This window comes from Methylobacterium sp. A49B (genome assembly GCF_053346215.1).
Map to the genome: position 1 here is coordinate 188,549 of NZ_JBKFBO010000096.1, position 55,978 is coordinate 244,526.

General features: G+C 70.4%; 51 protein-coding genes (1 of these 51 only partly in view). 21 read left to right on the top strand and 30 right to left on the bottom strand.

Going from position 1 to position 55,978, the window contains the following annotated elements; all coding sequences use genetic code 11:
* From ACLBX9_RS15030 to ACLBX9_RS15060, 7 genes are all read right to left on the bottom strand, one after another.
* Nucleotides 1-690: the 5' portion of an LrgB family protein gene (locus ACLBX9_RS15030; RefSeq protein ID WP_010682894.1), read on the bottom strand. It extends 27 nt beyond the left edge of the window; the window shows 690 of its 717 coding nt (coding positions 1-690); the start codon lies at nucleotides 688-690; its stop codon lies beyond the left edge, outside the window.
* 5 nt (nucleotides 691-695) lie between these two features.
* On the bottom strand, nucleotides 696-1,100 hold the full coding sequence (locus ACLBX9_RS15035) for a CidA/LrgA family protein (RefSeq protein WP_447719486.1): 405 nt from the start codon (nucleotides 1,098-1,100) through the stop codon (nucleotides 696-698).
* 14 nt (nucleotides 1,101-1,114) lie between these two features.
* Nucleotides 1,115-1,576, bottom strand: a complete 462-nt coding sequence (locus tag ACLBX9_RS15040) for a tellurite resistance TerB family protein (protein ID WP_010682892.1) — start codon at nucleotides 1,574-1,576, stop codon at nucleotides 1,115-1,117.
* 110 nt (nucleotides 1,577-1,686) lie between these two features.
* Nucleotides 1,687-2,469, bottom strand: a complete 783-nt coding sequence (locus ACLBX9_RS15045) for a DJ-1/PfpI family protein (protein ID WP_447719487.1) — start codon at nucleotides 2,467-2,469, stop codon at nucleotides 1,687-1,689.
* Nucleotides 2,466-3,149, bottom strand: coding sequence for a TenA family protein (locus ACLBX9_RS15050; protein WP_447719533.1), 684 nt, complete (start codon nucleotides 3,147-3,149; stop codon nucleotides 2,466-2,468). The genes ACLBX9_RS15045 and ACLBX9_RS15050 overlap by 4 nt, the downstream gene beginning before the upstream one ends.
* Nucleotides 3,150-3,181: 32 nt before the next feature.
* Nucleotides 3,182-3,856 (bottom strand): response regulator, encoded by a 675-nt coding sequence (locus tag ACLBX9_RS15055; protein WP_010682889.1) that lies wholly within the window; start codon nucleotides 3,854-3,856, stop codon nucleotides 3,182-3,184.
* Nucleotides 3,853-5,265 (bottom strand): ATP-binding protein, encoded by a 1,413-nt coding sequence (locus ACLBX9_RS15060; protein WP_447719488.1) that lies wholly within the window; start codon nucleotides 5,263-5,265, stop codon nucleotides 3,853-3,855. Before ACLBX9_RS15060 ends, ACLBX9_RS15055 begins: the two co-directional genes overlap by 4 nt.
* A gap of 312 nt (nucleotides 5,266-5,577) precedes the next feature.
* Here ACLBX9_RS15060 and ACLBX9_RS15065 point away from each other — a divergent pair, with 312 nt between their 5' ends.
* Entirely contained in the window at nucleotides 5,578-6,435 is an 858-nt protein-coding gene (locus tag ACLBX9_RS15065; protein WP_447719489.1) for a hypothetical protein, read from the top strand.
* Between the two features lie 100 nt (nucleotides 6,436-6,535).
* Here the strand turns inward: ACLBX9_RS15065 and ACLBX9_RS15070 are convergent, their stop codons facing one another.
* Nucleotides 6,536-8,290 (bottom strand): DEAD/DEAH box helicase, encoded by a 1,755-nt coding sequence (locus ACLBX9_RS15070; RefSeq protein WP_447719490.1) that lies wholly within the window; start codon nucleotides 8,288-8,290, stop codon nucleotides 6,536-6,538.
* 374 nt (nucleotides 8,291-8,664) lie between these two features.
* On the opposite strand from ACLBX9_RS15070, the gene ACLBX9_RS15075 reads away from it, so the two are divergent.
* Nucleotides 8,665-9,762 (top strand): calcium:proton antiporter, encoded by a 1,098-nt coding sequence (locus ACLBX9_RS15075; protein ID WP_010682885.1) that lies wholly within the window; start codon nucleotides 8,665-8,667, stop codon nucleotides 9,760-9,762.
* 222 nt (nucleotides 9,763-9,984) lie between these two features.
* Here the strand turns inward: ACLBX9_RS15075 and ACLBX9_RS15080 are convergent, their stop codons facing one another.
* Complete coding sequence (locus ACLBX9_RS15080) at nucleotides 9,985-10,704, bottom strand: FAD-binding oxidoreductase (RefSeq protein ID WP_447719534.1); 720 nt, start codon at nucleotides 10,702-10,704, stop codon at nucleotides 9,985-9,987.
* A gap of 4 nt (nucleotides 10,705-10,708) precedes the next feature.
* Nucleotides 10,709-11,314: a sulfite oxidase-like oxidoreductase gene (locus ACLBX9_RS15085; protein ID WP_010682883.1), complete on the bottom strand. Its 606-nt coding sequence runs from the start codon at nucleotides 11,312-11,314 to the stop codon at nucleotides 10,709-10,711.
* A gap of 155 nt (nucleotides 11,315-11,469) precedes the next feature.
* Between ACLBX9_RS15085 and ACLBX9_RS15090 the strand changes: the two genes are divergently transcribed.
* Nucleotides 11,470-11,772 (top strand): hypothetical protein, encoded by a 303-nt coding sequence (locus tag ACLBX9_RS15090; protein WP_010682882.1) that lies wholly within the window; start codon nucleotides 11,470-11,472, stop codon nucleotides 11,770-11,772.
* On the opposite strand, the gene ACLBX9_RS15095 is transcribed toward ACLBX9_RS15090, so the two are convergent.
* The 3 genes from ACLBX9_RS15095 to ACLBX9_RS15105 all read right to left on the bottom strand — a co-directional run bounded on the left by ACLBX9_RS15095 (nucleotide 11,742) and on the right by ACLBX9_RS15105 (nucleotide 14,333).
* A complete protein-coding gene (locus ACLBX9_RS15095; protein WP_010682881.1) occupies nucleotides 11,742-12,710 on the bottom strand; it encodes a DMT family transporter in 969 nt (322 codons plus the stop codon). The two genes, ACLBX9_RS15090 and ACLBX9_RS15095, sit on opposite strands and share 31 nt — an antisense overlap.
* Nucleotides 12,707-12,982 carry a translation initiation factor IF-1 gene (gene infA, locus ACLBX9_RS15100; protein ID WP_010682880.1) on the bottom strand — a complete coding sequence of 92 codons (276 nt, stop codon included), beginning with the start codon at nucleotides 12,980-12,982 and terminating at the stop codon, nucleotides 12,707-12,709. The genes ACLBX9_RS15095 and infA overlap by 4 nt, the downstream gene beginning before the upstream one ends.
* A 211-nt stretch (nucleotides 12,983-13,193) precedes the next feature.
* Nucleotides 13,194-14,333, bottom strand: a complete 1,140-nt coding sequence (locus tag ACLBX9_RS15105) for a branched-chain amino acid ABC transporter substrate-binding protein (RefSeq protein WP_447719491.1) — start codon at nucleotides 14,331-14,333, stop codon at nucleotides 13,194-13,196.
* Between the two features lie 211 nt (nucleotides 14,334-14,544).
* Here ACLBX9_RS15105 and ACLBX9_RS15110 point away from each other — a divergent pair, with 211 nt between their 5' ends.
* Both ACLBX9_RS15110 and ACLBX9_RS15115 read left to right on the top strand, forming a co-directional pair.
* Complete coding sequence (locus tag ACLBX9_RS15110; RefSeq protein ID WP_010682878.1) at nucleotides 14,545-15,750, top strand: amino acid aminotransferase; 1,206 nt, start codon at nucleotides 14,545-14,547, stop codon at nucleotides 15,748-15,750.
* Between the two features lie 4 nt (nucleotides 15,751-15,754).
* The gene (locus ACLBX9_RS15115) at nucleotides 15,755-16,786 is read left to right on the top strand and encodes a hydroxyacid dehydrogenase (RefSeq protein ID WP_447719492.1); all 1,032 of its coding nucleotides are present in this window, start codon (nucleotides 15,755-15,757) and stop codon (nucleotides 16,784-16,786) included.
* Between the two features lie 189 nt (nucleotides 16,787-16,975).
* Here the strand turns inward: ACLBX9_RS15115 and ACLBX9_RS15120 are convergent, their stop codons facing one another.
* From ACLBX9_RS15120 to ACLBX9_RS15130, 3 genes are all read right to left on the bottom strand, one after another.
* Nucleotides 16,976-17,770 (bottom strand): hydroxypyruvate isomerase family protein, encoded by a 795-nt coding sequence (locus ACLBX9_RS15120; RefSeq protein ID WP_447719493.1) that lies wholly within the window; start codon nucleotides 17,768-17,770, stop codon nucleotides 16,976-16,978.
* A gap of 3 nt (nucleotides 17,771-17,773) precedes the next feature.
* Nucleotides 17,774-18,445 (bottom strand): aspartate/glutamate racemase family protein, encoded by a 672-nt coding sequence (locus ACLBX9_RS15125; protein ID WP_447719494.1) that lies wholly within the window; start codon nucleotides 18,443-18,445, stop codon nucleotides 17,774-17,776.
* Nucleotides 18,446-18,520: 75 nt separating this feature from the next.
* Nucleotides 18,521-19,570, bottom strand: a complete 1,050-nt coding sequence (locus ACLBX9_RS15130) for a LacI family DNA-binding transcriptional regulator (RefSeq protein WP_447719495.1) — start codon at nucleotides 19,568-19,570, stop codon at nucleotides 18,521-18,523.
* Between the two features lie 182 nt (nucleotides 19,571-19,752).
* Between ACLBX9_RS15130 and ACLBX9_RS15135 the strand changes: the two genes are divergently transcribed.
* The 7 genes from ACLBX9_RS15135 to ACLBX9_RS15165 all read left to right on the top strand — a co-directional run bounded on the left by ACLBX9_RS15135 (nucleotide 19,753) and on the right by ACLBX9_RS15165 (nucleotide 28,766).
* A complete protein-coding gene (locus ACLBX9_RS15135) occupies nucleotides 19,753-21,060 on the top strand; it encodes an alpha-hydroxy acid oxidase (RefSeq protein ID WP_447719496.1) in 1,308 nt (435 codons plus the stop codon).
* 13 nt (nucleotides 21,061-21,073) lie between these two features.
* Complete coding sequence (locus tag ACLBX9_RS15140) at nucleotides 21,074-22,135, top strand: lactonase family protein (RefSeq protein ID WP_447719497.1); 1,062 nt, start codon at nucleotides 21,074-21,076, stop codon at nucleotides 22,133-22,135.
* Nucleotides 22,136-22,299: 164 nt separating this feature from the next.
* Entirely contained in the window at nucleotides 22,300-23,595 is a 1,296-nt protein-coding gene (locus tag ACLBX9_RS15145; protein WP_010682871.1) for an MFS transporter, read from the top strand.
* A 31-nt stretch (nucleotides 23,596-23,626) separates the two neighbouring features.
* Nucleotides 23,627-24,460 (top strand): NAD-dependent epimerase/dehydratase family protein, encoded by an 834-nt coding sequence (locus tag ACLBX9_RS15150; protein WP_447719498.1) that lies wholly within the window; start codon nucleotides 23,627-23,629, stop codon nucleotides 24,458-24,460.
* A gap of 387 nt (nucleotides 24,461-24,847) precedes the next feature.
* Entirely contained in the window at nucleotides 24,848-25,549 is a 702-nt protein-coding gene (locus ACLBX9_RS15155) for a molybdate ABC transporter substrate-binding protein (protein ID WP_447719499.1), read from the top strand.
* 132 nt (nucleotides 25,550-25,681) lie between these two features.
* Entirely contained in the window at nucleotides 25,682-27,313 is a 1,632-nt protein-coding gene (locus ACLBX9_RS15160; protein WP_447719500.1) for an ABC1 kinase family protein, read from the top strand.
* 259 nt (nucleotides 27,314-27,572) lie between these two features.
* On the top strand, nucleotides 27,573-28,766 hold the full coding sequence (locus ACLBX9_RS15165; RefSeq protein ID WP_447719501.1) for a sensor histidine kinase: 1,194 nt from the start codon (nucleotides 27,573-27,575) through the stop codon (nucleotides 28,764-28,766).
* A gap of 83 nt (nucleotides 28,767-28,849) precedes the next feature.
* On the opposite strand, the gene ACLBX9_RS15170 is transcribed toward ACLBX9_RS15165, so the two are convergent.
* A complete protein-coding gene (locus ACLBX9_RS15170) occupies nucleotides 28,850-29,083 on the bottom strand; it encodes a hypothetical protein (RefSeq protein WP_447719502.1) in 234 nt (77 codons plus the stop codon).
* A 566-nt stretch (nucleotides 29,084-29,649) separates the two neighbouring features.
* Between ACLBX9_RS15170 and ACLBX9_RS15175 the strand changes: the two genes are divergently transcribed.
* Nucleotides 29,650-30,138, top strand: a complete 489-nt coding sequence (locus ACLBX9_RS15175; protein WP_447719503.1) for a hypothetical protein — start codon at nucleotides 29,650-29,652, stop codon at nucleotides 30,136-30,138.
* Between the two features lie 143 nt (nucleotides 30,139-30,281).
* Here ACLBX9_RS15175 and ACLBX9_RS15180 read toward each other — a convergent pair whose 3' ends face one another.
* Nucleotides 30,282-30,623: an Hpt domain-containing protein gene (locus tag ACLBX9_RS15180; protein WP_010682864.1), complete on the bottom strand. Its 342-nt coding sequence runs from the start codon at nucleotides 30,621-30,623 to the stop codon at nucleotides 30,282-30,284.
* Nucleotides 30,624-31,016: 393 nt separating this feature from the next.
* Between ACLBX9_RS15180 and ACLBX9_RS15185 the strand changes: the two genes are divergently transcribed.
* From ACLBX9_RS15185 to ACLBX9_RS15195, 3 genes are all read left to right on the top strand, one after another.
* The gene (locus ACLBX9_RS15185; protein ID WP_447719504.1) at nucleotides 31,017-32,480 is read left to right on the top strand and encodes a sensor histidine kinase; all 1,464 of its coding nucleotides are present in this window, start codon (nucleotides 31,017-31,019) and stop codon (nucleotides 32,478-32,480) included.
* Nucleotides 32,465-33,868: a sigma-54-dependent transcriptional regulator gene (locus tag ACLBX9_RS15190; RefSeq protein WP_447719505.1), complete on the top strand. Its 1,404-nt coding sequence runs from the start codon at nucleotides 32,465-32,467 to the stop codon at nucleotides 33,866-33,868. The genes ACLBX9_RS15185 and ACLBX9_RS15190 overlap by 16 nt, the downstream gene beginning before the upstream one ends.
* A 148-nt stretch (nucleotides 33,869-34,016) precedes the next feature.
* Nucleotides 34,017-35,342, top strand: coding sequence for an MFS transporter (locus ACLBX9_RS15195; protein ID WP_447719506.1), 1,326 nt, complete (start codon nucleotides 34,017-34,019; stop codon nucleotides 35,340-35,342).
* A 96-nt stretch (nucleotides 35,343-35,438) separates the two neighbouring features.
* On the opposite strand, the gene ACLBX9_RS15200 is transcribed toward ACLBX9_RS15195, so the two are convergent.
* Nucleotides 35,439-35,654 (bottom strand): hypothetical protein, encoded by a 216-nt coding sequence (locus tag ACLBX9_RS15200; RefSeq protein WP_010682860.1) that lies wholly within the window; start codon nucleotides 35,652-35,654, stop codon nucleotides 35,439-35,441.
* A gap of 170 nt (nucleotides 35,655-35,824) precedes the next feature.
* Here ACLBX9_RS15200 and ACLBX9_RS15205 point away from each other — a divergent pair, with 170 nt between their 5' ends.
* The 3 genes from ACLBX9_RS15205 (at nucleotide 35,825) to eda (ending at nucleotide 39,681) form a co-directional block, all read left to right on the top strand.
* Nucleotides 35,825-36,946 (top strand): asparaginase, encoded by a 1,122-nt coding sequence (locus ACLBX9_RS15205; RefSeq protein ID WP_010682859.1) that lies wholly within the window; start codon nucleotides 35,825-35,827, stop codon nucleotides 36,944-36,946.
* A 250-nt stretch (nucleotides 36,947-37,196) separates the two neighbouring features.
* Nucleotides 37,197-39,023, top strand: coding sequence for a phosphogluconate dehydratase (gene edd, locus ACLBX9_RS15210; RefSeq protein WP_447719507.1), 1,827 nt, complete (start codon nucleotides 37,197-37,199; stop codon nucleotides 39,021-39,023).
* Nucleotides 39,024-39,045: 22 nt separating this feature from the next.
* Nucleotides 39,046-39,681, top strand: coding sequence for a bifunctional 4-hydroxy-2-oxoglutarate aldolase/2-dehydro-3-deoxy-phosphogluconate aldolase (gene eda, locus ACLBX9_RS15215; RefSeq protein WP_447719508.1), 636 nt, complete (start codon nucleotides 39,046-39,048; stop codon nucleotides 39,679-39,681).
* Between the two features lie 209 nt (nucleotides 39,682-39,890).
* On the opposite strand, the gene ACLBX9_RS15220 is transcribed toward eda, so the two are convergent.
* Nucleotides 39,891-42,002: an ABC transporter ATP-binding protein/permease gene (locus ACLBX9_RS15220; protein ID WP_447719509.1), complete on the bottom strand. Its 2,112-nt coding sequence runs from the start codon at nucleotides 42,000-42,002 to the stop codon at nucleotides 39,891-39,893.
* Between the two features lie 152 nt (nucleotides 42,003-42,154).
* Nucleotides 42,155-42,475 (bottom strand): hypothetical protein, encoded by a 321-nt coding sequence (locus ACLBX9_RS15225; RefSeq protein WP_447719510.1) that lies wholly within the window; start codon nucleotides 42,473-42,475, stop codon nucleotides 42,155-42,157.
* A 307-nt stretch (nucleotides 42,476-42,782) separates the two neighbouring features.
* Between ACLBX9_RS15225 and ACLBX9_RS15230 the strand changes: the two genes are divergently transcribed.
* Nucleotides 42,783-43,415, top strand: coding sequence for a 2OG-Fe(II) oxygenase (locus ACLBX9_RS15230; RefSeq protein WP_010682854.1), 633 nt, complete (start codon nucleotides 42,783-42,785; stop codon nucleotides 43,413-43,415).
* 22 nt (nucleotides 43,416-43,437) lie between these two features.
* Nucleotides 43,438-44,088 (top strand): peptidase inhibitor family I36 protein, encoded by a 651-nt coding sequence (locus tag ACLBX9_RS15235; protein ID WP_447719535.1) that lies wholly within the window; start codon nucleotides 43,438-43,440, stop codon nucleotides 44,086-44,088.
* Nucleotides 44,089-44,113: 25 nt separating this feature from the next.
* On the opposite strand, the gene lpxB is transcribed toward ACLBX9_RS15235, so the two are convergent.
* From lpxB to ACLBX9_RS15280, 9 genes are all read right to left on the bottom strand, one after another.
* Nucleotides 44,114-45,277 carry a lipid-A-disaccharide synthase gene (lpxB, locus tag ACLBX9_RS15240; protein ID WP_447719511.1) on the bottom strand — a complete coding sequence of 388 codons (1,164 nt, stop codon included), beginning with the start codon at nucleotides 45,275-45,277 and terminating at the stop codon, nucleotides 44,114-44,116.
* Nucleotides 45,274-46,137: an LpxI family protein gene (locus ACLBX9_RS15245; RefSeq protein ID WP_447719536.1), complete on the bottom strand. Its 864-nt coding sequence runs from the start codon at nucleotides 46,135-46,137 to the stop codon at nucleotides 45,274-45,276. The genes lpxB and ACLBX9_RS15245 overlap by 4 nt, the downstream gene beginning before the upstream one ends.
* A 7-nt stretch (nucleotides 46,138-46,144) precedes the next feature.
* Nucleotides 46,145-46,963, bottom strand: coding sequence for an acyl-ACP--UDP-N-acetylglucosamine O-acyltransferase (gene lpxA / locus ACLBX9_RS15250; RefSeq protein WP_447719512.1), 819 nt, complete (start codon nucleotides 46,961-46,963; stop codon nucleotides 46,145-46,147).
* Nucleotides 46,960-47,436, bottom strand: a complete 477-nt coding sequence (fabZ, locus tag ACLBX9_RS15255; RefSeq protein ID WP_010682849.1) for a 3-hydroxyacyl-ACP dehydratase FabZ — start codon at nucleotides 47,434-47,436, stop codon at nucleotides 46,960-46,962. The genes lpxA and fabZ overlap by 4 nt, the downstream gene beginning before the upstream one ends.
* 160 nt (nucleotides 47,437-47,596) lie before the next feature.
* Nucleotides 47,597-48,655 (bottom strand): UDP-3-O-(3-hydroxymyristoyl)glucosamine N-acyltransferase, encoded by a 1,059-nt coding sequence (gene lpxD / locus ACLBX9_RS15260; protein ID WP_010682848.1) that lies wholly within the window; start codon nucleotides 48,653-48,655, stop codon nucleotides 47,597-47,599.
* A 52-nt stretch (nucleotides 48,656-48,707) separates the two neighbouring features.
* Nucleotides 48,708-51,278: an outer membrane protein assembly factor BamA gene (bamA, locus tag ACLBX9_RS15265; protein WP_039892396.1), complete on the bottom strand. Its 2,571-nt coding sequence runs from the start codon at nucleotides 51,276-51,278 to the stop codon at nucleotides 48,708-48,710.
* 434 nt (nucleotides 51,279-51,712) lie between these two features.
* Nucleotides 51,713-52,867 (bottom strand): RIP metalloprotease RseP, encoded by a 1,155-nt coding sequence (gene rseP / locus ACLBX9_RS15270; protein ID WP_010682846.1) that lies wholly within the window; start codon nucleotides 52,865-52,867, stop codon nucleotides 51,713-51,715.
* Nucleotides 52,868-53,064: 197 nt separating this feature from the next.
* A complete protein-coding gene (locus ACLBX9_RS15275; protein ID WP_447719537.1) occupies nucleotides 53,065-54,576 on the bottom strand; it encodes a DHA2 family efflux MFS transporter permease subunit in 1,512 nt (503 codons plus the stop codon).
* An 80-nt stretch (nucleotides 54,577-54,656) separates the two neighbouring features.
* The gene (locus ACLBX9_RS15280; RefSeq protein WP_447719513.1) at nucleotides 54,657-55,889 is read right to left on the bottom strand and encodes an HlyD family secretion protein; all 1,233 of its coding nucleotides are present in this window, start codon (nucleotides 55,887-55,889) and stop codon (nucleotides 54,657-54,659) included.
* Between the last annotated feature and the right edge of the window lie 89 nt (nucleotides 55,890-55,978).

Below are 55,978 nucleotides of genomic sequence, written 5' to 3' on the forward strand. Positions count from 1 at the left end.
CGCGAGGATCGCCGTCAGGAAGGCGTTCAAGCCCATGGCGATGCCCGCGAAGGTGCCGGCGACCTCGCTCACCTGGAAAGCGCGCGCCGTGCCGATACCGTGGGCCGCAAGTCCGGCCGCGAAGCCGCGGGCGCGCATGTCGCGGATCTTCAGCGCCTCCATCATCGGCGTCACCAGGATGGCGCCGATGATGCCGGTCAGGATCACCAGGATGGCGGTGAGGGTCGGATCGCCGCCGAGCGCCTCGGCGATGCCCATGGCGACGCCGGAGGTCACGGATTTCGGCGCCAGCGAGACGAGGACCGGCTGCGGGATGTCGAGCAGCCGCGCCAGGGCGATCACCACGGCCAGCGTCGTCGCCGAACCCGCCGCCAGGGCGGTGAGCATCGGCACCAGCGCGCGCATCACCGTCGCCCGCCGCTCGTAGAGCGGCATGGCCAGCACAACGGTGGCGGGCCCGAGCAGGAAGTGGACGAACTGCGCGCCCTCGAAATAGGCCGGATATGGCGTACCGGTCGCCGCCAGGACGCTGCCGACCAGCGCCACCGTGATCAGCACCGGATTGGCGATCGGGTGGCGCCCGGTCGCCGCGGCGATGCGGTCGGCCAGCACGTAGGCGGTCAGCGTCACGGTCAGCCAGAGCAGCGGCGTCTTGGCGAGGTAGACCCAGAGGGAGAAATCGCCACCCATCGCCGTCAGGACTCCCCGTCGCTCCCGCCCCGCTCGACCAGCGCCGCGACGGCGCGGAACACCAGCACGGTCACCAGCAGGGACAGCGCCGTCGAGACCAGCAGCACGACGGCGAGCTTGATGCCCTGCGCCCGCAGGAGGTCCAGACGGCCCACGACGCCGACGCCCGCCGGGACGAACATCAGCGACAGGTTCATGAGAAGCCCCCGCGCCGTCGATTCGAGGGTGCCGTCGGTCAGCGGCCGCGGGAGGTAGCGCGGCAGACCGAACCGGGCGCTGTCGCGCAGGAGCAGAAAGACGAACATCAGCCCCATGCCGATAACCGGCCCGGGGATCGGAACGCCGGCCCCGCGGGCCAGGATCTCGCCCATGAGCTGCGCGAGCAGGATCAGCGCGAGGCTCGCGATCATCGCGCGCCCCTCGCCTAGGCGAGCCCGACGCTCTGCTGGCCGCCCCGGCGGGCGGCCGCGATGGCCGCATCATCGAAGCCGAGCAGCCGGCCGAGGCGCTCGACCAGCGCCTCCTCGAACTCGTCGACATGGCCGTCGGCGGCGGCGACCGACCACGCCATGGTGAGGAGTTCCCGACGCTCGGCCGCGTCGGCCTCGTGCGGAAGCATCTCGACGAGGCTCGCCACGTCGCGGATCTCCGTGTCCACCGTGGTGGCCCGCTCGATCAGCACGCGGGCGGCCTCCGGCCCGTCGGCGTAGTGGCCCTGGACGAGGCGTGACAGGCGCTCGCTCTCGGACGGCGCGAGGATGCCGTCGACCCGCGCCACGTGGACGAGGAGCGCCGTGGCGGCGAGGTGCGTGTCGTCCACCACCTCGATATGGCCGACGCCGAGAGCCTCGGCCGCGTAGGCGCGCAGGCGTGCGATCAGGGACATGGCGGCTCCGGCGGATGTTGCACTGCTCAGTTCGGCCGCGCGGCAGCCGCCGTCAAGGACGCGGGACGACGTCGCGCCGGAGCGTGGCAGCGCTGCATCGGCGGCCCGCCTCAGTCCCGCGCCGCCGCGCGGGCCCCGGCGACCAGGGGCGCGAGGATCGCGTCCGCGGCCCGGACGATGGCCGGACCGGCCTGTCCGGGCGTCCCGGCCTGGAACGGCGGCTCCGGGGCGTACTCGGCGACGAGCTGGGCGGTCCGCGCGTAGTCGGGACCGCGCAGGCGGGCGCAGAGCGCGAGACCCAGGTCGAGCCCGGCCGAGATCCCGGCCGCCGTCGCGCGGTTGCGATCGAAGACGACGCGCTCGGCCACCGGCTCGGCGCCCAGGAGCGGCAGGACTGTGTCGCGCACGCACCAGTGCGACGTGGCGCTGTAGCCCCGCAGCAGGCCGGCGGCGCCGAGGATCAGGGATCCGGTGCAGACGCTCGTCACCCAGGCCGTGCGCGCGGCGCGCGCGCGCAGGAAGTCGAGGAGCGTCGCGTTTCGCATCTGGGCCGGAGTCCCGTCGCCGCCGGGCACGAACAGCACATCGAGATCCGCCGGGCAGCGCGCGAAGGTGTCGGTCGCCACCAGGGTGAGGCCGGTATCGCTCGCCACCGGGCCCGCCACCTCGGCGACGAGGTGCAGGCTGCCCGGGGCGAGGCCAGCCAGCAAAGCCTGCGGCCCGGCGAGATCCAGGACGGTCATGCCGGGGAAGAGCAGCATGGCGATTCGGACAGGCCGGTCCGACGGGATCGGGTCCGGACTCCCGGCCGCCTCCGCGCCGGCCGGCCAGACGGCCGCCGCGGCGAGGGCCGCGTTCAGCAGAGCGCGCCGGCTCGGGCCCGGATCGGTCACAAGGGCCAGGCCGCGTCGCGATAGGCGCTGTCCCAGAACATCCACTCGAGCCGGGTCGCCTGCGCGAAGGCCCGCTGCATCCGCTCCCGCGTCGCGGCGGAGACGTTCAGGGCCGCCCGGTCGGTGACGGCGATCATGGCGGCCACCGCCGCGGCAAAATCCGCGCCCGCGTAGGTGTCGATCCAGGCCCGGTACGGGTTGCCCTGGCCCGCGCGGGCGAAGATGTCGTCGCCCACCGCCTTGTAGATCCAGAAGCAGGGCAGCAGGGCCGCGCAGACGACCTCGAAGGGCTCGGCGTAGGCGGTGGCCATCAGAAAGCTGACGTAGTGGTCGCAGGCCGGCGTCAGCGGCGTGGCCGCGAAGGTGTCCGGGCCGATGCCGTAGTCTCGGAAGAAGCCGCCGTGGAGGGCCCGCTCGACGACGATCGCCTCCTCGGCCGCGCGCGCGAACTGGACGATCGTATCCGGCTCCGGCGCCTTCGCGGCGGCGAGGCTGAGGGCACGTCCGAAGCCGATCAGGTAATGGGCGTCCTGGACGATGTAGTGCCGGAACCGGTCCTGCGGCAGCGTGCCGGCGGCCAGTTCCGCGTTGAACGGCATCGACCGGATGGTCTCGCAGGCGGCGGCGTTCCGCGTCCACGCCTCCCGGGAGAAGGATCCGGGGCCGCCATCGCCCGTCATGCCATCGCCCGTCATCGCGAAGCCCGCCACGCCTAGCCCTGCCGCTGCGCGTGGGTCACGGCGACGTGGATCAGCTCGGCGAGGGTGCGCACCCCGAGCTTCTGGCGCATCTGCGAGCAGGCGTTGGTGACGGTCTTGTAGCTCACCGACAGGTCGGACGCGATGGCGCCGTAGGAGCGGCCCTGGGCGAGCCGCGCCAGGATCTGCTGCTCCCGCGGGGTGAGCTGCGATTCCGGCGTGCGGCGGGCGTCGGCGCGCAGCATCGCCACCTCGGTGGCCAGCCGCCGGTCGAGGTAGACCTCGCCGATCCGCACCTTCCCGAAGGCCTCGAACAGTTCCGCCGAGGCGTGGTCCTTCAGGACGTAGCCGAGCGCCCCGGCCTCGAGGGCGCGGGCGACAATGACGGGATCGTTGTGCATGCTGAAGACCAGGATGCGCGTGTCGGGGGCGACCGCGCGGATCCGGCGGATCAGGCCGAGCCCCGCCATGCCGCTGCCCTGGAAGGTCAGGTCGCAGATCACCACCGGCGGCCGGAGCCGGTGGAAGATCCGGTAGCCGCCGACCACCGTGGTGGCCTCCGCGATGGTCTCGACGCCGGCATCCTCCAGCACGCGTCGACAGCCCTGGAGGACGATCGGGTGATCGTCGATGACGAGGACCGGCAGGCGCGTGGCGGCGATGTCGATCTGTGAGGCGATGGCGTTCATGCGCTCGGCGCGTTGTTCTCGTCGCCCCGCTCCGGCGGAACGGGGATCGTGATCCGGACGATTGCGCCGGGGCCGGCATTGTCAAGGGCGAAGGTGCCGTCCAGGGCCTCGACACGCTCACGCATCCCCGACAGACCGAGCCCGGTGCCGTGTTCGGCCGGGATTCCGGTGCCGTTGTCGCGGATGGTGACGTCGAGCCGGCCGTCGGACTCGGTCGCCTCGGCCTCCACCCGGGTCGCGGCGCCGTGCCGCACGGCGTTGGTGACGCTTTCCTGGACGCAGCGGAAGACCGTGAGGTCGACGAGGTCCCCGTATCCCCGGGCCAGACCGTCGAACTCACCGATGAAGGTGAGCCCCGGGTGACGCTGGCCGAAGCCGCGCAGCAGCAGGTCGAGGCAGGTGGCCAGCGGCGCTTCCCCGAGGCCGTGGGGCCGGAGGCGGTTCAGAAGCTCGCGGTTGACGGTCTGAACCTGGCCGACGATGGCGCTGATCTCGGCGGCGCGGGCGGTCAGCTTGTCGCGGCTGGGCTCGCCAGGCCCGGAGGCGATCCGGGCGATGGAGGCCGCGTTGGCCTCCAGGGCGAAAAGACAGGGGCCGAACTCGTCGTGCAGTTCCAGAGCCGTCCGGCGGCGCTCGTCGTCCTGCGCGGTGAGCAATTGCCGGTTGAGACGGCCGTTGGCGGCACGGACCTCGCCCAGGGCCTCGGCCACCTTGTTGAAGCGCGCGGCGATCACCGCCAGCTCCTGGGCGCCGGGCGGTTCGAGGCGGACGGTGTAGTCGTGGTGCTCGAGCTGCGTCAGGCCGCCGCCCAGCCGTCGCAGCGGCGCCAGGATGCGGCCCAGAGCGACGTAGAGCGCGATCAGCATGGCGACGTTGATCGCCCCGGTCGTGAGCGACAGCGCCCGCGCGTAGCCCCAGATCTCGTCGATCTCGTCGAGGGGCTGCGTGGTGATCTGCGCGGTGCCGAGACGCTGGCCGTTCACCGCGATCGGCAGGGTGTGGCGCTCGATCGGCGGCATGATCAGGTCGGCGAACCAGCGCGGCGCCTCCCGTTCGGACCGGTGCGGGGGCGCCGGGTCGCCGACCCGGTCGCCGTCCGCGTCGAGCACGGCGACGCGGACGTGGCGCAGCACCTTGAACCGCAGGTCCAGGGTCTGGAGGAGCGTGTCGGGCGAGGCCGTGTCGGACAACCGGATCGTGTCGGCGACCAGCGACTCGACGGTGGCCAGGGAGGCGCGGGTCTCGACCCGGACCGCCGAGCGCGCGTTCAACACGATCACGCCGCAGGAGATCAGGGCCGCGAGCGCGTCGATGAACAGCACCACGGCGACCAAGCGGGCCCGCGTCGACCACGACGCCCACGGCCACCGGCCCGCGCGGCTTTCGGGCGGCGCGAGGGTCTGGGACATCGGGAGCAGGGTCGGGCGGGTATCCACCCCGAGACGCTTAACGGGCGCCGCGCCGATGTCCATGCCAGCCGACCCAGTCGGACAGCCGGTACACCGGTCGAGACGATGACGGATTCTTAAGCGGAGTCGCGTTATCCTGTGGATAGCCGGCCCAGGACTGGCCGCGCCCGCAATTCGAACCGACATCTTTGCGCCGTATTGCACCTCCTCTATCGCGACCTTGTCGAACGACCTTCGGAACCGCGAAGGGAAGCGGCCGGGGACGGGGAGCCCGGTCGCGCGCGTCGTGAATCGTGTCAGAGACCCCGGATCATGATCGATCTCGCCCTGGATGCCTCCGAAACCCGAGCGACTCGGCGGCCGGACGGCCGGCTTGGGCGGTCGGCGAAGCTCCGCATCGTCCTGTTCGGATTGGCCGGCGCCGGCGCGCTCGGCGGCTTCGGTGTGGCCGCCTCGAGCCTGATGGCCGGCCTCGCCGCCCCGGCCCCCGTGAAATTCGTCGCCTCCGGGCGGGCCGCCGACTGGCCCGATCTGAAGGACGGTCTCCCCGCCCTGGCCGGATCGGGCAAGCCGCCGTCGATGCAGGTGGAGAAGCCGGCCGAACCTGTGGGCTCGGACATGCGCATGGCCGGCCTGCCCGACACGTACGCCCCATCCGCCGCCGGTACATCCGTCGCATCCGCGGACGCTGCCCCGATCCCGGCGCGCGCGCCGGCACAGGCCGCGGCAGCCCCGGTTCCGCCGGCCCGCCGTATCCCGGTCCCGACGCCAGTCGCGCCCCTGGCCGCGGGCCGGCAGGTCGTTCCGCTGCCGCCTGCCCGCATGGCGGCGCTGCAATCTCCCCGCGCCTCCGAGACCGTGCGGGCGCGCGACGTGCACGAGCCGGCGGCCGCGCCCAAGCCGGTGGCGACGGCCGCGCCGCCCGCGACACCCGCGGCAATCTCCGAGAAGACCGAGAAGCCGGCGCGCAAGGTGGCAGCGTCCCACAAGCCCCCGGCCGTCGCCAAGCCCGCCGAGAAGGCCAAGGCCGCGCCGACTGCGGTGGCTCAGGCCGAGCCCGCGGAGGAGACCGAGGTGCTCGGGATCAAGCTGCCATCCCTGGCACCGGCCGGACGCAAGTTGAAGGAGAGCGTCGACGCCCTCGGCGAGGCCGTGAAGAACGTGTTCTGAGCACGGCGCGCCGGGTAGTCGTCGCCCGGCCGGGCCGGTCTGCTCATCCGCGAAGGAGGAACGCGGATCGCAAAGATCGCGATCCGCAGGGTCCCGTCCGTCAACCCCGGCCCGAATGGCGACCGGGCTTGTGGTCGGCCTTCGGACCCGACCGCTCGACCTTGCGCTGATGCTTGCCGGCGCGCGGGCTCGCGAAGCCCTTCGGGCCGCTCGGCCGGCCCTTCCGCTCGGCCGGGGCCGCGTCGCCCGCGAGCGCCTCTACCTGGATCTCCGGCGAGCCGTTGCGGGCGAAAGCTTCGGCGAAGCGCGCCGCCGCGTTGCCCCGGACCTCGAACTTGGTCTCGCGGTCGAAGATGCGGATCGCGCCGATCTCCTGGCGGTCGACACCGCCGCGGCGCGTCAGCATCGGCAGCAGCCGCCGCGGGTCGGCATTGTCGCGGCGGCCGAGGTTGAGCCTGAACCACACGGCCGGACCCATGGCGGCGATCCGCTCCGGATCCATCGGATCGTAGGGCGGGCGTTCCCCGCGTAGGGCGCGGCCCTCGCCCGGATCGCTGACCTCCTCGGGGGCCGGCAGACGGGTTCGATAGACGCGGGCCAGCAAGGCGGCCAGTTCCTCCGGGCTCTTGCCGGCGAGCAGCGTCTCCGCCAGCGCAACGTCCTCCTCGGCCGGCGGCTCCGAGAAGAGCGGATCGGAGAGCATGCGCTCGCCGTCCAGCCGGCGGATCTCGTCGGCCGAGGGCGGTCCCGACCATTCGGGGCTGACCTTGGCGATGGCGAACATCTGCTCGGCGCGACGGCGCCGGGAGTTGGGGATCAGCAGCACCGACGTGCCCTTGCGCCCGGCCCGGCCGGTCCGGCCGGAGCGGTGCTGCAGCACCTCGGCGTCGTGGGGCAGGTCGGCGTGGATCACGAGGCTCAGGGACGGCAGGTCGATGCCGCGGGCGGCCACGTCGGTGGCGACGCAGACCCGGGCGCGGCCGTCGCGCAGGGCCTGGAGCGCGGCGTTGCGCTCGCCCTGACCCAGCTCGCCGGACAGCGCCACCACCGAGAAGCCGCGTTCGGTCAGGCTCGCCTGGAGGTGGCGGACCGCGTTGCGGGTGTTGCAGAAGACGATGGCGGTCTTGGCGTCGGCCTCGCGCAGGAGGTTGAGCACCACGTGCTCGGTCTCACGCGGCATGATCCGCACCGCCCGGTAGGCGATGTCGGCGTGTCCCTTGGTCTCGCCCTTGATGGCGAGCCGCAGAGCATCGCGCTGGTAGCGCTCGGCCAGCGCCTCGATGCCCTTGGGCAGGGTCGCGGAGAACAGGTAGGTGGCCCGGTCCGGCGGAGTCGCCGAGAGGATGAACTCGATGTCCTCGCGGAAGCCGAGGTCGAGCATCTCGTCGGCCTCGTCGAGGACCACGGCCCGGAGAGCCCTGGGATCGAGGTTGCGGCGCTCGAGATGGTCGCGCAGGCGGCCCGGCGTCCCGACGACGATATGGGTGCCCTCGGCCAGCATCCGGCTCTCCCGGCGCGGATCCATGCCACCGACGCAGGCCGCGACCCGGCCGCCGGCGGGGCTGTAGAGCCAGGACAGCTCGCGCTGCACCTGCAGAGCGAGTTCCCGGGTCGGGGCGATCACCAGCGCGACCGGCGCCGCCGGGGGCGGCAGCATCTCGGCCTCGCCGATCAGGAGGCTCGCCACGGCAAGGCCGTAGGCCACGGTCTTGCCGGAGCCGGTCTGCGCGGAGACGAGCAGGTCGCGGGAGCCGGCGGCCGCCTCCAGCACCGCGGCCTGGACCGGGGTGGGATCGGCGTAGCCGCGGTCGGCTAGGGCCCGCGCGAGGGGGGCGGGCAGGGTCGGGAAAGGCAAGTTTCGGGAACTCTCAACGGCCGCGCCGCGCCCGGCAGCGCGCCATCGCGCGGCGGAGGAATCAGGCGCCGGACTTTATTCGGGTCTGTCGATGGTAATGCCTCACGGGCCGACTGACCACTCCCGCCGCAGCATGGGGCGGTTGCGCGCGTTCGATCCGGAGCCTGGAGGCTAGCCTGCGGCCGGTAGCGGGTCGGGATCACCGCGTCACCGGTCGTGGCCCTCCTAAGCCGCTCCGCGCGCGGGCCGTCGGCACCGGCCGAGCATCGCCCCATGATTCATGTCCGCACTGGTCACGTCATGAATCCGGACTAAGACGATGTCTGCCAGCGCACAATGAGGCGTCGACGGCGCGCCCGGAGAACACAACCACCATGATGGCAGCCCTACGGGTGGCGGTCGCCTGGGCGACGGTTCTGGCCTTCGCATGGTTCGGCAAAGGCTGGCTCGCCGACCTGTCGCAGCCGCTGGTCGCCGGGGGCCTGTTCGCGTGGCTGCTGGCGGTGATCGTCTGGGCGGCCTTCGGCGTCGTGCACGAGGCGGAGGAGCTCGCCCATCGCCTCGGCGAGCCGCTCGGCACCCTGGTGCTGACGCTCGCCATCGTGATCATCGAGGTGGCGCTGATCTCCGCCGTGATGCTCTCGGCCAAGGACGCGCCGACGCTCGGCCGCGACACGATGTTCGCGGTTTTGATGATCGTGCTGAACGGCGTGGTCGGACTCGGGCTCCTGGTGGGCGGCCTGCGGCATCACCAGCAACGCTACAACCTGCAGGGCGCCTCGGCCTTCCTCTCGGTGATCATCCCCCTCACCACGATCGCGCTGATCATCCCGAACTTCACCAGTTCCACCAGCGACGGGACGCTGACCACCCTCCAGGCGGTGACGTTCTCGGTGTTCACGCTGGCACTCTACGGCGTGTTCCTGCTGATCCAGACCGGCCGCCACAGCGAGTTCTTCATCGACGCGGAGGCCGTCGAGGCGGCCGAGCCGCCGGCAGGCTCCGGATCCGTCTCCGGCGGCGGCATCGCCAAGCATGTCGGCCTGCTGCTCGCCAACGTCGTGCCGATCGTGATCCTGGCCAAGAGCCTCGCGGTCATCCTCGACCACGGGATCGCGGCTCTGGGCGCGCCCACGGCGCTCGGCGGCGTGCTGATCGCCGCCATCGTGTTCACCCCGGAGGGGATCTCGGCGCTGAAGGCGGTGGCCCGCAACGAACTCCAGCGGGCGATCAATCTGTGCCTGGGCGCGGCGACCTCGACGGTCGGCCTGACCGTGCCGGCGATCCTCACCATCGGCCTGCTCACCGGGCAGACCGTTGTGCTCGGCCTCAAGCCCACCGAGATGACCCTGCTTGCCGTGACGCTGATCCTCAGCGCGCAGACCTTCTCGGGCTCGCGCACCACGGTGCTGGAGGGGGCGGTGCACCTCGTGCTGTTCTTCGTCTACCTCGTGCTGATCTTCAGCCCTTGATTGTTTGCATTCACCGATTCGGCACCGGCAGATCTTCGACTCCGTAAGTGCCAGAACCCGGTCATCCCGGGGCCGCGCAGCGGAACCCGGGCTCCAGACGCACCGACCTGCCAGACCTTCCCATCAGGGTGTCTCTGGATTCCAGGCTCGCCTGCGGCGCCCTGGAATGACGGGGCGGGTGGTCCAGCGAGCGCGTCGACCGCGGAAGCGATGAGGCCTCTCTCAGGCGCCGAAGCGCTCCGTGCGGATCAGGCCCGGCGCGACGCCCTGTGCCAGGATCAGGTCGGAGGCGGCGGCCACGAACCGGTTCGAGCCGCAGAGGAAGACCTTCCCGGGTTTCCCGAGCCGCGCGAGCGCGCCGGCGACGAGGGCGGCATCGATCCGCTTCCCGCCCGGATCACGCGTTGCGGCGAGGTGCAGGGAGACATTCGCATCCGCCTCGGCCAGCGCCTCCAGCTCGGCGAGCGCGATCATCTCGGCGCGGGTGCGGGCCGAGTAGATCAGCGCCACCGGGATCTCGCGCCAGCCCTGCGCCCGCCGCCGGAGCATCGCCAGCAGCGGGACGACTCCGGACCCGCCGCCGCCCAGGAGCAGCGGCCCACCGTCCGGCCCGTCCCACGAGAACGAGCCGCCGATCGGCCCGCGCAGCTCGACACGGTCGCCGACCGCGGCGACGTGCGTGAACCAGCCGGAGACTTCGCCGTCGGGCAGCGCCTCGATCATCAGTTCGAAGGTCCCGCTGCCGTCCTGCGCCGAGGCGATGGAATAGCTGCGCTGGGCCTGATAGCCGTCCTCGGCGGTGAGGCGGACATCGACGTGCTGCCCGGCCCGGTAGGATTCCGCGAGGCCGCACCGCAGCCGGACGCTCGTCACGTGCGGCGTGACCGGCGCGATCGCGGTGATCTCGGCCAAGTGCCAGCGGAAGACGATGGGCTCGACCATCGCGTCAGTCACCGGTGTAGCGCTGCTCACGCCAGGGATCCCCGTACATGTGGTAGCCGCGCAGCTCCCAGAAGCCGGCCGTGTCCGTCTGGGTGAAGCGCAGGCCCTTCACCCATTTCGCGCTCTTCCAGAAGTACAGATGCGGCACGAAGAGCCGCGCCGGGCCGCCGTGATCCGGGTGGATCGGCTCGCCGTTGTAGCGCGTCGCCACCAGGGCACGGCCGCCCACGAGGTCCGCCACCGGCACGTTGGTGGTGTAGTCGTCGTAGGACTCCGCCAGCAGGTAGCCGGTCGGCGCCGTGATGCCGGCATCCGCCAGCAGGTCGTCGAAGCTGACGCCCTCCCAAGTGGTGTCGAACTTCGACCACTTGGTGACGCAGTGGATGTCCCCGTGCCACGTGGTCCGCGGCAGCGCCTCGAACGCCTCCCAGCTCCACGCCTTGATCGGCCGGGATCCCTCGCGCAGCGTGAACCGCCACGTGGCGAGGTCGACCACCGGGTTGGGGCCGATCTGCAGGATCGGGAAGTCGTCGGTGAGGTATTGTCCCGGCGGCAGGCGTGCCCCCTTCTCGGGCGGCTGCCTGCGCCCGACGAAGCCCCGTGTCACCATGCCGGCCTCCGATCCCGTCTCTCGGTCCGGTGTGGTGCGGCGGAACACCCCACGTCAAGCCGGCATGTGCGGCCGAACAAACGCCCCAAATCTCGGGTGTGCTAGCAGGACTGTGCCGACAATCGGCACGAATCGCCTGCTTTCAGGGGGAAGTCATGAAGTACCTTCTCGCGACGAGCCTTGTCGTCGGGAGCCTCGCCACCCTCGCGCCGGCCGCCCAGGCCCGCGACGGGATCGGTGCCGGCGGCGCGGCCGCGCTCGGCGTGCTCGGTGGCCTCGCGGTCGGCGGCGCCATCGCGTCGTCCAACAACGGCTACTATCCGGGTCGCCCGGTCTACCGCGCCCCGCCGCCCGTCTACGTCGAAGAGGATTACGGCCCGGTCTGCCACTTCGAGCGCCGCCGGACCGTCGATCCCTACGGCGACGTCTACATCCGCCGCGTCCGCGTCTGCGAGTAAGCGGCTTCCGGGGTCGCCTCGGCGACGAGCGCCGGTTTCAGGCGCTCGGCGCAGGCGATCCCGCCGAGCACCAGGGCCAAGGCGGCGCCTTGCGTCGCGCCGAACGGCTCGCCGACCAGCAGGACGGCCAGCAGCGCACCGAAGATCGGCACGAGGTTCACGAACAGGCCGGCGCGGTTCGGGCCGATCAGCTCGACGCCGCGCATGAAGAAGAGCTGCGCCAGCAGCGACGGCCCCAGACCCACGAAGGCCACCATCGCCCAGCCCTCGCGGTTGGGCCAGACCGCGTGACCCGTCGCCCACTCGACCGCCAGCGGCGGCAATGAGGTCACGAAGGCCGCGAGCGCCATGGCGGCGAAGAAGGCCAGGGCCGGCACCTTCGGCCGGGTCGGCAGGAAGATGGTGTAGCCGGCGTAGAGCAGGCAGGCGCCGAAGACGAGGACGTCGCCGCGGTTGAAGGCGAGGTTCGTGAGGACCGACCAGTCGCCGTGCGTGGCGGCCAAGGCCGCGCCGATCAGCGTCAGCACCACACCCAGAACCTGCCCCGGCGTGACCGGAACCCGATAGGCCAACCGGTTCAGGACGATGACGAGGACCGGGATCGCGCCTTGGAACAGGGCGAGATTGATCGCGCCGGTATGGACGCCCGCCGCGTAGAACAGGCAGTTGAAGGCCGTGTAGCCGAGGCCGCCCATCAACAGGATGCGCAGCCAGTGCGGCCGCAGCTGCGGCCAGGCCGCCGCGAGATGGCGGCCGGCGAAGGGCATCAGCACCGTGCAGGCGACCGCCCAGCGCAGCGTCGTGATGACCTGGGGAGAGACGTGGCCGGGCGCCCAGCGGCTGGTGACCGCGTTGCCGGCCCAGAGGAGCGCCGTGGCGGTGAGCAGCAGGTAGGCGGGCGCGGCCGAGGCGGTCCGGGCCGCGCGCGCGGGTCTCAACGGCGGCGGAACTGGCCGCCGCGCATCGGCGGACGGGGACCTGAGGAGCGCTCGTCCTTGTGGCGGAACACGAGGCGGCCCTTCTCCAGGTCGTACGGCGACATCTCGACCGTCACCCGGTCGCCCGCGAGCGTCTTGATGCGGTTCTTCTTCATCTTGCCGGCCGTGTAGGCCACGATCTCGTGTCCCTGGTCGAGCTGCACGCGGTAGCGCGCATCCGGCAGGATCTCGATCACGAGACCGTCGAACTGCATCAATTCTTCTTTCGCCATGCACCTTCTCCAGTCGGACCGTCCGGCAGCAGGCGTTCCGGCAATGCGTGTTCGGCTGTCATCGAGCTCGGGAAACGCCGCAGGGCGCGGGTCCGATCCGACAGATCGGCCGCGCCAGCTCAGCAGCACGCCCCGCATGTAGTCGCCGCGGGAAGCTGCGGCAAGTCACGGCCGCGAAAGCCGATCCGTCATCGACATGAATTGCCGGGCTTCACGGCATGGCGAGGTCATTGCCGGCGTAATCCAGCCGGCCGTCCGGCGTCCGGCGCCAGATCCGCAAGGCGATCGGGCCGCCGGTCCGGTCGCCGCGGGTATCGAAACCCACCGGGCCGAGGAGCGTGCGCGTCTGGCCGGCGCGCAGGGCGTCGGCCACCGGGCGTCCCTCGGCGATGCGGCCGGTCTTCGGATCGGCCACCCGGGCACGCTCGACCGCCTGCGCGAGGAGCTGCACGGCCGCGTAGGCCTCCGCCGCCACGCTCTCCGTCTCGGGACTGCGCGGCGCGGCACGGGCGCCCCGGACCTCCGGCAGGCGCGGCGGGTCGGGCGGCAGCGTCATCACGGTCCCCTCCCCCGCGCTGCCGGCCGCCGCGGCGAAGCCGGGATCGAGGATGCCGTCGCTCGCCACCAGCGTCGCTTGGAGGCCGGCCTCCCGCAGGGCGCGAAGCAGCGTGGCGGCCTCCGGGGCAAGGCCGCCGAAATACACCGCCTCGACCCGCGCGGCCCGCAGCCGGGCGACCAGATCGGACAGGTCGCGCGTGCCCCGGGCGAACCCGTCGAACAGCACCTCCGGCATGCCGGCCTCCTTCAGCCGGGCCGCCACCGCATCGGCGAGGCCGCGGCCGAAGGTCGAGCGGTCGTTCAGGATGCCGATCCGCCGTCCGGCGAAGGCCCTGGCAAGATAAGCCCCCGCCACCTGCCCCTGCTGCGCGTCGCTCGGGGCCAGCCGGAACAGGTTCCACAGGCCCCGGCCGGTGAGCGGCGCGTAGGCCGCCCCCGGCGTCACCAGCACGGCGCCGGCATCCTCGTAGACCGGTGCCGCTGCGGCCACCGCGCCCGACTCGAAGGGACCGACCACCAGCCGGATGCCGTCGGCGGCGAACTTCCGGGCGACCGCCACCGCCTGCCGCCCCTCGCCGCCGTCATCGGCCGGAACGAGGACCCAGCGCGCGCGCCCGCCGGCGGTGCGGTTGAGATCGGCCACCGCCTGCTCGGCGCCCTGCCGCAAGCCCTGGCCGAAGGCGGCGTCCGGCCCCGTCAGAGGGGCCGACAACCCGATCCGCACCGGCGCCTGCGCGTCGGCCGGGCCGACGGCGAGGAAGCCCGCGAGGATCAGAACGAGGCGACGCATCATGGCGCCACTCTAGGGCCGAGACGGGGCCCTCCGGAAGGGCCGCACCGACGCTCGGTCGTCATCGTTGAGCGGATCGGGACGCTGATGCGCGTGGAAGCGCTGGCGATTGGCCGCGTTGTGCGAAATAAGGGCGGCGGCCCGGTCCGTTGCCGGGCCTGACGGGGCGCCCGCGCGCGTCACCGCCGAAGACCCTCTGGGACGATTGACGATCATGACCTCGCTGTTCGCCGGCATCCAGGACGCGCCGCTCGACCCGATCATGCGCCTGTTCGAGGCCTTCAACGCCGACCCGAGCCCGAAGAAGCTCAACCTCGTGGTCGGCGTCTACACGGACGCGGACGGCAAGGTGCCGCGCCTGCGCGCCGTGCAGATTGCCGAGAAGCGCTGGATCGAGAAGGGCCTGCCGAAGACCTACCGGCCGATCGAGGGCACCAAGCCGTTCCGCGACGCCGTGCAGGAACTGCTGTTCGGCAAGGGCGCGCCGATCCTGTCGCAGAACCGGGTCGCGACGCTCCAGAGCATCGGCGGCACCGGCGCCCTGAAGACCGGCGCGGACGTCTTGGCCAAGCTCTATCCGGGCGCCACCGTCGCGGTGAGCAACCCAAGCTGGGAGAACCACAAGGCCCTGTTCACGCAGGCGGGCTTCACCGTGGTCGATTATCCCTACTTCTCGGCGGAGACCGGTGGCGCCGACTATCCCGCCATGCGGGCCGCCCTCCAGGATCTGCCGAAGGGCTCGATCGTCGTCCTGCACGCCTGCTGCCACAACCCGACCGGGGCCGATCTCAGCCTCGACGAGTGGCGCGACCTCGTGCCCCTGATGGCCGAGCGCGGCCTGATCCCGTTCCTCGATATCGCCTACCAGGGCTTCGGCAACGGCCTCGACGCCGATGCCGAGCCGGTGCGCCTCTTCGCCGAATCCGGCCAGGAGTTCCTGGTCGCCTCCTCGTTCTCGAAGTCGTTCTCGCTCTACGGCGAGCGCGTCGGCGCCCTGACCATCGTGGCCGAGAACACGGCCGCCAAGGCCAAGGTCGAGGCCTTCGCCAAGCGACTCGTCCGGGCGAGCTACTCGAACCCGCACACCCACGGCGCGGCGATCGTCGAGATCGTGCTCACCGACCCGGAGCTGCGCGCCGACTGGGAGCGGGAACTCGCCGAGATGCGCGACCGGATCCGCACCATGCGCGAGCGGATGGCCGACAGCCTGCAGCAGCGTCACCCCGAGCGGGGCTTCGACGCCATCAAGGCGCAGAAGGGCATGTTCTCCTACACGGGCCTGAGCCCCGCGGAGGCCACCCGGCTGCGCGAGGAGCATGAAGTCTACGCCCTGGAGACCGGCCGGATCTGCGTCGCGGCCGTCAACACCCACAACATCGATCACGTCATCGACGCGATCGACGCCGTGGTGAAGGGCTGACCCGGTGGCGGCCCTCAAGCGCGTCTGCCGGTTCAACGTCTGGATCAACCCGGTCTTCGACGAACGGCTGAGGGCCGAGCCCGACATCGACCTGCAGGTCGGCGACCTGCAGGGTCCGGAGGACACGCTCCGGGCGCTTCTGGAGCAGGCGCACGTCTTCCACGTCTCGCCGGCACGGGACGAGCTGCCGCGCCGCTGGCACGTCACAGACGCCCTGCTGGCGGAATGCCCGAACCTGCTGGCCGTCTCGTCGGGCGGCGCGGGCTTCGACACGGTCGACGCCGCGGCCTGCACGCGGGCCGGCGTGGCGGTGGTCAATCAGGTGGGCGGCAATGCCCAGTCGGTGGCGGAACTCGCGATCGGCCTGATGCTGGCCGTCTCGCGCAAGATCTGCGTGTCGGACCGCCTGCTGCGGACCGCGCGCGGCTTCTCGCGGGAATCGCTGATGGGCCACGAGATCGGCGGCTCGACTCTGGGTCTCGTCGGGATCGGCCATACGGGCCGGGCGGTGGCCAAGCTCGCCCGCGGCTTCGATATGCGGGTCCTCGCCTACGATCCCCTGCTGTCGGACGAGGAGATCCGGGCGCGCGGTGCGGAGCCGGTCGACCGGGCGCGGCTGCTCGATGAATCCGACATCGTCTCCGTGCACTGCCCCCTCGACGACACGACTCGCGGCAGCTTCGACGCCGCATCCTTCGCGGCGATGAAGCCGGGAGCGCTGTTCGTCACCACCGCCCGGGGCGGCGTGCACGACGAGGCGGCGCTCGCCGCGGCGCTGACCTCCGGGCACCTCGCGGGGGCCGGCCTCGACGTCTGGTCGCCGGAACCGCCGAACCTCGATGCCGCCCTCCTCAAGCTCGACACCGTGGTGGCGACCTATCACACCGCCGGGGTCACCCACGAGGCGCGCCGCAACGTGGCTTCCTGGGGCGCCGAGCAGGTCATCGGCCTGCTCAACGGCGAGCGGCCGCCGCGGCTGGTGAACCCGGAGGTCTGGCCGGCCGTGCTGGAGCGGCGGGCGCGGCTCTTGGGTTGAGTTTCGAGCGGCGCCTGTCATCCGGCGCTGATCCATCCCACCCCCTTATCCTGGGGTGACCGCATCGGCGAGCCTCGCAGGAGGGCTCCAGGGCTGGCGCGGCCGGCTGGAGGGCTCCTTCGAGGCTCCGCTGCGCTCCGGCACCTCAGGATGAGGGTGTGGTTTGGATGTTTCGATCCTGACAGTCCATCACGTTGCAGCCCGCATCCACCCGAGCCCGGCCTCGGTGCCGGCTGCAGGGTGATACTCGCAGCCGACGAAGCCGGCATAGCCGACCGCCTCCAGTGCTTCGAAGATCGGATCGAAGGCGATCGTCCCGGTCCCGGGCTCGTGCCGGCCGGGATCGTCGGCGATCTGGACATGGGCGATGAGCGGGGCGTGGGCGCGGATCAGCGCCGCCGGGTCGTGACCCAGGCAGACGCAATGGTAGGCGTCGAACAGAAGCTTGACGTTGTCGCGGCCGATCGCACGGATCGCCTCCACCGCCACCATCGGGTCGTCGATCACGTAGTTCGCGATCGAGCCCGGGCCGATCGGCTCGACGATCACCGTCATGCCGCGCGCCTTCGCGGCGTCAGCCGCGAAGGCGAGGTTGTCGAGATAGGTGTCCCAGAGGCGCGCCTGCTCGACCCCCGCCGGCCGGACGCCGGCCATCGGGTGGACCATGCGGCAGCCGAGCTGCGCCACGTAGTCGAGGGTCGGCGCGATGGTGGAGCGATAGTAATCCACCTTGTCGGGCAGCGCCGCGAAGCCCTTCTCGCCTTTCGCGGCGTCGCCCGCCGGAAAACCGGTCTGGACCAGCGGGACACCCGCCCGTTCGAGCCAGCCCGCCACCTCCGCGGCCGGCGTCGCGAACAGGTTGGGGTGCTCGACCGCCCGGAAACCTGCCCGCGCCGCAGCGGCGAAGCGCTCGGCGAGCGGCAGTTCCGTGAACAGGAATCCGCAATGGCCGCTGAGGCGGTCCTTGTAGGCACCGAGCTTCATGGTTCAGGCGCTCCTGCCGGTCTCGATCATCGCGCGCATCCGGTCGACGGCCGCGTGGGGCGCCGTGAGGACCGGGACGGTCACGGCCTTCCGCACCGCCTCGGCCGCCCGGGACGTGGAAAAATGCGCCAGCATGATCGCGTCGCAATCGGCCAGCTCCGGCGCCCGCTCGGCAATCAGCCTGTTGTGGGTCTCGGCATCGCCGGCCCGCAGGCGCGCCATGGCGTCGTCCACCAGGATCGTGCGCAGGCTCGCCCGCCGGTCGGACTGCCCCACGAACTCATCGAACTCGTCGGTCATCGTGCCGATGGAGGGTCCGAAGGTCGCGAGCATGCCGATGCGCTCGCCCTGCGCGATCGCCGCGCGGAACATGGCCTCGTTGGGCTTCAGCACCGGGACCGGCACCGTCTCGATCAGCCGGTCGATGGCCGGGCCGAAGGCCGAGCACGTGATCAGGATGCCGTCGGCGCCCATGTCGTGGCCGTAGCGGCCGAACCGCACGAAGCGCTCGATCATGCCCTCCGAGATCTCGCCGGGCTCCTTCGCCCGGTCCGCCGACAAGCCGTCGTCGAGGAGATTGACCGTCTCGGCCTCGGGCCACCGCTCCGCGAACGCGGCCTGAATCGGTGCCATGGCGACCGGAGTCGCGTGCAGGAGAACGATGCGAGGAGCCATGCTGACGTCCGAGTTCGGCGAAGGCGGAACATCCGCTTTGTAAGCGATTTCAAAACGGTGGCAAGATGGCGCAGGTCATCCGGCCTCGCGCCGGGGCGGCGCCGTGCTCGCGCGCAGGATCAGTTCGGCGTCGATCTCGGTGAGGCGCACCACCGGCCTCCCCTGGATACGCGCGACCAAATGATCGCCCGCGGCGTGGCCGATCTCGGCGGAGTGGATGCGGATCGTCGTCAGAGGTGGGTCCAGGAAGGGGGCGAAGTCGGAATCGTTGTGGCCGATCACCGACAGGTCGCCGGGGACGGACAGGCCGCGGGCGCGCGCCTCGATCATGGCGCCGAAGGCGATCTGGTCGGTGCCGCAGATGATCGCCGTCGGTGGCGGACCGCCCGCCAGCATCTGACGGAAGCCGTCGCGACCGCCGCCGATGCCGTAGGAAATCTCGATGTCGTGCTCGGGGACGAGGCGCAGCCCGCGGGCGGCCAGCGCCTGGGCGATGCCCGTCACCCGGGCGCCGCCGCGGTCGTTGTCCTTGCGCAGGCCGGAGATCACGCCGATCCGGCGGTGCCCGAGATCCATCAGGTAATTGGCCGCCCGGGCCGCCGAAGCGGCGTTGTCGAACCCGACACAGGGGCGCTCCCGGGACAGGCTGAAGGTCTGCACCATGGGGATCCCGGCGCCGGCAATCCGGGCGTGGAGATCCGGATGGTGGATGTCGCCGACCAGCATCAGTCCGTCGATGCCCCGCTCCAGCAGGAAGGTCGCCTCCCGGAGCTCGTCCTCGAGGTCGTAGCCGGCATTGGCCGCGACCAGGGTGTAGCCCGCCTGCCGCAGCCGATCCTGGAAGCTCGACAGGACGCGGACGAAGGCCTCGTTCTCGATGTTGGGCACCACCGCGCCCACCGCCATGAACCGGCGGGTTGAGAGCGCCCGGGCGGCTCCGTTGGCGACGAAGCCGAGATCCCGGGCGGCGCGCATCACGGCCTCACGCTTGTCGGCCCGGACGCCCGCCGACCCGTTGAGCACGCGGGAGACCGTGGCCGTCGAGACCCCGGCGCGACGGGCGACGTCCCGCGCCACCGGGCTGCGCGCGGGCGCTTCGAGACTTTCACCCGGGAAGTCCAGCACGGAAACGGCCCCTCCAATTGACCCGCGGAAACATGGGGCGCGATACGCCGCATGCCGAATCCTCCGTGCGTTCGACCGGATCCGACGCGCAGACAAGCAGTATATTGACACCCCTCCGCCAGGCTGGCTATCTGAAAGCGCTTTCAAAAATGGCTCATCCAACGACCGACAGGGAGGCCCCGATGGCGACGCTCGACCAGCCGGCCTCCGGGCTGGGCGCACCCGAGCGCGCGGCGCCGACCGTCGGCGGGGCCGACGCGACGGCGGCGGGCATCGCCGCGCCGCAGGCGATCGTCACCAGCCTGAAGCGCAGCGACGCGGTCACGCCCTACCGGTTCCGCGACCTGCTGGCGCTGGACGATTTCGAGCGCCACGCGCGCAGGCTCCTGCCGCCGATGATCTTCCAGTACGTGTCGGGCGGGGTGGAGACCGGCTCGGCCCTGGCGCACAGCCGCGGCGCCTATGCCGACTATGCCCTGGTGCCGCGGCTGATGCGGGACACCTCGGCGCGGGACACCGCCACCACGCTGTTCGGCCAGACCTACGCGGCGCCCTTCGGCATCGGGCCGCTCGGCGGGGCCGCCTTCATCGCCTACCGGGGCGACCTCGTGCTGGCCGAGGCGGCGCGGCGCATGAACGTCCCGATGTGTCTCAGCGCCTCCTCGCTGATCAAGCTGGAGGACGTGCACGCCCAGAACCCGCAGGCGTGGTTCCAGGGCTACCTGCCGGGCGACCAGAACCGGATCGACCGCCTGCTCGACCGGGTCGCGGCTACGGGCTACCGCACCTTCGTGGTCACCGCGGACACGCCGACGCTGGGCAACCGGGAGCACAACATCCGCAGCGGCTTCTCCATGCCGATCAAGGTGACGCCCAAGGTGGCGTGGCAGAGCGCGACGCATCCGCGCTGGCTCATCGGCACCGTGGCCCGGACCTTCCTGAAGCACGGCGCGCCGCATTTCGAGAACACCGAGGCCGAGCGCGGGCCGCCGATGATGTCCCAGGGCGCGGTGCGCAACACCATCGCCCGCGACCAGCTCTCCTGGAAGAACCTGGAGGCGATCCGGAAGCGGTGGTCCGGCAATCTCCTGGTGAAGGGGCTGCTCGCGCCGGAGGATGTCGATATCGCCCGCGAATGCGGCGCGGACGGCGTGATCCTCTCGACCCATGGCGGGCGCCAGCTCGACTACGCCGTCGCGCCCCTCGACGTGCTCCCGGAGATCGCCGCCCGGAAGGGCGGGCTGAAGGTCATCGTCGACAGCGGCATCCGCCGGGGCACCGACGTGATGAAGGCCCTGGCGCTCGGCGCCGACTTCGTCCTGCTCGGGCGCCCCTTCATGTTCGCCGCCGCGCTAGGCGGCGTGACGGGCGTCGAGCACGCGATGCGGATCCTCAAGGAGGAACTCAACCGCGACATGGCGCTGATCGGCGTGAACCGCCTGTCGGAGCTCACCCCCGACTTCCTGCGCCGCGTCCCGCGGCGGGGCTGATCCGGAGATCTCGATGCCCGACACCGCGCACGCGCCCCTCGGCCTCGCCTTCGTCGGCTGCTTCACCACCGAGCGGCGCAGGGCCCGCGGCCGGGGCATCGACATCTACCGGGTCGGCGGCGGCCTCGAGTCGTGGTCGCATCTCGGGCGGGTCGAGGGGCTGACCAACCCGTCCTTCCTGGTCACCGACCCGGGGCGCGCCGTGCTCTACACCGTCCAGGGCGACGGCGCGGAAGCGAGCGCCTTCGCGGCCGACGCGAGCGGTGCCCTGCGCGCCCTCGGCGGCGCGGATACCGGCGGCACCAACAGCGTGCATCAGGCGCTCGATCCGGACGGACGGTTCCTGATCGTCGCCAACTACGCCAGCGGCTCGGTCGCCCTGATGCCGGTCCGCGCCGATGGCGGGCTGGAACCGGCCAGCCACGTCCTGCCGCTCCCGGGGGAGACCGGCCCGCACCGGACCGAGCAGGCCTGCGCCCACCCGCACCACGTGGTCCTGTCGCCGGACGGCCGCCACGCGCTCGTGCCCGACAAGGGGCTGGACCGCGTCTTCGTGCTGCGACGGGAGGGGGAGCAGCTCGCCCTCGTCTCGGAGACCGCGATGCGCCCCGGCGCCGGGCCGCGCCACATCGCGTTCCATCCGAGCCGCCCCCTCGCCTTCCTGGTCAACGAGCTGGACTCGAGCCTCGCCACCTGCCGCTGGGACCCGGCGTCCGGAACGCTGACGCCCCTGCATCTCGCCTCGACCCTGCCGCCGGACTTCTTCGGCGCCAGCACCGCGGCGGCCATCGTGATCACGCGCGACGGACGGTTCGTCTACGCGTCGAACCGCGGCCAGGACGGGATCGCGCGGTTCCGCGTGGACATCGCCGGGCGGCTCGATCCGGCCGGCTGGACGCAGGCGGGCGGCCGCGACCCGCGCTTCATGGTTCTGGCGCCGGACGGGGAACACCTCCTCGTCGCCAACGAGCAGGGCGACAGCCTCGTGGAATTCGCCATCGATCCCACGAGCGGGGACCTCACCCGGACGGGCTCACGTCCGAGCCTCAGCCCCTGCACCATCGCGTTCCTGTAGGAGCAGCAAGCGACCTGCAGGGCTTCCCGGCCTCAAGAGCAGAGATCTCTCCCGCAAATCCTCCCGCCACTGTCGGTGATGAGGACGAGACGCGAAGCTGCTTTCGATCCGTACAGGGCAAATAAGAACGCGAAACGCTTCGCACCGTCGCCAGAGGAAACGCCATGTTCGCCAAGCGCTACAGGTTCCTGATCGCGTTCCTGCTGTTCATAGCCGGGATCATCAACTACATGGACCGCGCCGCGCTCGGCGTCGCGGCGCCGTTCGTCAAGCAGGACCTCAACCTCTCGCCCTCGGAACTGGGGGTGATCTTCTCGACCTTCTTCTTCGGCTACGCGATCTTCGCCTTCGTGGGCGGGCAGCTCGCCGACCGCTACGGGCCGCGCAGCGTCTACAGCTGGGCCGCCGCCTCGTGGTCGATCCTGTGCATGCTCACGGGCGCGGTGACCGGGTTCGCGCAGATGTTCATCGTCCGCGCCCTGTTCGGCTTCGCCGAGGGGCCCATGAACTCGACCACGAACCGCACCATCACCACGTGGTTCCCCCGCGAGGAAACCGCCCGGACCATCGGCTTCACCTTCTCGGGCCAGACAGTCGGCAGCGCCATCGCGGCTCCGGTCGTCGGCCTGCTGGCGATCCAGTATGGCTGGCGGGTGGCGTTCGTGGCCATCGGCGCCGCCGGCCTGCTCTGGGTCGTGGCGTGGCGCCTGCTGATGACCGACCGGCCCCAGGACAACCCGCGGGTCGATCCCGAGGAGATCGCCCTCGTGGAGCGCAGCCGGGCCGTCACGCACCTCGCGCCCTCCGATCACGCCCGGTCGCTGAAGGAATACCTGTTCCTGCCGAGCACCCTGTCGCTGGGCCTCGGCATGTTCGCGGTGAACTACACCCTCTACATCTTCCTCTCGTGGCTCCCGAGCTACCTCACCGACGCCCTGCACATGCCGGTGAAGGAGATGGCGCTGGTCGCCTCGATCCCCTGGGCCTGCGGCTTCGTCGGCTATGTCGGCGGGGGCGTCATCGCCGATTTCGTCTACACCCGCATGGGCGACAAGCTCGCCGCGCGGAAGATCACCACCATCGTGCCGCTCGCCATCGCGGGCGTCGCCCTGATCGCCGTCAACGCCGCGACGAGCACGGCCATGGCGGTCTCGCTCATCGCGCTGGCCGTGCTGATGCTGACGAGCTCGGTGCAATCCTGCTGGGCGACAATCCACGAGCTGGTGCCCGAGGCGCGGGTCGGCGGCGTCAGCGGCTTCATCCACCTGCTGAGCAACATCTCGGGCATCATCGGGCCGACCGCCACGGGGCTGGCGGTGCAGTATCTCGGCGGCTACGCCAGCGCCTTCGTGATCGCCGCCCTGATCGCGGCGGCCGGCGTCGTCGCCATGGCGATCTTCGTGCGGCGGCCGCCCAACCCGGTGGAAGCCGGCCCCCTCGCCGCGGTCAAGCCCGTCTGATCCAGGCCACCCGATTCAGGAGCAGCGACTCATGAGCGCCGAGACAGTCCCACCCAAACCTGTCCTCCTGACCGGGGCGTCGGGCGCCCTCGGGCGCGTGCTGGCCCGCGCGCTCGGCGCGCAGGGCTGGACGCTCCGGCTCACGGACCGGGTCGCCTTCCCCGATCCCCTGCCCGAGGGGGCGCGGTTCCAGATCGCCGATCTGGAGGACGGGCCGGCGATCCTGCGGCTGGCGGAGGGCTGCGGCACGATCCTCCACCTCGGCGGGATCTCGGTGGAGCATCCGTTCGAGACCGTGATCGGCCCCAACATCCGCGGGCTCTACCACGCCTACGAGGCGGCTCGCCGCGAGGGCGCGCGGATGATCTTCGCCTCCTCGAACCACGCCATCGGGTTCCACGAGCGGTCCGAGGTGCTGGACGACGACTGCGCCCTGGCGCCGGACGGCTATTACGGCCTGTCCAAGGCCTATGGCGAGCTGATGGGCGGCCTCTACCGCGACAAGCACGGGGTCGAGAGCGTGTTCCTGCGCATCGGCTCCTGCTTCCCGGAGCCCACCGACGCGAGGATGCTGGCGACCTGGCTGTCCTACGCCGACCTGACCCGGCTGATCACGCGCGCCACGCTGGCGCCGAGTCTCGGGCCGAAGGGCACGATGGTGATCTGGGGGGCGTCCAACAACAGCCGCATGTCGTGGTGGAGGAATGACGGGCGCGACGTGATCGGCTGGGCGCCACAGGACAGCGCGGATTCCTACGCGCCGGCCCTGGAGGGCAAGACCAGCGGCAACCCGGTTGTGGAGCGCTATCAGGGCGGCGGATTCACAGGGATCGATTATTCGCGGGCGGAGTCCGGCAAATCCTGAACCCAAGTCGCGAGCGCCCTCCCTCCCCCTCTGCGGGCTTATGGTTCGACAGGTTGGAGTTTAGGTCTCTGCGAGGCCCGCTATCCTCGATCTCATTCTCCGATGCAGGAGCCCGCAAGCACTCCACCTTCGTCATGCCGGGGCCGCGCAGCGCGGAGCCCGGGATCCAGACACGCCGCGTGCCAGGATCTTGCACAGTCGGTGTCTCTGGAGTCCGGGCTCGCCTGCGGCGCCCCGGAATGACAGGGGCGGACGCGTCATCCGAAGCGTCCACACGCCTGAGCGACGAATGTTTTGATCCGGAGAGCCCTGGCCCCTCCGCGAGGTAGGGAGAACCGCGTCTCCCGTCAGCGCCCCAAGCACCCCGACGAACTGATGGAAAGCACCATGGCAGACGAGCAGACCACGACCCGGCTGAAATGCGCCCTCGTGGTGCGCGGCGCCTTCGACGCGCATGTCATCCCGGCCTTCGAGGCTTCGGGTGGCCGGACAACGATTCACTGGGCGCCGACCACCGTCATCATGAAGGCGCTCGAGGAGGGCGAGACCGCCGACGCGGTTCTGGTCCTGTCGGATGCCATGGACCGGCTGATCGCGCAGGGTCGCGTCGAGCCGGAGACCCGGGTCGACGCCGTGCGCTCCCGGTACGGCATCGCCGTGAAGGCCGGGGCGCCGCATCCGGACATCGCCACCGTCGAGGCGCTGAAGCGTACCCTCACGGAGGCGCGCTCGGTGGCCTACTCGCGCACCGGCGCAAGCGGGATCTATTTCGCCGGCCTGCTGCCGCGGCTCGACCTGGCCGAGGCGGTCAACGCCCGCGCGACCATCATCCCGCAGGGCTTCACCGCCGAGAAGCTCGTCTCCGGCGAGGCCAACCTCGCCGTGCAGCAGATCAGCGAGCTGATGGTGGTGCCGGGCATCGAGGTGGTCGGGCCGTTCCCCGAGCCGGTGCAGGAGGTGACGACCTTCTCGGCCGCGATCCTGCGCGGCGCGACCGATCGGGCCGGCGCAGCCCGTTTCCTGGCCGGTCTGACGACCGTTCAGGCCGCGGAGGCGTATCGGGCGAGCGGGCTGGAGCCGGCTTTCTGACGAATCGGCTGGTGCCGCTTGCGACGTTGAAGCCGGCCCAGCCACACCCGTCTCGGTGCCGCGACCGCAAAAAAGTCCTTATGCTCGTGCTGTCCGGGCGCTTCATCCCGTCCGAACGGATCGCGCCTGAACATGCTGAAGACAGCCTTCGTTGCCGCCCGCGACCGTCAGCGGCTGTCCGAGATCGCGACCATCCTGATCGGCTTCGGCGTCACCCGCGTGGTGGACCGCCTGGGCCTGCGCTACCTGCCCCTGCTGCCGCGCCGCCAGCCCCGGGTCGACGTCACCCGCCTGTCCGAGCCCGAGCGGCTGCGCCGGGCGATCGAGGCGCTGGGGCCGACCTTCATCAAGTTCGGGCAGGTGCTGGCGAGCCGGCCGGACCTGCTTTCCCCAGCCTGGACCGAGGAGCTACAGAAGCTCCACAGCCAGGTCGTGCCGGTGTCGTGGGAGCAGATCGGGCCGCAGCTGGAGCAGGATCTCGGCGCCTCGCCGCAGGAGGTCTTCGCCGAGTTCGACACCAGCCCCATCGCCTCGGCCTCCATCGCCCAGGTGTACCGGGCGCGCCTGCACACGGGCGAGGACGTCATCGTCAAGGTGCTGCGGCCGAACCTGCGCAAGATCATCGAGGCGGACCTGCGCCTCATGGCGCACGGCGCCCGCATCGTCGAGAACGAGTGGCCCGACATGGCCCGCTACCAGCCGCGGGAGCAGATGCGCCACCTCGCGGAGGGCCTGAACGGCGAGCTCGATTTGCTCAACGAGGCCCGGAATTGCGAGCTGCTCGCCCAGATCTTCGAGGACCGTGACGACATCGTCTTCCCGAAGATCCACTGGGAATACTGCTCCGAGCGGGTGCTGGTGCAGGACTTCATCCACGGCATCCCGCCCAACGACGAGGCGGCGCTCCGCGCGGCCGGCGTCGACAAGAAGCTCCTGGCCCAGAAGGGCACCGACGCCTTCCTGCAGATGGCGCTGATCGAGGGCGTGTTCCACGCCGATCCGCACCCCGGCAACATGCTGGCGCTGCCCGGCAATCGCATCGGCTTCATCGATTTCGGCATCATCGGCCGCCTGTCGCAGCGGCGGCGCTCACAGCTCCTCGTGCTGATCGGCGCCATGCTGAAGCAGGACGCGGACGGCCTGATGGCCGTGCTCCTCGACTGGACCGGCACCAGCAACCCGGACCTGACCCGGCTCCAGGTCTCGGCCCAATCCTTCGTGGAGAGCCACTCGTCGATCCCGCTGAACCTCGGGCTGGTGCTCACCGACTTCATGAACATGGCCCGCGAGAACGATCTCGCCATGCCCACGGACCTCGCCATCCTGTTCAAGGGCCTGGTGACCGCCGACGGCGTGATGCGTCACCTCGACCCGAATTTCGATCTGTTCGCCGCCGCCGGCCCCACGGTGCGGGCCAGCATGCAGACGCAGTTCTCGCTTTCCGCCCTCAAGCAGAAGGCCGAGGCGCTGGGAGTCGGCCTCTACGGCGCCGCCTCGGAGCTGCCGACGCTGATCCACCTGATGCTGGTGCGGCTGAAGCAGGGTCGCGTCACCGTCGAGATCGAGGTGAAGGGGCTCGACAAGGTCACCCGCGGCATCGAGCGCGCCGCCGCGCGGGTGGCGGTGGCGCTGGTTGTGGCGGCATTCGCGACCCAGCTCGCGCCCCGGCTCATCGATCTCGGCACCCCCGTCTTCGTCTCGATCGGTTTGATTATCTTCGTGCTCGGGATCGGCTGGCTCGTGCTGCTGATGCGAAACAAGTAACCGCGTTCGTCACACGCGCCGCCCAAGTCCGAAGTTTTCACCTGCGGCCGAATACAGAGATCAATTGACGGATCTCCGCGCCGTGATAGCGTGAGACATCCAACGATTCGCTCGGTCCTGGGCGGGGATGGCACCAGAAGCGGTCTGAACCGCCGGGGCCGCCCTGCTGCCGACTTCGCGTCGCCGCGCCGCGCGATCGATGGATCTCGGGCGCAGCGCCTCGCACGGGCGCTCCGCCGCGTGGACGAGGGGGCGGGCGATGGATGCGGGCCTCGTGTTGCCGCGAGAGGACGAAGCGGAGCTTCGCCTCAGCACGCTGGAATCGGAGAACATGCGCCTGCGCACGTTGCTGGCGCAGGCCACCGCGCAGGCCGACCGGGAGCGGCAGCGCAACCGGCGGCTCGGCCGCATCGTCGAGGCTGCGAGCCGGATCGAGGCGGGTCGCCTCGCGGCCGAGCGAGCCGAGGCCTTCGCGCCGCCACGGCGGCAGGACGGCGTCCATCTCGTCCGCGGCGCCGCCAACGACTACCTGGAGCTCCTCGATCGCGACGGGCGCCTGATCACCGCCAGCGCCGATGGGCCGGCCCTGTTCGGCGCCGCGGACGACGCGGAGGTGATCGGCCGCCCGTGGATCGATATCTGGACGCGCCCGGAGGACCGGGCGGCGGTCGCCGACGCCCTGGTCAGGGCCCGCATGGGCGGGACGAGCCGCTTCCAGGCACAGCTGGAGACCGGTGGCGCCGTACGCTGGTGGGATGTGGCGGTGACTCCGATCAGCGCGACGCCCGGATGCGCGGAGCGGATCCTCGCGGTCTCGCGCGACATCACCGAGTTGAAGCTGACCGAGGCCCGCCAGACCCTGCTCATGCAGGAACTCGCCCATCGGATGAAGAACACCCTGGCCCTGGTCCAGGCGGTCGCGGCGCAGACCATGCGCAACGCCCCCTCGCTGGAAGCGGCCGGCGAGGCCCTGGCGGCGCGGCTCCTCGCCCTGGCCCAGGCCCACGACGTGCTTCTCCAGGGCTCCTTCGCCCACGCCTCCCTCACGGCCCTCGTGGCCGGGGCGGTTTCCCTTCACGGGGACGGTGTGGCGGACAGGTTTCAGGTCGCCGGCCCGGAACTCACCCTCGGCCCACGGCACGGCATGACGCTGGCGCTCATGCTGCACGAGCTGGGCACGAACGCCGCCAAGTACGGGGCGCTCTCGGTCGCCGCCGGCCACGTCGGCATCACCTGGGACGTGGTGGATGCGGCGGACGGTCCGGCGCTCCGGTTCCGCTGGGAAGAGAGCGGGGGGCCGCCGGTGAGGCCGCCGACCCATACCGGATTCGGCACCCGGCTGATCGCGCGCAGCCTTGCCCACGGCTTCGGCGGGACCGCGCACCTGACCTATCCGCCGTCCGGCGCGGTGCTGACCTTCGAGGCGCCCCTCGGTGCCGTGACGGCGGGCTGATCGCCACCGCCGCGGCCATCGGCGCTGCGGCGGGACGGCTGGCGACCTCCCATCGCGCGATCGCCGGCCCGGCCGGCGGCCACTCAGCGATCGCGGCCGGGCTCCTCTCCATCCGTCGTCTCCGCAGGCCCATCGGACTCGGCACCTGTGGTGAAGAAATCGCTGATCGGCCTATCGAGAGCTTCGGCGAGACGCGTCAGCATCCGCATCTTGAGCTCGCGGCTTTGGGACGATCGATCAGCGATCACGAACGTAAGGCCCCGACCTTCATCCGTGTTGCGCTCACACATCCGAAGTTCCTGTTCACGATCGTACATAGCGAAATCAGACTTGCATTAAACTATAAATCTGCGCTCGAAATACTCACATACGTTGCGAAATCGCTCGGCTGGCGCATGCCGCGATCGATACTGGATAAGGCGCGGCGGCTTTCGCCCAGAGTGCCGCTCACGCTCGACATCGGAACCCGGGAGGGCAGCCCTTCCCCCGGCGGTATCCGGGCAGCCGCGATCATGGCGCGGGTCCTCGGATTCACCGGGGCAGAGGTGCGGGACGGCATCCCTCGATGTCGCCGCAGCGTCCCGCACGCGCGCCATGCTGGGAGCCCTGCTATACGAACCCGGGCGACGGATCGCGGCTTCGCTCAAGGCGGAGTCGGGAGCTTTCCGACGCCACGGAAGCCGACGGTGCATGAGTTCGGGCCCGCGCCAGCGTGGTGCGGAGGTGACGGAGACGGGTTCATCCGGTGCGATCCCTGTTCAAGGCGCGCAGACTCAAGGCATGGGCAGTGCGGATCCTCGCTCTGCTCGGTCTCGTTCTGCCCGCGGCGTGCAACCGGGCCGGCGGGACCGCGCAGACTTGTCCGGCGGAAAGCGTGGATCCGATGTCGGCCGCCGCGCTGGAGCAGCGGATCGTGGCGGCCGCGCCCCTGGGCTGGAGCGTCGTCCGCCGCGCGGACGGAGCGGTGCCGTACGGCGTCGTGCCGGGCTCCAGCGGCCTCGAGCGCGGCTCGATCAGCCTGACGCTCGCCGGGCCGGAGCGCATCGCCATCAGCGGCTATTACTGCGCGTACGGCACGTTCTGCGCGTCGCCCATCGACGCCCGCGAAGCCCTTGAAATCTGGATCATGCCGCTCGCCTTCGCCGAAACGGCAGGACCGGTCCCCTGGACGACCCGCGGCGCATCCCTGATCGCCCGCTGCCGCGGCCGGGCGATCTACGGCTTGGTGTCCCGGTACGCCGGGGACGACCTGGATTTCGACGGCGGCTTCACGCAGGCTTCGACGGAGACGTCTGAGATGCCGCTGCGAGCGGGCGACCTTGCGACGTCCTGGCAGACCTGGCGACAGGATCTCGCGGTGCTGATCCGCTGATCCGAGGCGGCGACGGCCGACCCTCGATCACCCCGGAAGGCTTCCGTGAAGAGTCCCAGGTACCGTCGGCGTCACGGGCGCAGCGAAGCGAGCTCGGACCGCCTCGGCACGCGGAAGGCCCGATGTCCGTCGATCCCGCGGATTCAGACCAGCGCGCCCACTTCAGCCCTCAGATCCTGCATGGCTGCGAGCGTCCTGTCGCGAAGCGTCCTGAGGTCGACCAGCGGAGCCGTCACGTCGTCGCCCGCCTTGACGGCCTGCTCAAGACCGCGGCAGGCCATCGAGAATGCCGCGCAGCCGAGCATGCCCGACATCGACACGAGGGTGTGCGCCTCGCGTCCGTAATCGGCGGCCGCGCGGTCGGCACCGTCGAAAGCTGTGGCGAGGCTGAGGACGAAGCGATCGAGGATGCGGACAAGCTTCTCCGTGCCGATCACGGCCGTCAGCTCGTCGAGCGCCTCCTGATTCACGAGGGACTGTGACACCGTCCGTCTCCAGCTGCGAATCCGCCGTGCGATCCGAGAGCAGCGCGCCGTCGCGGCGCGTCGGGATCTGGATCGCGCGGCCTGGACGACACTCCTTGATAAAGATCGTTTAGCAAAGCTTAAGGCATCAGGCGAGCGTGCCGAGGAAAACGCGTGACGGTCCCGCGCACTGTGGCGATATTCACGACACCAGCACCACGTTTTCAACTCAAAGTTAAATTCGTTCTCTAACCTACAACCGAATTGCTGGTCGCGCGGTTTTCGCAACTTCCGGCGCGCCCGGCTGGGTTGGCGATCATTGCTCAGGGCGACACGCGACGTGGCACAGGGCTCCGTCGTAAGACGGGAAGGACAGGGGCGAAGGATTTCAACCGTGATCGACCGGACGCGGCCGTGACGGCCTACAGCCTGCGGACCCGGCTGCTTGCCCTATGGGTGTTGCTGCTGGTCTCCGCCTTCGCAACGGCCTACCTGATGTGGGGCGTCTACAACCAGTCGACGGGCGTCCAGGTCGCCCAGGCGGAGATCGGGGTCGATCGGGCCTGCCGCGCGCTGGCCGACCGCTACGCTACCCTGGTCCGCCTGCGCGACGGCGGGACGATGGAGGGTGACATCCTCGCCGTGGTCGAGGCGGCGCTCGGCGCTTCTGCCGGTATCGAGGGCGGGATCTGGAGTTCCGCGGACGGTTCGATCGCGTACGCCTATCCCACCTACGAGGGCACCGGCCGGAAGACCGACCTTCCGGCTGCCGAGCAGGAAACGATCGCGGCCCTCAACGCACAGGCCCTGCGCGCCGACCGCGCGGTCTCCCTGCGCCGGCCGAGCCGCACGCAGGTGCTGCTGCTCCAGAGCTGCCCGCTGCACGGCCCTGAGCTAGGCCTCACCGCCTGGACGATGGGCCGTGCCCACGTCAACGAAGGCCCGACCTACACGCGCTTCGTGGCGGGCCTCGGAGTCCTGGCCGCGACGGTGCTCGGCTCTGCGGCCTTCCTCGGCTGGTTTCTCTACGGCTTCTCCGGGCGCATCGCACGGCTTGAGGCCGCTCTCGCGGCCCAGCGAACCGGCGACGAGGATCTGCCCCATCTGGAGCGCACCGGCGAGCGAGAGCTCGACCGTCTGGTCGAAGCCCTCAACGCTGCAGGCGTCCGGCTGAGAGAAGCTCGGACGCGGGCCGTGGCGGCCGAGCGCCTCGCCGCGGTCGGGCGCCTCGCGGCAAGCATCGCGCACGAGATCCGCAATCCGATCGCCGCCATGCGGCTGAAGGCCGAGAACGCCCTCGTCAGCGCCGATCCAAATCGAGCCGCCGCCGCCCTGGAGGTCGTCCTCGGCCAGATCGCGCGGGTCGACACGTTGCTGCGCGACTTGCTCAATTTGACCCAGGCACGCCCCCTGAACCGGATGCCGACCGCCGTAGCGCCGCTGCTCGCGGAATGCGCGCGACTGCAGGAGGATCTCGCCCGGGCTCGTTCGGTGCGGATCGAGGTCGCTGCCGTAGGGCTGCCCGTAACCGACCTCCCGCATATCGACCGCGCGCAGATCGCCCGCGCCCTGGATAACCTCCTGCTGAACGCGCTCCAGCACACGCTGCCGGACGGCCGGGTCTGCCTCGGGGCCGATCGGGTCGTGGTCGATGGCGGCGTCCGCCTCCATATCCGCGTCAGCGACACCGGGCGCGGCATCGAACCGGCGATTTACTCCAGCCTGTTCGAACCCTTCGTCACGACCCGGGCGGACGGGACCGGGTTGGGCCTTGCCATCGTGCGGGAGATCGCTCTCGCGCACCGGGGGGCGGTCGGGCTGGACGAGGCTGCTTCCGAGACTACGTTCCTGCTCGACCTGCCATGGCGACCATCCTGATCGTCGATGACGACCGGGCCCTGCGCGAGGGGCTCTCCGAGACCGTAGCCGACCTTGGACACACGCCCCTGCCGGCGGCGTCCGGCTCGGAGGCTTTGGCGCGGCTGGATGAATCGCCCGTGGCTGCAGTACTCCTCGATCTCCGGATGCCGGGCGACCTCGACGGCATGGCCACGCTGGAGCGGATCTGCACGCGGCCGAATCGGCCGCCCGTGACCGTTTTGACCGCCTTCGCGAGCCCGGCCAACACCATCGAGGCGATGCGGCTCGGTGCGCATGACCACCTGACCAAGCCGATCGGCCGTGCCGACCTTGCCGCTGTGCTCGAAGCGATGCTGAAGACGGCTTGTCTGGAACCAGCCGCCCCGATCGAGAAGGTTGGCCATCAAGGCCTCGTCGGATCGAGCGCGGGCATGCGGCGGGTGCAGAAGACCATCGGCCTCGTCGCCGACACGGCTTCCACGGTGCTGATCCAAGGTGAGACCGGCACTGGCAAGGAGGAGGTGGCACGCGCGCTCCACGCCTTCGGCCGGCGGCGGACGCGGCCGTTCATTCCCGTGAATTGTGCGGCGATCCCTGGTGAGCAGCTGGAGAGCGAACTCTTCGGGCATCTCCGCGGAGCGTTCCCGGGGGCTGCCGGGGACCGGGCCGGGGCTTTCCACCAGGCCGAGGGCGGCACGCTGTTCCTGGACGAGATCGGCGACATGCCGGTCGCCATGCAGGCCAAGATCCTGCGCGTGATCCAGGATTGCGTCGTGACTCCCCTCGGCGGCCGGCCCGCACTGGTCGATGTCCGCCTCGTCGCCGCCACCCATCGCGACCTGCCGGCGCTGGTGACCGAGGGCCGATTCCGCGCCGACCTCTATTACCGCCTCGCCGTCGTGCCCATCGCCCTGCCGCCCCTTCGCGAGCGCCTGGCCGACATCGTGCCGCTCGCCGAGCACTTCCTGGCCCCGTCGGGCAAGCATCTCAGCGGGAGCGCCGCATCCCGACTGCTCGCCTATGACTGGCCCGGCAACATCCGCGAACTGCGCAACGTCGTGGAGCGGGCGGCCATGCTGGTGCGCGGCGGCGCCATCACGGGCGGCGACATCGACCTGCCGGCGGCTCGGCCAGAACGACGCAGCGAGGACGGTATCCCACAGGATTGGCTGAACGGCGACCTGCCCGGAGCGGTCGCGCGGCTTGAGCGGACCATGATCGCCGCGGCCCTCCGAGAGACCGAGGGCAACCGTGCCCGCGCCGCTCGCCGGCTCGGCATCCAGCGGCAGCTCCTGTACGCGAAAATCGAGCGCTACGGGCTCGGCGCGCCGGGTGGCGAGATGTCGGGAGACGCGACATCCGATGTCGGGATTCCCGACGTTTCCGGGGATAGCGACCGGGGGTAAAGCCTTCCTCGCGAAGAGTTTCGCGGCGAACCGGGGGCTGGTCGAGGCTCGACGGGAACCGATCGGGCGGGCGAGCGTCAAGCACCGCGTGTGACCGTGCGGCCCAGATCGGAGCCGTGCCGGGCGTCGATCGGGGGATCGCGGCAGGATGGACAGGATCGAGACAGGCGCCAGGTCGCGCGCCGACGGCACCCGGGCGCCGTCCACGAAAGCCCTGCGGGGCCTCGATGCGCTGAATTTCTTCCTCGCCGACGTGCGCGACGGTCTCGGCCCCTATCTCGCGATCTACCTGATCGCCGTGCGCGGTCCCGATCAGGGCTGGAACGAGGCCACGACCGGCCTCGTCATGACTATTGCGGGGATCCTCGGCCTCGTCGCCCAGACGCCGGCCGGCGCCTTGATCGACGCCACCAACCACAAGCGCGCCGTCGTGATCGGCGGCGCCATCGCGGTGACGGCGAGTTGCCTCGTCCTGCCGTTCATCTCGAACTTCTACCTTGTGACCGCCACCCAATCGGTCGCCCATGTCGCCGGCACCATCTTCCCGCCGGCTCTCGCCGCCATCACGCTGGGCCTCGTCGGCCCGAAGATGTTTGCCAAGCGGATCGGCCGCAACGAGGGCTTTAACCACGCCGGCAACGCGGTCTCGGCCGCAGTCGCCGGTGGCCTCGCCTACTTCTTCGGGCCGGTGGTGGTGTTCTGGCTGATGGGCATCCTGGCCGCGCTCTCGATCGGCGCGATGCTGATGGTGCCGGCCGACGCCATCGACAACGACCTCGCCCGCGGCATGACCGAGGGCGAGGTCGAAGTGCAGGACAGGCCGTCGGGCCTCGCCACCCTGCTGCAGAACCGGGCGCTCCTGCTCTTCGCGGTCCTCTGCGCGATTTTCCACCTCTCCAATGCGGCGATGCTGACGTCGGTGGGCCAGCTCCTCACGCATCTGTCGGGCAAGGACCATGCGACGTCGCTGATCGCCGTCTGCATCGTGGCGGCCCAGTGCGTGATGGTTCCGGTGGCGATCTTCGTGGGAGCCAAGGCCGACGCGATCGGCCGCAAGCCGATCTTCCTAGCGGCCTTTGGGGTGCTCGCCCTGCGCGGCGTGCTCTACACGCTGTCGGACAACCCGTTCTGGCTGGTGGGCGTTCAGCTCCTCGACGGGATCGGCGCGGGCGTCTACGGCGCGCTGTTCCCGATCGTCGTGGCCGACCTGACCCGCGGCGGCGGCCGTTTCAACGCCGCCCAGGGCGCGGTGGCCACCGCGCAGGGGATCGGCGCGTCGCTCAGCGCGACGCTCGCCGGGGTCATCATCGTGTCGGCGGGATATTCCACCGCGTTCCTGGCGCTGGCGGCCATCGCGGCGTTGGGCTTCGTCCTCTACCTCGCGCTGATGCCCGAGACCCGCAGCGCGGCGGCCGTCGGCAGCGAGCCCGAGAGCGGCACCGGCCTGCCGCCGGCAGTGCCAGCGAGCGCCTAGGCGGCGTTCGCACAGACTGCCCACTAGGCGGGCGCTGCGAAGACGATGGGGGCGGCGGCGACCAACTCCATCAGGGCCGGTGCCGCTGTCTGCACGTCACGGCGTGATGGCGAGGGACGCCTCCGCCGGCGTGGTCACGGCGACAGCCTCCGGCGGCGCCTTGCGCGACACGTAGTAAAGGTCGACAGCGTGCCAGAAGGCGCCCTGCTCTTCGGCAGACCGGCGGGCGAGCGAACCTTCGAGGATCGCCATCGCGGCCCGCGCGGGCTCGCTCCGCTCGAGTTCCTCGAGCAGGCCAGCGAGATGCAGCATGGGGCTTACCTCCGAACGGACAGCAACCCCCAATAACGCCCGAGCTTGCGTAACGATCCGTCCCGCGATGCGCGTCGGCGTCCCGCACGATCCTTGCCTCGTGCAGGCACGTGGCTACCATCGCTTGGTCGAGTCCGACTCGCTTATCCCTCAACCGTCGAGGATCACCGATGTTCTCAAGCCGAAGCGGCGCGGCTCTTGCCACACGCGGAGCGGTCTTGGCCGCGGCCCTGGCCGGCGGACTCGGGGCAACCCACCTCAGTGCCCGCGAGATGCCGGAGGCCGACACCACCGTAGCCGCGAGGAAGCCGAACGTCGTGATTCTCGCCACCGGCGGCACGATCGCCGGTGCCGGCGCGGATGCCGCCAACAGCGCGACTTACACGGCCGCCAAGGTTCCGGTGGACAAGCTGATCGCCGCCGTCCCTCAGATGAGCACTGTCGCCAATGTCCGCGGCGAGCAGGTCTTTCAGATCGCGTCCGAGAGCTTCACGGATGCGCAGCTCGTCCAGCTGGCCAAGCGTGTCTCGCAACTCCTGAAGCAGGACGACGTCGACGGCGTGGTCATCACCCACGGCACCGACACGCTGGAGGAGACCTCCTACTTCCTCGATCTCGTGGTGAAGAGCGACAAGCCGATCGTGGTGGTCGGCTCGATGCGGCCCTCCACGGCAATCTCGGCGGACGGCGCCCTCAACCTCCTCGACGCCGTGACGGTGGCGGCCAGCAAGGAGGCGATCGGCCAGGGCGTCACCGTGACGATGAACGATTACATCCAGTCCGGTCGCGACGTGAACAAACGGACGAACGTCGTGCCCAGCGCCTTCTACAGCCAGTGGGGCCCGCTGGGCATGGTGGTCGAGGGCAAGACCTATTTCTTCCGCTCCCTCTCGAAGCGGCACAACGCGAATTCCGAGTTCGACATCGATCAGATCGACAGCCTTCCGCTGGTGGGCATCGTGTACGGCTCGGGCAACATGATCCCCGGCGTCTACGACGCGGAGGTACAGGCCGGCGCGAAGGCGATCGTCAACGCCGGCACCGGCAACGGCTCGGTGCCGGGCTACCTCGTCGACAAGCTGAAGGACATCCGATCCAAGGGCACGATCGTGATCCGCTCCTCCCGGGTGCCGGACGGCTTCGTCCTGCGCAACGCCGAGCAGCCCGATGACAAGTACGACTGGGTGGTCGCCCACGACCTGAACCCCGCCAAGGCCAAGATCCTCGCTGCCGTGGCGCTCACCAAGACGAGCGACACCAAGGAGCTGCAGCGCATATTCTGGGAGTATTGAGGGGCGTCGATGCGGAGGTTCGGGATCCGCGTGTTCCCCTCCCTCTTGCGGGAGGAGAAGGCGCCTCTGCCAGAGGTGTGTGACGCTGCAAGCCACCTGAGGGCGTAGGAGGGCGCGTCTAGCACCGCTTCGCCCGGGTTACATCGCGCAGCGCACCGCCTAGATACCCGCCCAGCGATGCGGTCGCGGGCCTGAGCCGACTCACGGCACCAGCCTCGCGCCTGTCCGCACCAAGCCTGGAGGAACGAGCATGACCGAGCTTCATCCCGAGGTCGCGGCGGTCACCGAGCGCGTCGTCGCGCGCTCCCGCGAGACCCGGCGCGCCTATCTGGACCTGATCGCCCGCGAACGCGAGGCGGGGGTCCGGCGCGGCAGGCTCGCCTGCGGAAACCTCGCCCACGGCTTCGCGGCCTCCGGCGAAGACAAGGCAGCGATCCGCGACGAGCGGACGGTGATGAACGTCGGCATCGTCACCGCCTACAACGACATGCTCTCGGCCCATCAGCCCTACGGGCGCTATCCGGACCAGATCAAGCTGTTCGCACGGGAGCGCGGCGCCACCGCGCAGGTCGCGGGCGGGACGCCGGCCATGTGCGACGGCGTCACGCAAGGCCAGACCGGCATGGAGCTGTCGCTGTTCTCCCGGGACACGATCGCGCTCTCCACGGCGGTCGCCCTGAGCCACGGCATGTTCGACGGCGCGGCGCTGCTCGGCATCTGCGACAAGATCGTGCCGGGCCTGCTGATCGGGGCGCTGCGCTTCGGCCACCTGCCGACGATCCTGATCCCGGCCGGGCCGATGCCGTCGGGTCTCGCCAACAAGGAGAAGCAGCGGATCCGCCAGCTCTACGCCGAAGGGAAGGTCGGCCGGGCGGAACTTCTCGAATCCGAGTCGGCCTCCTACCACACGGCCGGAACCTGCACGTTCTACGGCACCGCCAACTCCAACCAGATGATGATGGACATGATGGGCCTGCACATGCCGGGCGCGTCCTTCATCAATCCCGGCACGAAGCTGCGGCAGGCCGTGACGCGGGCGGCGATCCACCGGCTCACCGAGATCGGCGGCGCCGGCAACGATTACCGCCCGCTCGGTCTCTGCGTCGACGAGAAGGCGATCATCAACGCAGCCGTCGGCCTGCTGGCCACGGGCGGATCCACCAACCACGCGATCCACCTGCCGGCCATCGCCCGGGCGGCCGGCATCGTGATCGACTGGGAGGACATCGACCGGCTCTCCAGCGCCGTGCCGCTGATCGCCCGGGTCTATCCGAACGGCGCGGGCGACGTGAACCATTTCCACGCCGCCGGCGGGATGAGCTTCGTGATGGCCGCGCTGCTCGATGCCGGCCTGCTGCACGACGACATCCTCACCGTGGCGGGCCAGTCCCTGCGCGACCACGCCCGCGACCCGAGGCTCGACGGCGAGGAGCTGGTCTTCGAGGACGCGGTGGCCGAGAGCCTGGACGACACCATGCTGCGCCGGCCGACAAACCCGTTCCAGCCGGATGGCGGCATGCGGCTCGTGAAGGGGAATCTCGGCCGGGCGACCTTCAAGACGAGCGCCGTCGAGGAGCACCGCCGCACCATCGAGGCCCCGGCCCGGGTTTTTTCGGATCAGGACGAGGTGCTCAAAGCCTTCAAGGCCGGCGAGCTGGAGCGCGACGTCGTGGTGGTGGTCCGCTTCCAGGGCCCGAAGGCCAATGGCATGCCGGAGCTGCACAAGCTCACCCCGCCGCTCGGCGTGCTGCAGGACCGCGGCCACAAGGTCGCCCTGGTCACGGACGGGCGCATGTCGGGCGCGTCGGGCAAGGTGCCGGCCGCCATCCATCTGAGCCCCGAGGCGCTCGGCGGCGGCCCGATCGGGCGGATCCGCGACGGCGACATCGTCCGCCTCAGCGCGGCCGACGGGCTGCTGCAGGTTCTGGTCGACGACGCGGAATTTGAGGCCCGCCCCGTGTCCGAGGCGCCGGAGCTCGCACAGGGCACCGGGCGGGAGCTGTTCGCATTCATGCGTCACGGGGCCGACACGGCGGAGCGGGGCGCCTCGGCGATGCTCGCCGCCGCCGGCCTCTGAAACCAGCAGGGAGTTGCCGACCATGAACGATCTGACCAGCATCGACGCGCTGATGCGCTCCGTGCCCGTCATTCCGGTCCTGGTGATCGACGACGTGGCCCAGGCGCGGCCCATCGCCGAGGCCCTTGTGAAGGGCGGCCTGACCGCCCTGGAGGTCACCCTGCGCACCCCGGCCGCCCTCGACGTCATCCGGGAGATGACCCGGGTCGAGGGCGCGGTGGTCGGCGCTGGGACGGTGCTCAATCCGCGCGACCTCGACAGCGCGCTGGCGGCCGGGGCCGAGTTCATCGTCTCGCCGGGTCTCACGGAGCCGCTGACCGACGCCGCCAAGGCCAACGGGGTGCCCTACCTGCCGGGTGTCGCCACGGCGGCCGACATCATGCGCGGCCTCGACCACGGCCTCGACCGGTTCAAGTTCTTCCCGGCCGAGGCCGCGGGTGGGATCAAGGCGCTGAGGGCGCACGCGGCGGTGTTCGGGCAGGTGCGGTTCTGCCCGACGGGCGGGATCACCGAATTGAGCGCCCCTGACTGGCTGGGGATCCCCTCGGTGCTCTGCGTGGGCGGGAGCTGGGTGGTGAAGCCCGGCACGCCGGATCCAGCGACAATCGAGCAGGCGGCTCGGGCCGCCGCGGGACTGCGGAAGGCGGCACACGGCTGAACTGGCGTGCGGACTCCCTCTCCCCTCTGCGGGGGAGGGTGGCCCCTGCGTCAGCAGGGGTCGGGAGAGGGGAACCCGGGTTCAGGAAAGGGCGCGACCGGCACAACGGACAGAGCGCAATTCTGCACCGTCGCTCCCCTCTCCCGACCCGCTTCGCGGGCCACCCTCCCCCGCAAAGGGGGGAGGGAGAGCAGCGGACAGGGTGCGCTCTACTCCGCCGGCAGCGGCTGCCTCTGGTCCCTCGGAATGAAAACCCCTCCCTCCGGCTCCAGCGTGATGCGGCGGTCGTGGAAGGCGTCGAGGGTCGAGCGGTGGCCGATCGACACGATGGTCGTGCCGGGTAGCCGCTCCCGCAGCATCCGGTAGAGCGCCGCCTCGGAGGGCTCGTCGAGGGAGGCCGTCGCCTCGTCGAGGAACAGCCATTCCGGCTTGGACAGCAGCGCCCGGGCGATGGCGAGCCGCTGCTGCTCGCCGCCCGAGAGCCGCCGCTCCCAGGTATCGGTCTCGTCGAGGCGATCCACAAGATGGGTGAGCTGCGCCGCGGTCAAGGCGTCCCGGATGGCCGAATCCGAGAATTGGTCGGTGGTGTTCGGGTAGACGACGGCGCCCCGCAACGTGCCCTGCGGGATGTAGGGCCGCTGCGGCAGCAGCAGTGCCGATTGGCCGGCGGGCACGTCGACCCGGCCCTTGCCGAAGGGCCAGATTCCCGCGATCGCCCGGAACAGGGTCGACTTGCCCGAACCGGAGGGACCCGTGACCAGCGTCGCGCCGCCGCGCGGCAGCGTCAGGGTTTCGGCGGTGACGATGGGGCGCCCGTCCGGCAGGGCGAGGACGAGTCCGCGCCCGGTGACGTCGCCGGTGCTCTCGTTGCCCTGGACCAGACCGTAGCCGGCATTCTCCAGCGCCTCGGCCTTGGTCATCGCCCGGCGGAAGGAGCCGAGACGATTGGTGTTGGCCTTGTAGGCGGCGAGTGTCGTGTAGGAATCCACGAAGAACGAGAGCGAGCTCTGCACCTGGCTGAAGGCCTGAGAGGTCTGCTGAAGCGCGCCCAGGGTGATCTTCTTGGCGAAGAACGAGGGCGCCGCCAGCACCATCGGGAAGATCACGCTCGCCTGCCGGTAGCTAAACGTGAAGGCGATCAGTTTGATGCGGCGGAAGATGATCCCGATGTAGTTGTCGATGACGCTGTGGAACAGCGTCGCCAGCCGCGAGGCCTCGGCGCGCTCGCCGCGCAGCAGCGCGATCTGCTCGGAATAGATGCGGTTGCGGGCGAGCGCGAAGCGGAAATCCGCCTCCACCCGCTCCTGCCGGAAGTCGAGCCCGATGAGCGGCCGGCCGATCAGGTGGGTGAGCCACGTGCCGACCACCGCGTAGGCGATCACCAGCCAGACCAGGAAGCCCGGGATCACCGCATCGGTGAACGGCACGACGAAGTCGCGCGACAGGGTCCAGAGGATCACGATGAACGAGACGAGCTGCGCGGCTTGGCTCAGCAGCCGGATCGACAGCGTCGTGGTCTGCACGATGAAGCTGTTGACGTCGGCCTGGATGCGCTGATCCGGGTTGTCGGCCTCCTCGTCGGTGAACGGGATCCGGTAATGCGTGCCGTTGCCGAGCCAGCGCTCGTAAAGGCTGTGGGTCAGCCACGTTCGCCAGCGGATCAGCAGCGAGGAATCCACGAACAGGTCGAACATGCCGATGGCGATGTTCAGCGTGGCCAGCGGCACGAACACCCAGAGGAGCTGGTACCAGAAGGCGTTGGCGTCGTACTCCTGCAGGGAGTTGTAGATATCGCGGTAGAAGAAGTTGAACCGCAGCGTCAGCGCCACGTCGGCGAAGTTCACGAAGATCGAGAGCGCCACGAGGTTGCGGCCGATCCGGCCCTCGGTGGTGCCGAACCAGCGGAACAGGCCGATCTCCTTGGTCGGCTTGTCACGGTTGGCGAAATACGGGTCGGCGATGTTGGTGATGGCGCGGATCGGCTCGAGATACGAGATGCCCAGCACGATGGCGGCGAAGACCACCGCGCCGGTGGCGGCGAAGGCCGGCGGCAGGAGGGCCGCGATCACCGGCGGCAGCAGGCCCATGGCCGCGATGGTCTTCGATCCGGCGAGCAGCAGGTAGCCGACGCCGTAGACCGACACGAAGACCTTCAGGTAGGCCGAGATGCCGTTCGAGGCGATCAGGATCCCGGCAAGCGCGAAGCCGGCGAGCGAGACGTAGAGCGGCGGGCTCGGGATACCGGGGAATGCCAGCAGGATCAGCGCGGCCAGGGCCGTGAGCACGGCCTGGATCCCCAGTCCGGTCCTGAGTGCTGCCACGCGTCGATCCCCCATCCCGTCCGCGCCCGGCAGGGGGCGCAACCCGGCGGCCTTGGCCCCGGGTGATGGCGAGATAAGGGCACGTGGCCCGCGCTGTCGCGTGAAACTTTGGTCACGTTCCGTGCGTGCGGCGATTTACACCGGCTGCACGCCTACCAGTTCCACTCTTCGAAGCCGGGCTCGCGGCAATGATAGCCGATCGGGCATTGCGGATTGTCGCGGGTCGGCACGAAGCGCAGCTCGGCGATCTCCGAGCCGCCGCAGCGGCCGGGCCCACTGACGAAACGCTCCGGAGGGCCGCCGGTGGCGATCACGACGTCCCCCTCGCCCTTCACCAGCGCCATCGCCTCGGCGCAGGTCATCCGGGCCGTGGGCGACGACCCGCGCGGCGGCCGCGACTGGGCGAACGCATCCACCCCGGTCGCGACGGCGGCAAGGTGGGCGCACAGCAGGGCGAGGACCAGCGGCCTCATCAACAACGGGTTCCAACACGTGCCCGGGAAGAATGCCCACGAGCTCGGCGCCATCCTGCACAAGCCGGCGGCCCGAGACTGTCACCGGAATGCGCCACCGGGCCGCTTTCGCCGTGGGACCGCCGCAATCGGCGGATTATGAGATTCCCGGGACCGCCGTGCGGGGCCGCGCCGGCGTGAGCGCGGAGGTTCGGCGCAGGCGGCCTCGGCATGCCCCGCCCGACCGGCCTTCCGGCACGCGTCGTGGCGTGCGGCGGGCCGGAGATCGCCTGCCGGAGACGCCAGCCGGAGCCAAGGGACCCCCACGATGTCCGCCCTCTCGATCCTCGACGTCTCGGCGGTGCGCGCCGCTCCCGTTTCCCGCGAACCCTACGCCTACGCGCTCGGCACCAACGTGCTGAACCCGGAGGCGATCGACGACATCCGCCGCGACTTCCCCGACATCGCCAAGCCCGGCTACCTCACGGTGGATGAGGTGGCCCTGAAGGGTCGCTTCAAGGCGCTGATCGACGAGCTGGAGAGCGACGCGTTCTCGGAAATCCTCGGCGAGAAGTTCGGAATCGACCTCGTCTCGTGTCCGCGCCTCACCACGATCATGCGGCGCAGCCAGCTCAAGTACGGCTCGATCCACACGGACGGCCCCTCGAAGGTGTTGACGCTCCTCGTCTACATGAACGACGCCTGGGACGCCCCGGCCGCCGGCCGGCTCCGGGTGCTGTACGACGGGCGGAACTACGAGCCCTTCGCGGTGGAGGTGCCGCCCACCATGGGCACGATGTTCGCATTTCTGCGGGCGGACAATTCCTGGCACGGTCACGAGCCGTTCGAGGGCGAGCGGCGCGTCGTCCAGGTCGCGTGGCTCAAGGACGCGTCGGAGCTGGAGCGCAAGCGCAAGCGCAACCGGACGGCTCAGTTCCTGAAGGGGATCTTCGGCCGCTGACCGGACGACCGGGGGGGTGACCATGGGGGCATTGGTGCTGGCGGATCCAGGCGGCGGGACGCGTCCCGGCTCCAGGCGTCGCTACGCCGTGCCGGTTCTGCTGATCGCCGGCTGGCTCGGCCTGTTCGCCTACAGCGCGGCCTACCTGACGGAGGATCTGCCGTTCCGCAGTCCATCAGTCGGCGCGGCGCCCTCCATCGATATGCCCTCGGAGCAGCAGGCGGCAGCCCGCCGCGTGGTCCTGCTGGATGCACCCGCGCGCAGCGCCCCGGAGTCGTCCGTTCCCGCACCCGCGCCGGCCGACCCGGCGGCGGCACCCGCTCAACTCGCACGGTCCGCGCCGGCGGCCGCCGGTGCCGCGGTCAGTTCCCCGACGAGTGCAGAGTATGTCGGCGTATGGGGTCCGACACCCGGAGCCTGCGGAGCTCCCTCGCGGCGGCGCGGCTACATCCCCGCGACGATCACCCCGGATCACGCGAGGGCCGGCCGAACCCTCTGCACCTTCCACGACACGCGCCGCACCGGAAACGCCTGGGTCACGGTTGCCGACTGCACCGATCGTGGCCGGCGCTGGTCCTCGCAGGTTCGCCTGATGGTGGACGGCGACCACCTGACGTGGTCGAGCAACCGCGGCAGCACCACCTACGTGCGTTGCGGCCGGCGCACAGGCTGACGTCGTCCATTCGAGTTCTGCGGCCTCACCGTCCCTCCGACGCCCGGAGGACGATCCGCGCGGCGGCGCGGCTCGGCGTGTCGTTGTCCGGGAGCCTCATCCGCCCGTCGATCCGGGCGAGGGCGGCGAGCTGCGCGTCGCGGGGAGCGCCCTCCGTCAACAGGGGCAACAGCGCCTGAGCGAGGGTCGTCGGCGCGCACTCCGCCTGGACGAATTCCGGCACGGCGTTCTCACCGAGGATCAGGTTCGGCAGCACGATGCTGGGGACCTGGATGAGCCGGCGGGCGATGAACTCCTCCGTCCGCGAGACCTTGTAGGCGACGACCATCGGCACGCCCGCGAGCGCCAGTTCGAGCGTCACTGTGCCGGAGGCGGCGAGCGCCGCGCGGGCGCCCCGAAACGCGGCGTATTTCGGCGCCTCGCCGGTGACGATCCGCGCCGGCACCGGCCACGCCGCCGCGAGGCGCTCGACGAGACCGCGGTGGCGCGTCACGGCCGGCAGAACCGCCTCGACCGGATGGGCGCGGGACACACGCTCCAGCACCTGCCCGAAGACCGGCATCAGCCGCTCGATCTCGGACCGGCGCGACCCGGGCAGCACCACGAGGCTGTGCGGGCCGGCGTCGCGGGTGCGCTGCTCCGGACCTCCCGGGCGCAGCTCCGCGAGGCGCTCGATCAGCGGGTGTCCGACATAGGTGCAGGGCGGTCCGCCCAGACGCAGATGCGCGTCCGGCTCGAAGGGAAGAAGCGCCATGACATGGTCGATGAAGGGGCGCATGCCCTTCGCCCGCCAGGGGCGCCACGCCCAGACGCTCGGCGAGACGTAATCGACGATGGGGATGCCGGGCGCCGCCTTGCGCACCCGCCGCGCCACCGCGTGGGTGAAGCCGGGACTGTCGATGATCACCAGCACGTCCGGCCGGGCGCGCACCGCCGCTGCCACGGTCTCGCGGATGCGCCGCAGGAGCGTCCGGGCCCGGGCGAGCACCGGCAGGTAGCCCATGACCGCCACGTCATCGAGGGGGAACAGGGAGACGAGCCCGGCCTCGGCCATCGCCTCGCCGCCGACGCCGCCGAAGGTCGTGTCCGGCGCCGCCGCGCGCAGCGCCCGCATCAGCTTGGCGCCGAGCTGATCGCCGGAATCCTCGCCGGCGACGAGCCAGATGGTGCGGGACCGGGCGGCGCTCACGGGGCGCTGCCGTAGCCGACGACGAACAGCCCGAGGCGGTCGGCCTCCGCGGCGGTGGCGGCCCGGTCGATCACCAGGGTGCCGCCCGCCTCCAGCGCGAGGCCCACGCAGCCGGCTTTCGCGGCGTTGCGCACCGTGCGCGGCCCGATCGCCGGCAGGTCGACGCGCAGGTCCTGACCGATCTTGGGTGCCTTCACCAGCACCGTGGCGGGGAGCGGACGCCCCCGACCGAACGGGCGGCGTCCGAGGGCGCGTGCGCGGGCGAGCATCCGGTCGGTACCTTCGGGGCCCTCCACCGCCAGCACCCGTTCTCCCGCCACCGTGACGGCCTGACCGAGATCGTAGGGTGAGAGTGCGTCCAGGACGCCGCGGCCGGTGCGGATCGACGCCGCCGCCGCCGCATCGGGTGAACGCCGCCCGATCGGACCGTCCGGGCAGAGCAGGTCCGGCGCCGCCTCGTGGACGCCGAGGACCCGGTGCCCCTCCTCCTCGACGAGGGCCAGGGCGGCGCGCAGGAGGCGGTCGTCCCCACCGCCCGCGATCGCCCGCAGGGCCTCGCGGTTGCGCAGCGCCGCGCCGGCATTGAGGATGGCGGCCGGGCTCGGGCGGGAGACGCCGCCCGCCGGCACAACCACGGCCGGCCCCCAGCGCCGCAGCAGCTTCAGGGTCGCGGCGAGGTCCAGGAGATCGACGGTGGCGTCGGCGCTGGCCTGCAGGGCCTGCCCGGTGAAGCCGCGCAGGGCGATCACGCGGAACGGCCGTTGGGCCCGGCGCAGGGATTCGGCGACGAGTTCCGGCAGGCGCCCGGCCCCGGCGATGAGGACGAGGGCCTCTCCGGGCTTGGGATCGGCCGGCACGATCCGCCCCTCAGGCGGCGCTGATCGGGGTCGGCACCTCGCGCGGCGTGCAGATCGAGCGCTTGCCACCGCTGCGGATGAAATCGAGGATCTCCCGCACGGCCGCGTGGGACTCGAAGGTCGCGGCCACGTCCTCGACGCGCTCCATCAGCGTGCCCTCCGGGGCGAAGAGCAGGCGGTAGGCCCGCCGCAAGGCGTGGATGTCCTCCCGGGCAAAGCCGCGCCGCTGCAGCCCGATGATGTTGAGCCCCGACAGGGTCGCCCGGTTGCCGAGCACCATCCCGTAGGGAATGCAGTCGTTCTCCAGGCCCGAGAGGCCGCCCACGAAGGCGTGCGCCCCGACTCGGGCGAACTGGATCACGGCGGCGCCGCCGCCGAGGATCGCGTAATCGCCCACCGAGCAGTGGCCCGCCAGCATCACGTTGTTGGAGAAGATCACGTGATCGCCGACCCGACAGTCGTGGCCGACATGGGAGTTCGCCAGGAAGGTGCAGTGGTCGCCGACCGTGGTCTCCAGGCCGCCGCCGCTGGTGCCGGGATTCATGGTGACGCCCTCACGGATCAGGCAGTCGGACCCGATCGTGAGCGTGGAGGCCTCGCCCCGGTATTTGAGGTCCTGCGGCGGGTGCCCGATCGACGCGAACGGGAAGATCCGGGTGCGGGGCCCGATCGTGGTTCGGCCCGCCACCACCACGTGGCTGTTGAGCTCGCAATCCGGACCGAGCACGACCTCGGGCCCGACGTGGCAGAAGGGACCGATCCGGCTCCCGTCGCCGATCGCGGCGCCCGGCTCGACCACCGCGCTCGGATGGATGAAGGGCGCGCTCACTCCGTCACCAGCATGGCGCCGATCTCAGCCTCGGCCACCAGCGTGCCGTCGACCCGGGCCTCGCCGCGGAACCACCACATGGTCCGGCGCTGGTTCGTCTTCTTCATGTGGAAGCGCACCTGGTCGCCGGGCGTGACGGGCTTGCGGAACTTGCACTTGTCGATGGTCATGAAGAACACCTGCTTGGTGCGCAGCTCGTCCGTCCGGATGTGACGACAGCAGATCGCGCCCGCCGTCTGCGCCATGCCCTCGATCAGGAGCACGCCGGGGAAGACCGGCAGCTCCGGAAAGTGCCCCATGAATTGCGGCTCGTTGGCGGTGACGTTCTTGATGCCGACGCAGGATTCGTCACCGTCGATCTCGACGATGCGGTCCACCATGAGGAACGGGTAGCGGTGCGGCAGCAACTCCAGCAATGTCTGGATATCGGCTGTGCCCAGCTCACCGCCGGTCTCGCGCGCCGCCTCACTCATCTGAATCCGCACCTCGACGTGCCGCTCCGGGCGGCCTGACCTCCGGCCGCCGACGGCGAACGGACCGCCCTCTTCGGAAGAAATCGCCGGAAGCGCAAGACCTTCCGGACCGGTCGGCGACACAGCGGGAGGCGTGCGGCACACATCGGCGGCCTGCGTCTCAGGCCTCGTCGTCCGCCCCGGCCTTCCCGGACCGCTCCGCGAGGCGGGCCAGCGTCGTCAATTCGCGGAACCACGCGCGCACAGGCTTGGCGGGCGTGCCGCCCCAGCGGCTGCCCGGGGGCACGTCCCGATTGACGTTGGAGGAACCCGCGATCTGCGAGCCGCGGCCGATCCGCAGATGGCCGACGACGCCGACCTGCCCGCCGAGGACGACGTAATCCTCCAGCGTGGTCGAGCCCGAGATCCCGACCCCCGACACGATCACGCAGTGCCGGCCGATCACCACGTTGTGGGCGATCTGCACGAGGTTGTCGATCTTGGTGCCCTCGCCGATGACGGTGTCGCGCGAGGCGCCCCGGTCGATCGTGGTGTTGGCGCCGATCTCGACGTCGTCCTGGACGATCACCCGGCCGACCTGCGGCACCTTCAGATGGGTGGCGCCCATGGCGAAGCCGAATCCGTCCTGGCCGACCCGGGCGCCGGGGTGGAGGATCACCCGGTTTCCGAGGAGCGCGTGGCTGAGGGTCGTGCCGGCCCCGATCGCGCAATCCCGGCCGATGCGCACGCCGGGGCCGATCACCGCGTTCGGGCCGATCACCGTACCGGCTCCGATCTCGGCGCCCGGCCCGATCACCGCCCCGGGATCGACCGTGACCCCCTCTTCCAGCCGCGCCTCCGAGTGGACATGGGCCCCCGGCGCGACGCCGCGGGCTGCGAATTGCGAGCCGGGACGGAGCGCATCGGGATGCAGGCGGCCGAGCAGCGCCGCGTAGGCGCGGTAAGGGTCGCGGCTGACGAGAGCGATCGTGCCGCCGGGACAGCGCGCCGCGAAGCGCGGCGAGACCAGACAGGCGCCGGCCCGCGTGGCGGCGAGGGCTTCGCCGTAACGGGCGTTGTCCATGTAGGCGAGGTGCTGCGGGCCGGCGCTCTCGAGCGACGCGGCACCGGCGAGCCGGTGCTCCGGATCCGCCCCTTCCGGAAGGGCCGCGCCCGCGGCGGCCGCTATCTCGGCCAGGGTGAGGCCAACGGCAGCAGTGAAGAAGACGGGATCTGACATGCGCACCAACGCGCCGGCCGGAGATAGATCCGGCCGACGCGCGAGGTTTTTATCAGAAGCGCGAGCCGCCGGAGAAGCGGAACGCCTGGGTCTGATCCTTGCCGATATGGCCGACCTTGCCCAGCAGGGGCACGTAGATCGACTGACCCTCGTCCTTGGTGAGGGCGTAGGCGTAGTCGAACCGGATCGGGCCGAGTGGCGAGTTCCACAGGATGGACGCGCCGATGGACGAACGGATCGCGGCGGTGTCGCGGACGTTCACGCATTCCGGCTCGACGCCGATGGTGAAGGCCGAGAAGTTGCATCGCCCGGTCTGCGGCGCGGTGCCGTTGATGAAGCCGTCGCCGTTCACGTCGAAGGCGCGCCGGCTGTGATAGCCGAACAGCGTGCCGGCATCGGCGAAGACCGCGCCCTTCAGGCCCAGGTCGCGCGGGACGAGCGGCAGCGGGAACTGCACCTCGAGGGTACCGCCGATGTAGGTCGAGCCGCCGATCGCGTTCGAGCGGGCGTCGGCGATGCCGACGTCGCGCGGGCCGATGCCGTTCGGCGCGAAGCCGCGGACCAGCGACGGGCCGAGGAAGAACTCGTCGGTCACGCGCAGGGGCTTGCCGTCGATCGACTCGATGTGGCCGCCCTGGAAGCGGACGAAGCCGACCACGTCCTCGAAGAGCTCCTTGTAGTACCGCGCGTCGGCGGTCACGCGGAAGAACTTGGAGTCGCCGCCCAGGCCTGCCACGTCGGGCTTCAGCTCGGCGTAGAGACCGTTACGCGGCGCGCCGATCACGTCGAGGGTGGAGTAGGCGAGCGTCAGACCAGCCAGCGAGGTCAACGTGTTGCCCTGCGAGCCCTTGATGGCGATCGAGGCTTCGCCGTCGTAGGCGCAGTTCGGGTAGAGGGCTTGACCGCCGATGTTCCGGCCCGTGTTCGGATCGATCGTACCGCCAGCGTAGACCGCCGTGTAGCCGGGGATCGGCACCGAGCAGTCGTTGTACGGCCGCTTGAGCGTGTTCGGGACCTTCAGCTCGGTGTTGTACAGCGAGTAGCGCAGCGTGATGCCGAACTCCTCGGTGATCGGCAGGCCGAGGCGGAGCTGGCCGCCATACACCGTGGTCTCGTAGCGCGAGTACCGGGTCAGATCGGAGTACTTGTAGAAAGCGTCGAAGCCGGCCGCGAGCCGGTAGCCGAGGAAGTACGGCTCGGTGAACGAGAAATCGACGCCGCGCGAGTACTGGCCGCCCGTGCCGGCGAGGCGGACATACTGGCCGCGGCCGAGGAAGTTCGACTCGGAGACCGAGACCTCGCCGATGATGCCGTCCTGGGTGGAGTAGCCGCCCGCCACCGAGAACGAACCCGTGGGCTGATCCTCGACGTCGATGTTGATCACCACGCGGTCGGGGGCGGAGCCAGGCTCGTTGGAGAACCGGACCTTCTTGAAGAAGCCGAGACCGTTCAGGCGCCGCTCGGCGCGGTCAGTGAGCACGCGGTTGTAGGCGTCGCCTTCCGCGATATCGAGCTCGCGCCGGATGACGTAATCGCGGGTGCGGGTGTTGCCGCGGATGTTGATGCGCTCGACGTAGACGTGCGGGCCGTCCTCGACCACGAAGCCGAGAGAGACCTGGTGGTTGACCGGGTCGCGCTGGCCGGTCGGACGGACCTGCGCGAAGGGATAGCCGGCGCGGTTCACCTCGCGGGTGACGTTGTTGAGCGTCTTCTCCACGTCGTCGGCGTTGTACACATCGCCCACGGCGGCGGAGACGTTGCCGTCGAGCCGTGTGGTGTCGAGACCGGGGAGACGCGAATCCACCGAGACCGCGCCGACCTTGTACTGCTCGCCCTCGTTCACCGTGATGGTGATGACGTAGCCGGAAGTCTCGCCCTCGACGTAGCGCGCGTCCGCGTTCACCACCTGGAAGTCGGCATAGCCGTTCTTGAGGTAGTAGCGGCGAACCTGGTCGAGGTCGTTGGTGATGCGATCCGGATCGTAAACGTCGGAGGTCTTGATGAACGACAGGAAGTTCATCTCCGAGGAGCTCATCAGCCCCTTCAGCGTCCGGTCCGAGTAGGCGTTGTTGCCGACGAAGTTGATCGAGATGATGCCGGTCTTATCGCCCTCGTCGATCTGGTAGATCACGTCGACGCGGCCGTTCGGCAGGTCGACCGTGCGGTAGGTCACCTTGGCGGTGCCGCGACCGAAGCGCTTGTAGACGTCGCGGATGCGGGCGAGGTCGGCGTTGATGATCGCCTCGCTGTACGGGCCGCGCGCCTTGGCCTCGACGATCCCTTCCAGAGTCGCCTTTTCGACCTTCTTGTTGCCCTCGAACACCACCCGGTTGATCAGGTTGTTCTCGCGGACGGTGACGACCGTGCGGCCGCCGGACTGCGCCACGCGCACGTCCGAGAACATCCCGCTCGCGAGCAGGTTGCGGCGGGCCTCCTCGGCGGAGCCGGACGCCGTCCCGGTCACGTAGGACCGGATCGTGTCGGCATCGACGCGCTGGTTGCCCTGGACGACGATCTGCTGCGCCTGAGCGGCCCCGCTCAGGACGACGCCAAGACCCGCGGTGACTAGGACGATGGTTTTCCGCACCGACTTGCGTCGGGGCTTCCCCGTCAACGACATCATGCAATCGCCCGTTTCTGTTCTGGTCGCGGGGGTTAAGCCCGTCACGGGCGACCGTTGATCGGCCGTCCCGTCACCTGGTCCAAGCGTGGCTTCGGTCCAAGCGTAGCTCTTAGCGGGATTCCCCTGCCAAGCAAACGCGCGGGAGGCCATCGTCAGGGGATTTTGCCGGGTCGTGGCCTTCGCGCCACTTAACGGTCCGCTCAGCCTGTGGGCAAACCGCGGATCATGGTGAAGATCGCGTAAACGCTTGCGGCAGCGGGCGATTTCACACCCGCCGCCGATCGCATGAAGACCGTCTTAACGCTGTTCTGTGCCGCCTCCGAGACCCGATCCGGGCATGGTCCCGGCGGGATCGCGGCGGGATTGAGGCATCCTTTCCCGTGCGGGCCGGACAGAATGCCCAGCCGCGCCGGAGGGCCGGCCGATAACCCCGGTCAGGTATTCCGCCAGGAGGCGCCGAGATTGAGGATGTCGTTCCAGGCGGCGAACAGCATCAGCATCAGCACGAGGGCGAGGCCGATCCGGAAGCCGATCTCCTGGGCGCGCTCGCTGAGCGGCCGGCCGCGCACCACCTCGAAGGCGTAGAATAGGAGATGGCCGCCATCGAGGAGCGGCACGGGGAAGAGGTTCAGGAGGCCGATCGACACGGAAAGCAGCGCGATGAGCCCGACCAGACCGCCGACGCCGCCGGTCTTGGCGACCTCCCCGGAGACCCGGGCGATGCCGATCGGGCCGGAGAGCTGGTCAGCGGATTCCCGTCCGGTTACGAGCTTGCCGAGGTACGAGAAGGTGCGCTCGACGACGAAGTACGTCTCCTTCACGCCAAGGTTCAGCGAGTCGAGCGCCCCGTAGCGCACGAGGCGGGCCTCCGATCCGGCGGGCGAGCGGATGCCGAGCCGTCCGATCCGGTGGCGGCCGAACGGGGTCTTCTCCTCGAAGGTCGCGGGCGTCGCCTGGATGGTGATCGGCTTGTCGTCGCGTTCCACCGTGAAGGTCAGCGGTGTTCCGGCGCTGCCCGTCACGGTCCGGTACATGGCGTTGAAATCGCCGATCTTCTCGCCGTCGATGGCGGTGATCACGTCGCCGGGCTGGAAGCCGGCCTGGGCGGCGACGCTGTTCGGCTCCACCGAGGACACGCGGGCGGGCAACTCGTAGCGGCCGCCGAGCCAGATCGCGCCGGCGAACAGCAGGATCGCCAGGATGAAGTTCGCCGCCGGGCCGGCGGCGACGATCGCGGCGCGCTTGCCCACCGGCTGCGTCGGGAAGCTGATCGCCCGTTCCTGCGGGCTCATCCGTGCGACGGTCTCGGGATCGGGCATGCTGGCGCCGTTGGCGTCGCCGTGGAACTTCACGTAGCCGCCGAGCGGGATGGCGCAGAGCTTCCAACGGGTGCCGCGGCGGTCGTTGAAGCCGAACAGCTCGGGCCCGAAGCCGAGCGAGAACGCGTGGACGCCGACGCCGCACCAGCGGCCGACCAGGAAGTGACCCATCTCGTGGACGAAGACCACGACGGTGAGCACGAACAGGAATGGGATCACGGCACCGAAGAAGCCGCCGGCGGTCCCGCCCATCGCGTTGAGGAAGTCCATGCGCCGTTTCCTGGCCGTATCCGCGCCGGCATTCTGGGCCGACCATCCGACCTGTTTAGCAGATCGGGGCAGCCGACCGCCAACGCAATCCTGCGAGCCGGCCGCGAAGGTCGCACGCCCCAGGACGCGATGACCCCGTCCGAGGGGGGCGAAGCGGTGCTGTCCCCGCTATCCTCGCTATCGCGGCAGCCGGCCGCTCAGTGGCCGCCCCCGCCTCCCACGGCCTGCGGACGCCGGACCAGGGGTGCGGCGCAGGCCATCGCCAGAAACAGCACCGTCAGGGCGAGGAACACGTCCTCGAAGGCCATGACGAGCCCTTGCGTCCGCACGGTGTTGGTCATGGCCTTGAGCGCCATGCCGGGGGCCGCACTGCCGAACGAGTCGAAGCCGCGCTGCAGACTGTCGAGGCGCTCGACGGCGGCGGTGTTCGCCCAGGTGAAGCGCTCGTGGAGGCGGGTGAGGTGAAGGTCCCAGCGGTCGTTGAGGATGGTGTTGATCAGCGCGAGGCCGACCGCGCCGCCGAGGTTGCGCGTGAGATTGAAGAGGCCGGACGCATTTTTCATGCGTGCCGGAGGCAGCGTCCCCAGAGCGATATTGTTGATCGGGATCATGCACAGCATCAGCGAGCAGCCACGCAGCACCTGCGGCAGCAGCAGCTCGTAGAAATCCCAGTCCTTGGTGAGCCCGGTGACGATCCAGGTGCCGCAGGCGAAGCCCGCGAAACCGACGCCCATCATGAGGCGCGGATCGACCTTGCCCGAGAGCCGGCCGGCGATCGGCGCCGTGATGAACATGAACAGACCCGAGACGAACATGGTCTCGCCGATCATCAGCGCCGAGTAGCCGCGCACCCGGGCGAGATAGACCGGGTAGATGTAGGTCAGCCCGTAGAGGCCGATGCCCAGCACGAAACTCGCGACGCAGCCGCTGGCGAAGTTGCGGTCCGAGAACGCGCGCAGGTCCACGATCGGCTGCTTGGCGGTGAAGACGCGGGTGAAGAACAGCAGCGCCGACAGACCGCAGATGACCGCACAGGCGAAGACCGCCTCATCCTGCAGCCAGTCGTGGTTCGGCCCCTCCTCCAGCACGTATTCGAGGCAACCGAGGAAGCCCGCCATGAAGGCGAGCCCCGCCCAGTCGAAAGACTTCAACAAGCCGTAATTGGGCTTGTCGAAATCGACCAGGATCCAGGTCGAGACGGTGACGAAGATGCCCGGCACGACGTTGATCAGGAACAGCCAGTGCCAGGACAGCAGGTCGGTGAGATAGCCACCCACCGTCGGCCCGATGGTCGGCGCCAGGGTCGCCACGAGGCCGATCATCGGCGACACGATCGTCCGCTTCGAGGGCGGGAAGATCGTGAAAGCCGCGGCGAAGACCGTGGGGATCATGCCGCCGCCGATGAAGCCCTGGAGCGCCCGCCAGACGATCATCTCGCCGATGGACGAGGAGGTCGCGCACATCAGGCTCATGACGGTGAAGCCGCCCGCCGAGATCGCGAACATCCAGCGCGTCGAGAGCACCCGCGAGAGCGTGCCCGACAGCGGGATCGAGATGACCTCGGCGATGAGATAGCTGGTCTGGACCCAGGGGATCTCGTCACCCGAGGCCGACAGGCCGGCCTGGATCTCGTTGAGGGACGCCGAGACGATCTGGATGTCCAGGATCGCCATGAACATCCCGAACACCATGCAGAGGAACGCCACCATGCGGCGGCGGTCGAGGGGCGGCTCGGCGGCGCCGGCCGGCGCGCCCGCGGAGATGGCGGCGGTGGCGGCCACGATCGGTCTCAGCGGCTCGCGGTGCTGACCGGCCGGGCCGCTTCGGCCCGGTCGAGCGCCGACCGGTCCGCGCCGGCACGGGTGTCGACCCGCACCACCGCCGACAGGCCGGGCCGCAGCAGGCCCTCGCGGGCCACCGCCTCCGGCACGCGGACGCGAACCGGCAGGCGCTGCACGATCTTGGTGAAGTTGCCGGTGGCGTTGTCCGGCGGCAGCAGGCTGAACACGGAGCCGGAGGCCGGCGAGAACGATTCCACCACGCCCTCGATCTCGCGATCCGGATAGGCGTCGATCGTCACGGTCACCGGCTGTCCCGGCCGCATGCGCTGGACCTGGGTCTCCTTGAAGTTCGCGTCGATGCGCACGCTCTGAAGCGGCACCAGTGCGGCGATCCGGGTGCCGGGCGATACGTAGGCGCCGGCCTCGACGGCCTTGTTGCCGACGACGCCGTCGAAGGGCGCGCGGATCACTGAGAAGTCGAGGTCGCGGCGCGCCCGGTCAACCGCGGTGCGCAGCTCCGCCGCCAGGCTCTCGGCCTCGCGCTTCTGGGCCTGGAGAACGTCGACATTGGCGCGGGCCGCGACCAGACCGGCCTCCATCGCCTTGACCGAGGCCTCGGTCCGGTCACGGTCGGCGCGGGCCTGATCGATGCGCGACTTGGCGACGTAATCCGCCTGCATCTGCGTCGCGCGGGTGAAATCCGCCTGGGCGCGCACGGCGTCCGCGCGGGTCGCGTCGAGCTGCGCGGCGGCCTGGGCGACCTGCGCCTGCGCGGCCTCGGTCTGCCGGGCGATCCGCGCGATGGTGCTCTCCTGCGTGGCCAGCTTGTCCTGCGCCGCCTGAAGGGCGAGGCGGTAGTCGCCGTCGTCGAGCTTGGCGATCACGTCGCCCTTCTTCACCGACAGGCCGTTCACCACCGGGACCGATTCGAGATAGCCCGACACTTTCGCGGCCAGCACCGAGATGTCGGCCTGGACATAGGCGTCGTCCGTCGAGACGAAGAACCGTCCGACAGTCCACCAGTGCCAGCCCTGATACGCGCCGAAGCCAAGTGCAGCCAGCAGAACGCCGAGCAGGATCGTGCGCCTGAGGGGGCGCTTGCGGGCAGCGCGCGCCGGCTCGGCCACCGGTGCGGCCGATGGGATCGCGGCAGGCGCAGGTCGCGCCGGGTTCTCGGCCCGCTCGTCGTCGCCAGCCTCGATGGCGGGAAACGGGCGGTCGGCGTCCTCGCGCAGGGACATCTGAAAGCCTCACGTCCAATGACCGAACCGTTCGGTCAATCATTCGGACGCGCCTTGACGCGGGTCCGAAGGTGCCGCAGATTATGTTG

Bases quoted from the DNA above. Each gene is read 5' to 3' on its own strand.
- ACLBX9_RS15125 (WP_447719494.1), bottom strand. From the start codon at position 18,445: ATGGCTCCTCGCATCGTTCTCCTGCACGCGACTCCGGTCGCCATGGCA.
- bamA (WP_039892396.1), bottom strand. From the start codon at position 51,278: ATGATGTCGTTGACGGGGAAGCCCCGACGCAAGTCGGTGCGGAAAACC.
- ACLBX9_RS15190 (WP_447719505.1), top strand. From the start codon at position 32,465: ATGGCGACCATCCTGATCGTCGATGACGACCGGGCCCTGCGCGAGGGG.
- ACLBX9_RS15165 (WP_447719501.1), top strand. From the start codon at position 27,573: ATGGATGCGGGCCTCGTGTTGCCGCGAGAGGACGAAGCGGAGCTTCGC.
- ACLBX9_RS15050 (WP_447719533.1), bottom strand. From the start codon at position 3,149: ATGACGGGCGATGGCGGCCCCGGATCCTTCTCCCGGGAGGCGTGGACG.
- ACLBX9_RS15135 (WP_447719496.1), top strand. From the start codon at position 19,753: ATGGCGACGCTCGACCAGCCGGCCTCCGGGCTGGGCGCACCCGAGCGC.
- ACLBX9_RS15090 (WP_010682882.1), top strand. From the start codon at position 11,470: ATGAAGTACCTTCTCGCGACGAGCCTTGTCGTCGGGAGCCTCGCCACC.
- ACLBX9_RS15145 (WP_010682871.1), top strand. From the start codon at position 22,300: ATGTTCGCCAAGCGCTACAGGTTCCTGATCGCGTTCCTGCTGTTCATA.
- ACLBX9_RS15120 (WP_447719493.1), bottom strand. From the start codon at position 17,770: ATGAAGCTCGGTGCCTACAAGGACCGCCTCAGCGGCCATTGCGGATTC.
- ACLBX9_RS15155 (WP_447719499.1), top strand. From the start codon at position 24,848: ATGGCAGACGAGCAGACCACGACCCGGCTGAAATGCGCCCTCGTGGTG.
- ACLBX9_RS15080 (WP_447719534.1), bottom strand. From the start codon at position 10,704: ATGGTCGAGCCCATCGTCTTCCGCTGGCACTTGGCCGAGATCACCGCG.
- ACLBX9_RS15060 (WP_447719488.1), bottom strand. From the start codon at position 5,265: ATGTCCCAGACCCTCGCGCCGCCCGAAAGCCGCGCGGGCCGGTGGCCG.
- ACLBX9_RS15200 (WP_010682860.1), bottom strand. From the start codon at position 35,654: ATGCTGCATCTCGCTGGCCTGCTCGAGGAACTCGAGCGGAGCGAGCCC.
- ACLBX9_RS15105 (WP_447719491.1), bottom strand. From the start codon at position 14,333: ATGATGCGTCGCCTCGTTCTGATCCTCGCGGGCTTCCTCGCCGTCGGC.
- ACLBX9_RS15160 (WP_447719500.1), top strand. From the start codon at position 25,682: ATGCTGAAGACAGCCTTCGTTGCCGCCCGCGACCGTCAGCGGCTGTCC.
- lpxD (WP_010682848.1), bottom strand. From the start codon at position 48,655: ATGTCAGATCCCGTCTTCTTCACTGCTGCCGTTGGCCTCACCCTGGCC.
- ACLBX9_RS15150 (WP_447719498.1), top strand. From the start codon at position 23,627: ATGAGCGCCGAGACAGTCCCACCCAAACCTGTCCTCCTGACCGGGGCG.
- ACLBX9_RS15175 (WP_447719503.1), top strand. From the start codon at position 29,650: ATGTCGGCCGCCGCGCTGGAGCAGCGGATCGTGGCGGCCGCGCCCCTG.
- ACLBX9_RS15280 (WP_447719513.1), bottom strand. From the start codon at position 55,889: ATGTCCCTGCGCGAGGACGCCGACCGCCCGTTTCCCGCCATCGAGGCT.
- edd (WP_447719507.1), top strand. From the start codon at position 37,197: ATGACCGAGCTTCATCCCGAGGTCGCGGCGGTCACCGAGCGCGTCGTC.
- ACLBX9_RS15035 (WP_447719486.1), bottom strand. From the start codon at position 1,100: ATGATCGCGAGCCTCGCGCTGATCCTGCTCGCGCAGCTCATGGGCGAG.
- ACLBX9_RS15065 (WP_447719489.1), top strand. From the start codon at position 5,578: ATGATCGATCTCGCCCTGGATGCCTCCGAAACCCGAGCGACTCGGCGG.
- ACLBX9_RS15075 (WP_010682885.1), top strand. From the start codon at position 8,665: ATGATGGCAGCCCTACGGGTGGCGGTCGCCTGGGCGACGGTTCTGGCC.
- ACLBX9_RS15170 (WP_447719502.1), bottom strand. From the start codon at position 29,083: ATGTACGATCGTGAACAGGAACTTCGGATGTGTGAGCGCAACACGGAT.
- ACLBX9_RS15225 (WP_447719510.1), bottom strand. From the start codon at position 42,475: ATGAGGCCGCTGGTCCTCGCCCTGCTGTGCGCCCACCTTGCCGCCGTC.
- ACLBX9_RS15205 (WP_010682859.1), top strand. From the start codon at position 35,825: ATGTTCTCAAGCCGAAGCGGCGCGGCTCTTGCCACACGCGGAGCGGTC.
- rseP (WP_010682846.1), bottom strand. From the start codon at position 52,867: ATGGACTTCCTCAACGCGATGGGCGGGACCGCCGGCGGCTTCTTCGGT.
- ACLBX9_RS15110 (WP_010682878.1), top strand. From the start codon at position 14,545: ATGACCTCGCTGTTCGCCGGCATCCAGGACGCGCCGCTCGACCCGATC.
- ACLBX9_RS15235 (WP_447719535.1), top strand. From the start codon at position 43,438: ATGGGGGCATTGGTGCTGGCGGATCCAGGCGGCGGGACGCGTCCCGGC.
- ACLBX9_RS15040 (WP_010682892.1), bottom strand. From the start codon at position 1,576: ATGTCCCTGATCGCACGCCTGCGCGCCTACGCGGCCGAGGCTCTCGGC.
- infA (WP_010682880.1), bottom strand. From the start codon at position 12,982: ATGGCGAAAGAAGAATTGATGCAGTTCGACGGTCTCGTGATCGAGATC.
- eda (WP_447719508.1), top strand. From the start codon at position 39,046: ATGAACGATCTGACCAGCATCGACGCGCTGATGCGCTCCGTGCCCGTC.
- ACLBX9_RS15230 (WP_010682854.1), top strand. From the start codon at position 42,783: ATGTCCGCCCTCTCGATCCTCGACGTCTCGGCGGTGCGCGCCGCTCCC.
- ACLBX9_RS15055 (WP_010682889.1), bottom strand. From the start codon at position 3,856: ATGAACGCCATCGCCTCACAGATCGACATCGCCGCCACGCGCCTGCCG.
- ACLBX9_RS15275 (WP_447719537.1), bottom strand. From the start codon at position 54,576: ATGGTGGCGTTCCTCTGCATGGTGTTCGGGATGTTCATGGCGATCCTG.
- ACLBX9_RS15140 (WP_447719497.1), top strand. From the start codon at position 21,074: ATGCCCGACACCGCGCACGCGCCCCTCGGCCTCGCCTTCGTCGGCTGC.
- fabZ (WP_010682849.1), bottom strand. From the start codon at position 47,436: ATGAGTGAGGCGGCGCGCGAGACCGGCGGTGAGCTGGGCACAGCCGAT.
- ACLBX9_RS15085 (WP_010682883.1), bottom strand. From the start codon at position 11,314: ATGGTGACACGGGGCTTCGTCGGGCGCAGGCAGCCGCCCGAGAAGGGG.
- ACLBX9_RS15195 (WP_447719506.1), top strand. From the start codon at position 34,017: ATGGACAGGATCGAGACAGGCGCCAGGTCGCGCGCCGACGGCACCCGG.